Below are 57,671 nucleotides of genomic sequence, written 5' to 3' on the forward strand. Positions count from 1 at the left end.
GTCACGATCTCCGTCCTGACCCAGGCCCGTGAGGACCTGATCGAGCGGACCGTGGAGTCGCGGGGGGGGGGCCGGCGCGCGGCCCGCCCCCACAACAAACCCCCCCCCCCCCCCACCCCACTTTCACGGCTCCGGCGCGCCGGGTAAGGTTAGGTTAGCCTCACCGATCACGGGGGAGGCGTGACCGACGAATCCCTCGGGAGGTGAACCGCGTGTACGTCTGCAACTGCTTCGGTGTCACCGAGGCGCAGGTGAAGAAGCACGCGGAGGACGGTGCCTGCACCCCCCGCCAGATAGCGTCGGCGTGCAAGGCGGGCACGGACTGCGGTTCGTGCGTCCGCCGGATCCAGGCCCTGCTGGGCCGGGGCGCGTGTCCGCGCCGCGAGTTCGCGGACGAGGGCCGGCCGGTGCTCTCCGAGGTCCCGGTGCCGGTGTCCCTGGACGAGGCCGCCTAGCTCTCTCGGCCCGTCGGCCCGCGCGGCCTGTCAGCTCTCCGGCTGCTCGATCAGCTGCGCGATGTAGAGCGCCTCACCGAGCTTCTCGACCAGTTCCAGCTGGGTGTCCAGATAGTCGATGTGGTGCTCCTCGTCCTCGAGGATCGACTCGAAGATGTTCGCGGACGTGATGTCGCCCTTGCCGCGCATCACCTCGATCCCGCGCTTGAGGCGGTCGATCGCCTCGACCTCCACCTGCCGGTCGGCCTGGAACATCTCCGTGACGGTCTGCCCCACCCGGACGTGGAAGAGCCGCTGGTAGTTCGGCAGGCCGTCCAGGAAGAGGATCCGGTCGGTGAGCACCTCGGCGTGCTTCATCTCGTCGAACGACTCGAGCCGCGTGTACTTCGCGAGCTTCGTCCAGCCGAAGTTCTCCTGCATCTTCGCGTGCAGGAAGTACTGGTTGATCGCCGTCAGCTCGCCGGTCAGCTGTTCGTTGAGGAATTCGATGACCTCGGGGTCGCCCTGCATTGCAGAGACTCCTTCCAAGCGGGGGACTGGGCAGATTGCGCCGCATCTTTGCACCGGCACACTAGGTCGTCCAGTAAGTGCATGCTTAGTAGGAGTTGCCCGAATCCGACCTGGGCTGGTCATGTGCACCGTCCCGGGTCTGTCAGGATGGAGTCATGGGTCAGCCGGTGGAGCGTGAATCTGGAGAAGCGGCACAGTCGGAGCTTCCGCCGGGGCAGCGACTTCAGCGCGGCTGGCCGGTCACCCACTACGGGCCCGTACCCAAGTTCCGCCCCGAACGCTGGGAGTTCAGGGTCTTCGGCGCCACCGCCGACGGTGAGAAGCACTGCTGGACCCATGAGGAGTTCACGGCCCTGCCGTACGCCTCCGTCGTGGCCGATCTGCACTGCGTCACGAAGTTCAGCATGCTCGGGGCCGAATGGGGCGGCATCCCCGCGCGTACGATCCTGGAGATCGCCCCGCCCGCGTCCACCGTCACTCATGTCATGGTCTGGGCCGAGTACGGATTCAGCTCGAACCTCCGCCTGTCGGACTTCGCCTCCGATCGCACGATCTTCGCCACGCACAAGGACGGCGAACTCCTCACTGCGGAACACGGCTTCCCGCTCCGCCTGGTCGTCCCCCACCTGTACGCCTGGAAGGGCCCCAAGTGGGTCCGCGGCGTCGAGTACATGACGGCCGACCGCCGCGGCTTCTGGGAGGAGCGCGGCTACCACAATGTCGGCGACCCCTGGCGCGAGCAGCGCTACTCGTACCAGGAGGAGCCCGGGGACGGCCCCGAGCTCTGAACCCTGCTGTGTCTTTCCGGCCGGCTCAGGTCCGGACGTCAGTGGTGGTACCGGTGCACCACCGCATGCCCCTTCCCGCGGCCGATCATCCACTTGTTGACGGGCGTCGTGACCACGAAGGCGATCGCCAGTGAGAGGGCCAGGGTGCCCCAGAACAGCAGGTCGTCCAGGTGCGCGTCCATGGCGTCCGGCCACAGCGCGATCACGCCGTTGTCGATCAGCTCCATCACCGCGATGGACAGGGTGTCGGCGGCGAGCGCGACCCGGAACGCCGTCCTGAAGTCGACGCCGGCCCTGAGCACTCCGCGCAGCGTGAGCGAGTAGCCGAAGACGAAGGCGAGGGCGATCGCCAGGACCATCGTCGGCACATTGCCCCAGCCGAACGCGGTGCCGATCACCATGCCGAGCACCTCGCCGATGGCGCAGCCGGTCAGGCAGTGCAGGGTCGCCTGGGCGGCCATCGACCAGGTGGCCTTGCCGCCGCCCAGGTCATGGGTGTGTGCGTGTACCTCGTGATGTGCGTGCGTGTCGTGCTGCATGAGGGCCCCCAACGCCGAACAACGGTTCCTGTACGAGACAGGAACCGTATACCCCCTGGGGGTATTCCGGAACGGGGTGGGAGAAAGGAGGGGAGACTCAGTCGTCGCGGAGCTTCTTCAGCCGCTCCACGTCCGCAGCGTGCCCTTCCTTGCCCCCGGGCGTCTCGATGATCAGGGGGACGCCCTCGGTGGCGGGGTGCGTCATCAGGGCGCGGAACGGGTCCTCGCCGATGTGGCCGGAGCCGATGTTCTCGTGGCGGTCCTTGTGGGCGCCCACCACATCCTTGGAGTCATTGGCGTGGATCAGCTTGAGCCGGCCCTCGCCGACGGTGTCGACCAGCAGATCGAGGGTCTGGTGCATCCCGCTCGGTCCGGTCAGGTCGTGGCCGGCCGCGAAGATGTGGCAGGTGTCGAGACAGACGCCCAGCTTGGGGTGGGCGTCGAGTGCCTCGAAGTACGGCCCGAAGTCCCAGGTGCGGGAGCAGAGGGAGGCGCCCTGGCCCGCCGTCGACTCCAGCAGCAGGAACGGGTCGTCGTCGTGGGTGAGCTCGTCCAGCAGCGGAAGCAGGTGCGCGCGGACCTGCTTCAGGGCAACCGCCCGCTCCCGGCCACCGGTGGCGCTCCCGGTGTGCACGACCACCCCCAGGGCGCCGATCTCCCGACCTCGCCGCAGTGAGTGCCGCAGCGACTCCACCGACTTCTCGACCGTCGCCTCGGTGTGCGAGCCGAAGTTGATCAGGTACGGGGCATGGACGTACGCGGGGATCGACTCCGCGGCGCAGGCCGCGCGGAACTCCTCGTCCTGTTTCGGGTTTCCGGCGGGCGTCGCCCAGCCGCGCGGGTTGGCCACGAAGACCTGGACGGTCTCGGCCTTCAGGTCGCGGGCGTAGGTCAGGCCGACGGAGTTGAGGCCGCCGGCCACCGGGACATGGCCGCCGACGGGGTTGCGGAGCTGCTTGCTGGTCACGCTCTTCAGGGTGTCATGTGCTTCCGGGGGTTCCGTCGGCGGACCTCAGGACGGCTCAGCGGATCTCGACGGTGATCATCGATCCCTTGGGTGCCGTCTGGCCGCCGTCCACGGACTGGCTCTTGACGTGGTCCCCGAAGAGCCCGAGCAGACCGCGGTCCTCGTTGACCTTGAACCCGGCGGCCTCCAGCTTCTGCTTCGCGTCGTCCACGGTGTCGCCCACGACGTCCGGGACCTGGACCATCTCGGGGCCCTTGGAGATCGTCAGTGTCACTGTGTCACCCGCGGCGACCTCGCGCCCGCCCCCCGGCGACTGCTTGGCGACCTCGCCCTTGTCGAACTCCGAAGTGACCTGCTCCGAGGAGATCTTCACCTTCAGACCCGAGTCCTGGAGCTCCGCCTTTGCGTCGTCCACGGACGCGCCGGTGACGTCCGGCACCTCCACCGGGCTGCCCTTGCTGACGACCAGCGCGATGGCCGAACCGGCGTGCCGCTCCGTGCCCGCGACCGGATCCGTGCTGATCACAAAGTCCTTGGGGACGTCCTCGCTGAACTGCCGGGTGACCATGCCCGCGGCGAGTCCGTCGCCCTTCAGCACGTCCCTCGCCTTGAACAGCGCGAAGCCCTTCAGGTCGGGCACCTTCACCGTCTCCGGGCCGTCGGAGATGGTCAGCGTCACGGAATCGTGGTCACGGATCCGGGCGCCGATCTTCGGGTCGGTGCTGATGACGGTGCCGCGCTTCACGGTGTCGCTGTACGCGTGCTTGATCTGACCGACCTCGAGCCCGGCCGACGCCAGCCGGTCCTTGGCCTCGGTCTTGGTCTTCGTAAGGATCGGCGGGACCGTGGTGAACTGGCCGGAGTTGATGTACCAGACGCCGGCGCCGAGGCCGAGCACCAGCACGACGGCGGCGATGACCAGCAGCATTCCGCGCCGGGGCCGCGCGGCGCGCCGGGAAGGAGCGGCCGGCCCGGACGCGAACTGGCTGGTCCGCTCGAACCGGCTGGTCCGGTCGAGCCCGGCGTTGCCGTCCTCGTAGTCATCGTTCACCGGCAGCGGGCGCTGCATGGACAGCGAGCGGGGGATCACGCTCGTACGGTCCTCGCCGTTGTCGTGGCCCGTGGCGAGGGCCCCCGGCGGTACGGCGTCGAGCTGTTCCGTGGTGAGCCCGGCGCGCGCCTCCAGCACCAGGCCGAGCAGCGCCACCGCGTCGTGCGGGCGCACCTCGGGGTTGCGGGCGGTCGCGGTGGCTACCAGCTCGTCGAGCGCGTACGGCAGCCCCGGTACGGCGGCGGACGGCGCCGGTACGTCGGCGTTGAGGTGCTGGTACAGCACCTGAGCGGGGGAGTCCCCGGAGTGCGGCTTGGCTCCGGTGAGCATCTCGTAGAGGACGACCCCGCACGCGTAGACGTCGACGCGGGTGTCGGCCGTGCCGTGCTCGATCTGCTCGGGGGCGAGATACGAGACGGTGCCGAGGACGGCGCCGGTGGTGTTCGTGACCGTGTCCACGGCCCGTACGAGACCGAAGTCGGCGACCTTGACCCGGCCGTCGTCCCCTATGAGGACGTTCTCCGGCTTCATGTCGCGGTGCACGAACCCGGCGCGGTGCGCGGCGCCGAGCGCGGCGAGCACCGGCTCCAGGATGTCGAGCGCGGCCCGCGGCTGCAGGGCGCCGCGGTCGCGCAGCACGTCGCGCAGGGTGCACCCGGCGATGTACTCCATGGCCAGATAGACGTACGACCCGTCCGTCCCCTGGTCGAAGACCTGCACCACATTGGGGTGGGCGAGCCGGGCCACCGACTTGGCCTCGCGGATGAAGCGCTCGACGAACGAGCCGTCGGCGGCCAGCGCCGGGTGCATCACCTTGAGGGCGAGTACGCGGTCCAGGCGGGTGTCCAGGGCCCTGTAGACCGTGGCCATCCCGCCGACCGCGATCCGTGCGTCGACGCGATAGCGGCCGTCGAGCACGTGCCCGACGAGCGGGTCCTGAAGGGTCGTATCCACGCAGGTGAGTGTACGAGCCGCCACTGTCACGCGCCCCATTCGGCCGATACCGGGGCGCGACTGCAGCCGACCTGTGACGCATCCCGCCCGCCCGGAACCCAGACTTCGCACGCACGTCCTCCCGACCCCGGAACCCGGGGGCCACCGAGCGCCGGAGCCCGGGGGTCCTGAGTCCCCGAAACGCGGGGATCCCGAGCCCTGGAACGCGGGAATCGCCGAACTCTCGGTCCCGGGAATCCGTGAAGCATCCCGCAGCCGCCGACGGCGAGTCCCGCCCACGGGAGACCCGCACTTCCCATCCCACTGGAAACGGGCGGTGCGCGGGCGGGAGAACTCCCCGGGACGCCGGGTGTCCAGAAGACGCCGGGCGCCTAGAAGGCGGGCCGCTCGGGATCCAGCCGCGCCAGACCCTCCGCAGGAGACGACGCCTCGGCGAAGTGCCGCCGAGGGATCCGCCCCGCCCGCCGGGCGAGCCGCCCTGCGTCCACCGCGTGCCTCATGGCCTCCGCCATCAGCACCGGCTCCTGCGCCCGCGTCACCGCTGAGGCGAGCATCACACCCGCACACCCCAACTCCATCGCGAGCGCCGCGTCGGACGCGGTACCGGCCCCGGCGTCCAGAATCACCGGCACGCGCGCGTGCTCCACGATCAACTGGAAGTTGTGCGGGTTGCGGATCCCGAGCCCGGACCCGATCGGCGACCCCAGCGGCATGATCGCGGCGCAGCCCACGTCTTCGAGCTTTCGCGCGAGAACGGGGTCGTCGTTCGTGTACGGCAGCACGGTGAACCCCTCGTCGACCAGCGTCTCCGCGGCGTCGAGCAGCTCGATCGGATCGGGCAGCAGCGTCCGCTCGTCGGCGATGACCTCCAGTTTCACCATCTCGGTGCCCAGCGCTTCGCGCGCGAGACGGGCGGTCAGCACGGCCTCGCCCGCCGTGAAGCACCCCGCCGTGTTCGGCAGCACCCGGATACCGAGCCGGTCGAGCACGGAAAGGACCGACCCGTGCACGGAGGCGTTCACGCGCCGCATCGCGACCGTCGTCAGTTCCGTACCGGAGGCGACGAGCGAGCGTTCCAGGACGTCGAGGCTGGGCGCACCGCCCGTACCCATGATCAGCCGGGACGAGAAGGACGTACCACCGAGGACAAAGGGATCGTCGGCCATGGGTTCAGCCTCCTTGGACGGCGGTGAGGACTTCGACGCGGTCTCCCTCGGAGAGGGAGGTGGACGACCACCGCGTGCGCGGGACGACGGTTTCGTTCAGCGCGGCGGCCACACCGGACGGCGCGGCGGTGAGGGTCGCGACGAGCGTGTCGAGAGCGGTCCCCGCGGCGATCAGCTGCCGCTCTCCGTTGACGAAGATGTTCATGCGGGCTGCTCCGTGAGGGCGGCGGCGCGGAAACGCCGGGGGGTGAAGGGGCGGGCCTCGTCGGGGAGTTCACCCGTGGTCAGGACGTGCGCCATGACATCACCGGTGACGGGTGTGAGCAGGACGCCGTTGCGATAGTGCCCGGTGGCCAGCAGAAGGCCGTCCAGTGAGGTCGGGCCCAGCAGCGGCGCGTTGTCGGGGGACCCCGGGCGCAGTCCGGCGCGGGTCTCGGTGAGCGGCAGCTCGGTGATCCCGGGAACCAGCTCGTGGGCGTCGCGCAGCAGCTCGTACACGCCGCCCGCGGTCACCGTGGTGTCCCAGCCCAGTTCCTCGCTGGTCGCGCCGACGACGAGTTCGCCGTTCTCGCGCGGCACCAGATAGACCTGGCTGCCGCGCACCACGGCACGGACGGTGCGGCTCAGGAAGGGCGCGTACCGCTGCGGCACGGTCAGCCGCAGTACCTGCCCCTTCACCGGACGCACCGGCGGCAGGACGTCGTCGGGGACGCCCTGGAGACGCCCGCTGAGGCTGCCCCCGGCGAGTACCACCTGGCCGGCGGTCAGTTCGGTGCCGTCCGTGGTGACCACTCCGGCGGCCCGGTCCCGTACGACGGCGAGGCGCTCCGCCCACGTCCGGTGGAACACCACTCCGGCCCGCTCGCACGCCGTGACCAGGGCCCTGGCGAGCCGGCGCGGATCGATCTGGTGGTCGCCGTCGACCCGCAGCCCGCCGCGTACGCCGGGCGCCAGCATCGGCTCCAGGCGGCGGCACTCGCGACCGCTCAGCCACTCCGAGTCGAGCCCCGACTCGCGTTGCAGGGTGTGCAGTTCACGCAGATGGGCGCGGTCGTCGGAGTCCAGCGCCACGGCCAGGGTGCCGCACTGGCGGTAGCCGAGGTCCTGCCCCGTCGCCCCGGTGAGCTCGGCGGCGAAGTCCGGATAGCGGCGCGCGGAGGCGAGGTTGAGGCCCAGCAGGGTCTGCTCGCCGTAGTGCAGTTCGGTGACGGCGGCGAGCATGCCGGCCGCGACCTGGGCCGCTCCGCCGCCGGGTCCGGGATCCACGAGGGCGATCGTGAACCCGCGCTGCGCGGCCCGCCAGGCCGTCACGAGACCGATGATTCCGCCCCCGACGACGAGGACGTCTGATGTACGTGTGTCCGATGTGCGTGTGTCTGATGTACGCGTAGGCGACATGGGCGTCCAGCCCCTCCCTTCGCCGGCATGACCCGGATCAGGTTCGTACGGTCGGAGGCCGTCCCAGCCTCCCTCTCAGCCCGGTGCGTCCGGGCTCCCGCGAGTGCTTTACGTTGGCCACCCTAGCCCGCCGCGACCCGTCTCAGTAAGGGAGCCTCCCGCCATGCCCCGCTCGCTCGACGGCCTCGTCCTCGCCCCGATCGCCGACCAGGCGCCAGGTCAGGTGGGCACGCGCACCAGGTTCACCTACCACGAGAAGAACGGCGAGATCTGGGCCGAGTACGCGGGCGGCGATGTCGTACGCGGGTACCTCGTGGGTAGCCGTGAGGGTGACCGCCTCGACTTCCGCTACGTACAGCTCAAGCACGACGGCAGCACGTCGTCGGGGCACTGCGCGTCCCTCGTCGTGGAGCTGCCCGACGGGCGCGTACGCCTGGAGGAGACCTGGGAGTGGGAGTCGCGGACGGGCAGCGGGACGAGCGTGGTCGAGGAAGTGGGAGTCGCGGAGGCGGAAGCGCGGACGGGCAGTGTGGAACAGGTCACTGAGCACGTCCGCTGACTGACGAATTGTCAGTTGTCTATGGTGATCAGGTGAGCGAGCAGACGCAGGCGCAGTCGCAGGGGCGTACGGCACGGCGGGTCGTCGTGGTGGGTGCGGGCATGGCTGGTGTGCAGACCGCCGTCGCCCTGCGCGAACAGGGCTTTACCGGCAGTGTGACGCTGATCGGCGCGGAACCCCACCAGCCGTACGACCGACCACCGCTGTCCAAGGCCGTGCTGCTCGGCAAGGCCGAGGGCTCCGCCTTCGACGTCGACTTCGAGGCGCTGGACATCGAGCTGCAGCTCGGTCGCGAGGCCACCGGCGTGCGCCCCGGGGACCATGAGCTGGATACCGCCACCGGGCCCGTTCGGTACGACGTCCTGGTCATCGCGACCGGCGCGGAACCGATCCAGCTGCCGGGCGCTGAGGGTGTGCCCGGGGTCCATCTGCTGCGCACCCTGGACGACGCCGAGCGGCTGCGTCCCGTCCTCGCCCAGCAGCACGACATCGTGGTCGTCGGGGCGGGGTGGATCGGCGCGGAGTTCGCCACGGCGGCGCGCGAGGCGGGGTGCGTGGTGACCGTCGTCGAGGCCGCCGACCGCCCGCTCGCCGGGGCGCTGCCCGCCGAGGTGGCCGCGCCGATGGCGGCCTGGTACGCGGACAGCGGGGCCACGCTGCGTACGCACGCGCGCGTGGAGCGCGTCGAACCGGGTGCCGTGGTGCTCGACGACGGCACCCGGGTGCCCGCGGGCGCGGTCGTCGTCGGCATCGGGGCACGCCCCGCCACCGCCTGGCTGGCCGGCTCCGGGATCGCCCTCGGCGCCGAGCGCGAGATCGTGGCCGACGACCACCTGCGTACCTCCGCACCCGACGTCTACGCGGTCGGCGACTGCGCCTCCTTCCCTTCCGGGAGGTACGAGGGCCGCCTGCTGGTCCACCACTGGGACAACGCCCTCCAGGGCCCGCGCACGGTCGCCGCGAACATCATCGGCGAGGCCCCCGCCGCCTATGATCCGGTGCCGTACTTCTGGTCCGAGCAGTTCGGCCGCTTCGTCCAGTACGTCGGCCACCACGCCACCGCCGACACCACCCTCTGGCGCGGTGACCCGGCCGGCGCCGCCTGGACGGTCTGCTGGCTCCGCGAGAACCGCCTGGTCGCCCTTCTGGCCGTGGGCCGCCCGAGGGATCTGGCCCAGGGGCGCCGGCTCATCGAGTCGGGCACGCCGATGAATCCGGAGCTGCTGGCGGACCCGGCGAGGCCGCTGAAGACCGCCACGGTCTAAGGGGCCTCTGGCGGCCGCCACCGTGCAAGAGGCTCCTGGCGGCCGCCACCGTGTAAGGGGCCTCTGGCGGCCGCCACCGTGCAAGGGGCCCCCGGCGGACGCCACCGTGCAAGAGGCCTCTGAAGACCGCCACGGCGTAATCCGTCACCCCAGGTCGGACGGCCTGGCTTCCGACTGTCAGTCCGGGATGGCAGGCTTGTCCCGTGACCGAGATTGACGCAAAGATCGATGCTCTCGTCCCTGCCTGGCTCACCCTCCCCGACATCGCCGAACAGTTCGGCGTCGAGGTGACCCGCGTCCGGCAGCTGGTCAAAGAGGGCCAGCTGATCGCCGTACGCCGTGGTGAGAACCGCGCGCTGCACGTCCCCGCCGCCTTCATCGACGGGGACAAGGTCGTCAAGGGCCTGTCCGGCACCCTGACGCTCCTGCGGGACGACGGCTTCACCGACGAAGAGATGCTTGAGTGGCTCTTCACCCCCGACCCGACCCTGCCCGGCACCCCCGCGCAGGCTCTGAGCGAGAATCGCGGCACGGAGGTGAAGCGCCGCGCCCAGGCGCTCGCCGTCTGATCCGACAACCGTCCGGCGTACGGACCGCGGCCGGCCAGGACCACCCCGGCCGCCGTGGTCCGTGCGCACCGACACCGTCCGTGCGCACACCGACGACGTCCGTACGCACGGACCACGCGACAACGGGGGACCCACGCATGCCCGAGAACGCCGCGGCCACCGCCCGCGCCCAGCTCACCGACGCCCGCGTCTATCTGTGCACGGACGCCCGCAAGCGCCAGGGCGACCTCGCCGCATTCCTGGACGCGGTCCTGGCGGGCGGCGTCGACATCGTGCAGCTGCGCGACAAGGGCATGGAGGCGGCCGAGGAGCTGGAGCACCTCCAGGTCTTCGCGGACGCCTGCGCACGCCACGGCAAGCTCCTCGCGGTCAATGACCGGGCGGACGTCGCCCACGCCATCGGCGCCGACGTCCTGCATCTGGGCCAGGGCGACCTCCCGGTCCCCGCGGCCCGAGCCGTCCTCGGCGACGAGGTACTCATCGGCCGCTCCACGCACGCCGAGTCCGAGGCCGCGGCCGCCGCCGTCCAAGAGGGCGTGGACTACTTCTGCACGGGCCCCTGCTGGCCCACCCCGACCAAGCCCGGCCGCCACGCACCCGGCCTGGACCTGGTGCGCTACACGGCATCCCTCGGCACCGACCGCCCCTGGTTCGCCATCGGCGGCATCGACCTCGGCAACCTCGACGAGGTGCTGGACGCGGGCGCCCGCCGTGTCGTCGTCGTCCGGGCGATCACCGAGGCGGACGATCCCGGAGCGGCGGCGGAAGAGTTCGCGAAGCGGCTGCGTCAGGCGTAGCCGTCCGGCGTGGCGGTCTCGCACGGCCGCGCCGCCGACAATTGTCCGAGGGGTGGACAAGAAGTCGGCAAATCGGACAAATTCCATCGCTTCGGTTGGGGGACCGGCGCCCCCTGGCTAACCTGCGGGTATGGCCCTCGGATCTGCTTCCACCAGGACTGATCGCGCACGCACCGTGCGCGACATGCTCGCGACCGGCAAAAAGACCTACTCGTTCGAGTTCTCCGCGCCGAAGACCCCCAAGGGCGAGCGCAACCTGTGGAACGCCCTCCGGCGGGTCGAGGCCGTCGCCCCCGACTTCGTCTCCGTCACCTACGGAGCGGGCGGCTCGACGCGCGCGGGCACGGTCAGGGAGACCGAGCAGATCGTCGCCGACACGACGCTCACCCCGGTCGCCCACCTCACCGCGGTCAACCACTCCATCGCCGAACTGCGCAACATCATCGGCCAGTACGCCGACGCCGGTATCCGCAACATGCTCGCGGTCCGCGGCGACCCGCCCGGCGACCCCATGGGCGAGTGGGTGCCGCATCCGCGGGGCCTGACCTACGCGGCCGAACTCGTCCGGCTCATCAAGGAGTCCGGCGACTTCTGCGTGGGCGTCGCGGCCTTCCCCGAGATGCATCCGCGCTCCGCCGACTGGGAGCTGGACGTCGCGCACTTCGTCGACAAGTGCCGCGCCGGCGCCGACTACGCCATCACGCAGATGTTCTTCCACCCGGAGTCGTATCTGCGCCTGCGCGACCGGGTGGTGGCGGCGGGCTGTACGACACCTGTCATCCCGGAGGTCATGCCGGTGACGAGTGTGAAGATGCTGGAACGGCTGCCGAAGCTCAGTAACGCTTCGTTCCCGGACGTCCTGAAAGAGCGGATCCTCACAGCCAAAGACGATCCGTCGGCTGTACGCTCCATTGGGATCGAGTTCGCGACGGAGTTCTGCGCGAGGCTGCTGGCCGAGGGAGTCCCCGGACTGCACTTCATCACGCTCAACAACTCCACGGCCACGCTGGAAATCTACGAGAATCTGGGCCTGCACCACCCGCAGCAGGCCTAGACCGGTCGCACCCGCGTACGACACACTGCGTAGCGGCCACTGGGAGAGGGGCGTACATGGGCTGGACGGTCCTCTATATCGCTTTCGGCATCGTCGCGCTGTGGCTGCTCGGCGAGGTGCTGTTGCAGTACAAGGCGCGGCTGCGCTACCGGCTGCTCGCCTTCGTCGGCTTCCTCGGCGTGGTCCTCGGTGTGCTGATGCCGTCGGTGGTGGTCATCGGCCTGGGCGCGGCCGCCTTCGCGGTCGGTCAGACGTACGTCACCCTGTCGTTCCGCCGCGGCTTCGCCGAGGGCTGGGCCCTCAACGGCCGCTCCGCGTCCGGCAAGCCGGGCAAGCCCAGCAAGCGCCGCCGCGGCGAGCCGGACCACCAGGACCCGACGCTGGAGGTCTCCGACCTCGAAGCGACCGACGGCGCGGCCTATGCACAGGACGACGAGTACGCAGGCGAGGACGACGTCTTCACGCCCGCGCAGTCGGACCGGTTCATGCCTCCCGGATCCGAGGCGGCGGCCGCCGAGACCACCGCCGTGTACGAGCCGCAGCCGCTGCCCGACGACACCGGCTCGTACGGCATCTACAGCGACCCCGCGTACGCGGGGGCCGGCGACCAGACCTACGCCGGCGCCGCCCAGGACCAGCAGGCGTACGCGACCGCCGGACAGACCCAGGACCAGCAGGCCTACGCGACGGCAGGGCAGGACCAGCAGGCCTACGCGTACGACGGCTACTCCGGGTACGACCAGCAGCAGTACGGCTACGGCGACGGTCAGCAGCAGTACGCCGCCTACTCCGACCCCTACATCGGCACGCAGACATACACCGGTGGCTCGTACGACACCACGTACGGCGGTGGCGACCAGCAGCAGTACATGCAGCAGCAGGGCTACGGCCAGGACCAGTACGCCACCGGCAGCGGTTACGGCGGCGAGACCCCGGCCGGCGGTGTCTGGGTGCCGCAGCAGCGCACCACCGATGCGTACGGCGGCGAGCTCCCGCCCGAGCAGCAGTATCCGTATCAGGGGAACGGCGACGGGGCCGCCGGGTACGACGAGCAGCAGTACCGGTACTGACCCGACGGCACCCGCCGGGTGCCCTCTCTCCAGGGCACCGGCTCAGCGCACGGGCACGCTCACTGCGAGCCCCGGAACTCCGGCCCCTCCACGATCAGTCCGGCCACCAGGGCGCCCGACATGCCCGCGTGCGGGAGACCGCCGCCGGGGTGCGCCCAGCCGCCCGCCGCGAAGAGCCCCGGTATCCGCGTGGCGTTCGACGGGTGCAGCAGCCGGCCGTCCGCCGCGGCGAGCGCGGGGGCGGGGATAGCGCCGCCGACCGCGCCCGTGGCCTCCGCCACGTCGGTCGGAGTGCGGACCTCGTGCCACAGGAGGCGGTCGCGGAGGCCGGGCAGGGCGCGCTCGGCGGCACCGAGGAGGGACTCGACATCCGAGTCGGACACCGGCAGGCCCGAGGGGACCGTGACGGTCAGGGTGACCGCCTCGTGCTCGGCGTCCGGCACCAGCGCGGGGTCGGCCGGACGGGACACCGTCACGGTGGGCGAGGCCGGGAGCCCCGGGCGCTCACCGAAGAGCCCGTCCAACTCCGCCTCGCGGTCGGCCGCATGCACCACCGTCCGATGCGCCACCCCCTCGGGCCGCCCGCCGCGCAACGCCAGCAGCACGGTCAGCCGGCTCGGCGCCCCGCGCCGCGGGGAGACCTCGCCGTCCGCGCGGACCGCCGCCCCGGGGACCAGTCCGTCCAGCACACCGGGCGCCACGCCCGCGACCACGAAGTCCGCGTCCGCGACCGTCCCGCCGGTCAGCTCCACGCCGGCCACCCGGCCGTCCTTCTCCACGAGCCCCGTGACCTCGGCACCGAAGACGAACTCGACCCTGCGGGCGACACACCGCTCGTACACCGCGCGCGCCAACTCCCTTATGCCGCCGCGCACATACCAGGTGCCGAAGGCATGCTCCATGTAGGGCAGCACGGCGGCGCTCGCCGGGGTGACGCGCGGGTCGAGCCCGTACGCGAGGGCGTGGCTCTCCAGGAGTGCCGCCAGGCGCGCGTCGCGCAGCTCCCAGGCGGCGACCTCGGCGAGGGTGCCGGCCCGGCGGGTGCGCAGGAGCTTCTTGTGCGGCACGCAGGGATAGGGCTCGCGCTCGGCGAGCACCGACCAGTTGGGCCACAGCGGCTCCTCCAGGAGCGGCCGGCGCGTGCGGTCCCATGCCTCGCGGGCCCGCACCAGGAAGTCGCCCCACCGCCCGCCCGCGCCCGCCCCGAGCGCCTCGTCCAGGGCGCTGACGACGCCCGCGCGCGAGGCGTTCGGCAGGGAGACCTGCGTGCCGTCGGCGAAGACATGGTGCGAGGAGGGGTCCACCTGGACCAGCTCGACGCACTCCTCCAGCGGCTGCTTGCCGGTCTTGACGAACAGGTCGCGGTAGACCGCGGGCAGCGGGAGCAGCCCCGGGCCCGTGTCGAAGGCGAAGCCGTCGCGCTCGAAGCGGCGCACCGCACCGCCGTACGTCGCCGCGCGCTCGTACACCACCACCCGGTGGCCCGCGACGGCCAGCCGGGCGGCGGCCGCCATCGCGCCCATCCCGGCGCCGATCACCGCAATTCGTGCCATGCCAGGGACTTTATCGGCCGCCACTGACAGTCCCGCCCCGGAGGTCAGTCGGGCGGCTGCTCCACCCGCTCCGCCATCCTTCTCTCCTCCCGGCGCTGTGCCCGGCGGCGCAGGAACCGCCTGATCCGCGAGACGAGGAAGACCAGCACCACGAGGCCGGCGAACAGCAGGACGGCCGCGATGATCGCGGCGGCCTCGGGATGGAACATCGCGAAGGTGAGGATCCCGGCGACGCCGAGATCCTCGGCGGTGCTCATCACGAAGTTGCTGAACGGCTCCGGCGAGGTGTTGATCGCCATCCGGGTCCCGGCCTTGACGGTATGGCTCGCCAGCGCCGTCGAACCGCCGATCGCGCCCGCCGCCAGATCCGACAGCGAACCGCTCTGCCCGGCGAGCAGCGCCCCCACCCACGCGCCCGCCACCGGCCGGATCACGGTGTGCACCGAGTCCCACACCGAATCCACGTACGGGATCTTGTCGGCGACCGCCTCGCACAGGAAGAGAACGCCCGCTGTGACGAGGATCTCAGGGCGCTGAAGTGACTCCGGGACGTCGTCGCTCAGGCCGGTCGCGCCGAAGACGCCGAGGAGCAACACCACCGCGTACGCGTTGATGCCGCTGGCCCAGCCGCTGGTGAAGACCAGGGGGAGTACGGACACGGACGCGATCGTAACCAGTCGGCAACGGCGCGTCCTGGGCATGAGTGCGTACGACTGAGTATCCGTACCTAGGGAGTGAGATGAGTACGCGCGCGGATGGGCTCCTACCTGCGCGAACGACAGAGTGGAGACACGGAGAGGGGCGCGGCTCCGGTACCGCCGACACGGGGCGGCGGAACGGTCCTCGCGCCCTTGGCCGCTCCTTCCGCCGACTCGCTCGGCGGGAGTGAGGCACGGGGGAACCCGGGGGAACGACCGAACGGGGGCCCAACGGGGGAGTACGGGGGAGCACGGCGAAGCGCCGGTTCGAGGTGGCCCGCGGGGGACGCGGCCACAGCGGACCGGCGCTTTCGTGTGTGCCGGGGCCCTGGGAGAGACGGCGGAGGGGATCAGCGGCTGCCGCTCACGCGCCCCTGGAGCAGCCGGGAGAGCGCCGCGTGGACGTCGTCCAGGGAACGCTCCGGCTGGAACGCCTGCCAGTCCAGAGCGGCCACCAGAACCATGCCGACGAGCGCGGACGCCGTCAGCGGGATGTCGATCTCGTCGCTGAGCTCACCGTTCGCCACACCGTCGCGCAGCACGTCCTCGACGACGGCGACCGCCTGCTGCCGGACCACCATCAGCGTGGACTGCCAGGTCCGGTTGGTGCGCCACAGTTCCGCCACGTACAGCTGGGTGAAGGCCGGATAGCGGTCGATGAAGACGAGCCCGGCCCGGATCATCGCGTCCAGCGCGTCGACCTTGCTGCCGCCGTCCCGCGCGGTCTTCTCCGCGGCCTCCCGGAGGGAGGCGGTGAGGAGTCCCACGCCGTGCCGCAGCAGCTCTTCGAAGAGGACCGATTTGCTCGCGAAGTTGTAGTACACCGTGCCCTTCGCGACCCCGGCGCGCTCGGCGATCTCGTCCACCGTGGTGGCGGAGAAGCCCTGTTCGGCGATCAGAGTGACGGCCGCCTCGTAGAGCTTCTGCCGGGTCGCCTCGCGACGGCTGCCGCCGCCCACCGTGGTGCTGCTGCTGTCCATGGCCCTGATTGTCACAGGAGCGGTCACGCGCGCGGTCACAGGCTCACGAATGGTCACAGGCTCAGCTCCGGGTGCAGCCGGTCGAGGGTCCAGACCTGCTTGCGGCGCGCCGACAGGGCGGTGAGCGCGAGGGCGCCCGCGGTGAAGGCCGTCAGGACGGCACAGGCCTGCCAGACGGGCCCCAGACCGCCTCCCGTGATGAGCCTTCTCAGGGCCTCGACGACGTAACTCATCGGCAAGAAGGGGTGGATCGCGTTGAAGAACCGCGGGCTGGTCTGGACGGGGTAGGTGCCGCCCGCAGAGGTCAGCTGGAGCATCAGGAGGGCGAGGACGAGGATCCGGCCGGCCGCTCCGAAGCGCGCGTTCAGCCACTGCACGATCGCCGCGAAGCACGCCGTCACCAGGAAGAGGAAGCCCACCGTCCCGGCCGCCCGGGCCATCTCCAGGCCGATCGCCCAGTGCAGCACGGCCATCAGGGCCGCCGTCTGGAGCACGCCCACGGCGGCCACCGGCAGCCAGCCCGCCAGCGCGATGCGCCATGCCGAGGCGCCCGCCGCGAGCGCGCGCCGGTTGAGCGGCTGGATCAGCATGTACGCCACCATCGCGCCCACCCACAGGGACAGCGGGATGAAGTACGGGGCGAATCCGGTGCCGTAGTTCGGCGCCTTGTGCAGGTCCTTGGAGGCGAGTTGTACGGGGTCGGCCATGACCTGGGTGCGCTGGTCACGGTCCTGCTTGTCGTAGTCGGGGATCCGGCCTGCGCCGTCGTGCAGTCCGCCGGCGAGCTTGCCTGAGCCGCCGACGAGCTTGTACATCCCCGAATCGAGGTCGCCGGCGCCCGTCTTCAGCGCGCCGATGCCCGTGTCGAGGTCCGCCGCTCCGGTCTTGGCCGTGCCGAGCCCGGTGTGCAGCCGCTTGGCCCCCTTGGCGACCTTTCCCGCACCCGTGTTCAGCTCGTTGACCTTGGAGACGGCGTCGTCGAGGTCCTCGGAGAGGTGCGGCGAGCGGTCGGCGAGCGCCTGGGCCTTCTTCTGGAGCGTGGCCAGGTTCTTGTCCAGCTTGTCGAGATCGCCGCCCTGGTCCTCGATCAGCGAGTTCACGTCGTCGGCGACCTTGGCCACGTCCGCGGCCGCCTCCTTGGCCTTCTTCAGGTCGGGGCAGGCGGGGTCGGGGACCGGCAGGGTCTCGCAGCGCGCCTTGTAGACGGCGTTCAGCGCGGTGGAGGCGGTGTGGGCGCCCTTGGCCGCGGCCGGGGCCGTCTTCACCAGGGTGTCGAGGTTGTGGCGGATCCCGGCGGCGGAGTCGGCGACGAGCTGGGCCGTGTCGCCGATCGACTTCTCGTTGTCCTTCAGGAACGGGCCCACCTCGTCCGCGACCCCGTTGACCTTGTCGGCCAGCGACTGCGTGCCGTCCGCGACCTTCCGTGAACCGTCCTCCAGGTCGCCCGCACCCTTGTTGAGCTTCTTCAGGCCCCCGGTGAGCTTCCCGCTGCCCTTCTTGGCCTCCTTCAGGCCGTCCGCGAGGTCCTTGGAGCCCTTCTTCGCCTTCCCGATCCCGCCCTTGAGCGTGTCGGCGCCCTCGGCGGCCTTCTCGGTGGCTCCGTGGATGTCCGAGAACGAGATGAAGATCTTGTCGAGGAACGACCGCGAGGCCTTCGTGGACGCGGCCGTGCGCACCTCGCTGAACACCGTCCTGGAGATCTGCCCGACGATGTAGTTGTTCGCGTCGTTCGTCCGCACCTGGAGCGCGCCCGTCTCCGGCGTGCCGCCGGAGCTGGAGGCGATCCTCCGGCTGAAGTCGCTCGGCATGGTCAGCGACAGGTAGTACGTGCCGTCCTCGACGCCCCGGCGGGCCTCGGTGGCGCTCACCTCGTGCCACTCGAAGGTGTCGCTGTCGCGCAGCCCCCGGGTGATGTCGTCGCCCGCGGTGACCTTCTTGCCCGCGGCCGTCGCCCCCTTGTCGTCGTTCACCAGCGCCACGGGGATGCGGTCGAGACGGCCGTACGGGTCCCAGAACGACCACAGGTAGAGGGCGCCGTAGAGCAGGGGCAGTAGCAGGAGCGCGGCCAGCGCGGCACGCGGGAGCCTGCCGCGGCCGAAGCGCCTGAGCTCAAGAGCGGCCAGTTTCGGCGAGCGCATCGGCCGTCTCCTTGTCGTCGTGGGCGTCCTGCCCGTCAGTGGCTTGCGGGATGCTCCCGGGCGCGGTGGACACGACGACGGCGCCCTCGGGGGCCTCGCTGCACACGGCCAGGACCGTGCTGCCGGCCTCGGCGAGCGACCTCAACAGGGCCCAGACTTCGGCCCGTTCGGCGTCCGAGAGCTTGAGGTCGGTGTCGTCGACGCCGAGCAGACGCGGGCGGCCGAGGAGCGCCAGCGCTATGGACAGCCGCAGGGCTTCGAGCCGCTCCAGATCGCGTACGGCGGTCCGCGAGCCCTTGGGCAGGGCCTCCTGGTCGAGCCCGGCGGCGGCCAGCGCCCTGTCGATCCGCAGCTTCGCCTCGGCCGTACGCTCCGCGCGCGGCCGCAGCAGCCCCCGCAGCGAACCCCCGAACCGCCGCTGCAACAGCGCCCGTTCGCTCAGGTGCTCCCCGACGGTCAGCGCCGGGTCGAGATCGGTGACGCCGGGCACGTGCGCGAGCGCGCTCTCCTGACGCACCGCGGCCATCTGCTTCGGCAGCCGCGACGCGCCCACGACGGCCGACCCCTCGGTGGGCCTCATCCGGCCCGTGAGCGCGAGCAGCAGGCACGTACGGCCCGATCCGGAAGGCCCCTCGATCGCGATCAGCGAGCCGGGCTCCGCGTCGAGACGGACCCCGCGGAACGCCCAGCCGCGGGGCCCCTCGAGCCCGAAGTCCTCGGCCGTGACGCCCAGTCCCATGACGCCCAGTCCCTGCGGACTGTCCACAGCTTCCCCATCCCCTGGAACTACTGGTGCCGGAACCACTCGTGCCGGACCCATTTTTGAACTGACTGGTCAGTGCAAAAACTATCTCGAACCTTCGATCGATGCAAAAGCCCAGGTCAGAACGGATTGTCAGTGGCATACCTCACGATGGGCACATACGGCCACAGTGCCGTCACACAGACGACAGGAGGTTCGTCATGGCCAGCTCTTCCGCAGCCGCCGCCCACCGGCGCCGCGCCTCCGGCCCTGCCCCCTCACTGACCGGCCCGGCGAGCGACGTGCACCCCGTGATCCGCCGGGCCACGGCCCCACCCGCCGCCCTCGATCTGCTCGCCCAGGCCCGCGCCGGACTCGACGAGGCGACGGCTCTGGAAACGCCCAACGAGCGGTATGCGACGGCCCACTTGGCCGCCCTGCGCACCGCCGCCGCCGTCCTCGCCGCGCGGGGCCGACCGGAGACCACCCCCCGACGCAGGGCGCGCATCCGCAGCGCCTGGGAAGTGCTCCCCGAAATCGCTCCCGAACTCACCGAGTGGAGCGCGCTGTTCGCCTCCGGGGCGACCCGCCGCGCCCGCGCCGAGGCGGGCATACAGGGCGCGGCCGGCAGCCGCGACGCCGACGACCTGCTGCGCGACGCGGCGATGTTCCTGCGCCTCGTCGAGCGCATGCTCGTCCTCCAGCCCGTGCTTCCCCAGCCCCGACAGGAAGGAGACCGCGATATTCCGGACGCGGGCTGACCGGCACCGCGGCCGAACACGGCCCTCTCGGTCGGCACGGGCTGACCACGCGATCCGCCGTGCAAGGCGGAGGATCGGTCACGGCGGCGGAGGCAATAGGGTGGAGTCGCCTGCGGCCTCCCCACCGGGAGGCCCCGAAGATCGCTCCGCCGTGCAAGAGGCGGTGCCGCGCCGAGGAGTCAACTGCCGTGTCGGAACCGATGCGCCCCCGCGCTTCTCTCCGTACCGCTGTGGTCTGGGAGGTCCTCAAGGACGCCCTGGACCGCCGGGTCAAGTCCACGGGGCGGGAGTCCCTCGACGTACTCGACACCGGGGGCGGCAGCGGCAACTTCGCGGTTCCCGTGGCCCGCCTCGGCCACCGCGTCACCGTCGTCGACCCCAGCCCGAACGCGCTGTTCGCGCTGGAGCGCCGGGCCGCCGAGGCCGGCGTCGCCGACCGCGTGCAGGGCGTCCAGGGCGACGCCCACGGCCTCTTCGACGTGGTCGAGCGCGGCGGCTACGACGCGGTGCTGTGCCACGGCGTCCTGGAGTACGTGGACGACCCGGCCGAGGGCGTGCGCAACGTGGTCGACGCGCTGCGCCCCGAGGGAGTCCTCAGCCTGCTCGCGGCCGGACTGGGCGGAGCCGTGCTGGCGCGTGCCCTCGCCGGGCACTTCAAGGAGGCCAGGCAGGCGCTCGATGACCCGGACGGACGCTGGGGCGAGGGTGATCCCGTGCCGCACCGCTTCACCGCCGACCAGCTCACCGCCCTGGTCGAGGGAGCGGGCCTGCGCGTCGGTGCCGTGCACGGCGTGCGGGTCTTCGCCGACCTGGTTCCCGGGGTCCTCGTGGACACCGAACCGGGGGCCCTGGAGGCGCTGCTGAAGCTGGAGGCGGCGGCGGCCGAGCTCGCCGCGTTCCACTCCGTGGCGACGCAGCTTCATGTGCTCGGTGAGGCACGGGGGGCGGCCGGGGGCTGAGCCCCTCCCGTGGTGCGCCGCTGATCAGGGGCTTGGCGGCAGATGGAGTACGCCACAGACACCCCGATCGGGTGCTCGGCGCCGTATGATCGAGGGAGACCGTCCGGCATGACGGACCGTTCGCCGGGGCATGAACGCCTCAGTGGATCGGGGTGCCATGGCGGGTTCCGGTTGGCGAATTGGCGTAGAGGGGCGGGTTTCACGGGGGCGATTCCCTGCCTATCCTGAAGGGGACCCCCGGTCGCCCCGGCGACTGCACGATGAGGAGGACTCCGTGCCGCTCTCGGAGCACGAGCAGCGAATGCTCGAGCAGATGGAGCGAGCGCTGTACGCCGAAGATCCCAAGTTCGCGACAGTGCTTGAGGGAAGCGGGCTGCGTACGTACACCCGGCGACGGGTCTACCAGGCGGTCGCGGGCTTCCTGGTGGGTATCGCGCTCCTCATGGCCGGAATGGTCGCAGTACAGATCTGGCTCAGCGTGGTGGGCTTCCTCGTCATGCTGGGCTGTGCCGTGCTTGCCGTCACCGGTTGGCGCAAGGCCCCCAAGCCGGGTGAGCAGCCGGCGGCCACGCCCGGCGCTCCCGCCGCTCGCCGGCAGGGCCGGCCGCGGCGCTCCATGATGGACCGCATCGAGCAACGCTGGCAGCGCCGCCGAGACGAACAGGGCCACTAGTCCTCCGGGCGCCGCGCCCAACAGCTCTCGCATGAGGGGGTGTCCACCGACACGGTGGGCACCCCCTCACGCACGCCCTGCCCTGACCGGACCCAGCCGTCGTAGCTGTGGGCATGCGTGCCGCCAGGGGCGGCACGGGTGGGCACAGCGGCACCCCGTATGCGCCGAGGGCTGCGTTACCCACGCCCGAGCTCAGCCCCGGCGCCGGGAACCTTGGTGGCACCGGCACCCGGCCCTGGTGGCTGTGCCCCGTCCCACCCAGCGGGACGGGGCACAGCGGTGGCAGCCCGCAGCGCGCGCCCTCGTCCCGGTTCGGGACAGGGGCCGTAGCGCTGGTCGGCGTCAGCTGTTCTGGTTCGACGGGCGGCGGAGCAAGGCCTCTCTGCGGGACGCGAGACGAGATGTGACGCCGCTCCAGTGGGCCGAGGCCGCCCAGGCCACGCGGATGGCCGACCGGGGGAGGAGAAGGGCGCGCAGGCGGCCCGGGCGCGTCGCGGAGGTGCGCAGGGCGTCCGCGACGCGGCGCGCGTCCTCCGCAAGCCCCGCCACCGGTCGCGGATGCGGAGCGTAGAGAACCTGCTCCACGGCCGCCGCCAGGCGGTGCACCGCCTCCGAAGCCGTCGCATCCAGCTCCCCGAGACGGACGATCCGCGCGGCGGCCTTGCGCGGCGTCTGCGACTCGTCCGGCGCGATCCCGTAGTCCCAGGCCGTATCGGTCACGTCCAGCCAGGCGCCCAGTGTGTACGCCGCCGCGTCCGCGTCGGTCCGGCCGTGCCCGCCGAGCCGGACGGCCCGGATCCGCATACGCCAGAGCATCGGCAGCAGCGGCACGCCCAGCACCAGGAGCCCGGCCAGGGTCAGTCCGAGGATCTTGAACCACGGCCAGCTGTCGTCGTGGGAGGCCACCGTGGCCGGCGAGGACTCGCTCGGGCACGCCTCCAGCTTCCGCTGCTGAGCCGTGCAGCTCTCGCTCGCCGACGGGGCCGTGGAGGGTCCCGTGGACGAGGACACGGTCGGCTTGGGCAGGGGGACCACATCACCGCCCGGCGTTTCCGTCTGGGTGTAGTCGGGCACCGTGCCGCGGTTCGGAGTCGGCTCGAAGCGGATCCAGCCCACCCCCTCGAAGTACAGCTCGGGCCAGGCGTGCGCGTCCCGCAGCCCCACCGACATCGAACCGTCGGCCTGTGGGGTGCCGGGCGTGAAGCCCACCGCGACCCGGGCCGGTATCCCGAGCGTCCGGGCCATCGCGGCCATGGCGAAGGAGAAGTGGACGCAGAAGCCCTCCTTCTCCTTCAGGAACCGCGCGATGGCGGCGGAGCCGCTGCCGACCTGCACCTGGGTGTCGTACCGGAAGTCGCCGCTGACGGCGAAGTAGTCCTGGAGCTTGACCGCCTGCTCGTAGTGGTTGGCCGAGCCCTCGGTGACCTTGCGGGCCGTCGCCGCCACCACCGGGGGCAACGACTCGGGCACCTTGGTGAACTCGCGCTTCATCGCCCCGGACGGCTCCGGTGCGCTCGCCAGCTGCTGCGCGGTCGGCTGCACGATCAGGCTCGTGACCTCGTACTGGAGGCCGCGCGTGTTCTGGCCGTGGTCCCCGACGAGGGTGCGCCCCACGGGCTCGTAGCGCCAGCTGCCCTTGATGTTCACCTTGCTGGCCGGGTACGGCATCGGGAGCCAGTCCTGTGCGTACCAGTCGGCCGCCGAGATACGGGTCTGGATCGAGGCGCGCTGTACGTCGTTCCCCAGGCCGATCGGCGTCGGGAAGGTGTCCGGCACGTCCTGGATGTGCCGCTGGGCGGGCTTCCAGGCCGTGCCGTCGAAGTCGTCCAGGGAGACGATCCGCAGATACATGTCCTGGGTGTCGTCCGTGTTGGTGCGGTACGACATGACCTGGCGGTCCTGATCCACGTTCAGACTGTCGCGGAGCGAGACCAGTGGGTTCACCGCGGAGATCGTGCCGCCGCCCCCGGTGCCCGTGCCGACGCCCGTCCCCGCGGCGCCCAGCAGGCCGCTGCCGAGCGAAGGCAGGCCGAGCGGGACCACCAGGGCGATGCCCAACGCGACCGCGCCGATGCGCCGCCCGGTGCGGACGGGCGCGACGGCGCCGACGGCCGAGTCGAGACCGCCCGCCGTGCGGGGTGCCCCGCCGAAGACACGGCCCCACTGCGAGAGCCGGTCGCGGCCCTCGGCCAGCAGCAGCATGAGATAGCCGCCCGCCGCGAGCAGGAACCACAGCCATGCGGCGCTGCCTCCGGAGAGCCCCGCGGCGACGGAGTACAGCGCGAGCAGCGGCAGGCCGGCGGGCGCCGCGCTGCGGTACGTCACCGCGAGCGCATCCACGGCGAGCCCGATCACCAGGACGCCGCCGATCAGCATCAGGCGGATGCCGTCGGACAGCGGAGCCGGAATCGAGTACCGCCCCACGTCGTCGGTGCCCGCCTGGAGCAGGTCCCCGAAGCGCTGGAAGACATCGGGCCCCGGAACGAACCCGATGATCGCCTGCTCGCGGGCGAAGAGCAGCGTCAGCAGCAAAAGCGTCACCAGCGCCTGAGCCGCCACGGTCAGCGGCCGGGCCAGCGGAACCCGCCGGGTCAGCGCGCCCACACCCGACTGCACCGCCAGCAGGAACACCGCCTGGAAGATCCAGGTCGCCGGGTCGACCAGCGGCAGCATGGTGCCGGCGGCCAGCACGGTGGCCGCCGCCGCGCACAGTGTCAGTCGCGCCCGCCCGCTCATGAGCCACCGCCCCCCGCCGTACTCCCCGTCGACGCGACCTGTGTGCGCTGTCGGTCCGCCTCCCGCCACAGGTCGGCGATCCCCGCCCCGCGCGGCACCGTCACGGCGGTCCAGCCCGCCTCACGCAGCATGCGCAGTCGATCCTCGCTCCGGTTCAACGGGCCGGGGGCATCGGTCGGTTCCCGCACCCATGTCTCGCTGTCCAGCAGGAAGGCGACGGCCCCGCCGCTGCGCTGGCGCATCTTGCCGAGCACCGTCGCCTGCTCCTCGTCCAGATCGCCGAGGAACGCGATCAGCAGCCCCTCGTTCCCCCCGCGCAGTACGTCGTACGCCCGGGACAGGCCCGCGCCGTCCGAGTGGTCGATGACGGCGAGGGTGTCCATCATCAGCCCGGCCGCGTCCGCCGATTCCTGGTTGGCGCCCGCGAACCCGTCGGCGCCCTCGCCCGGTACGGAATTGCCGGTGTCGGTCAACAGCCTTACCGAGAAGCCCCGTTCGAGCATGTGCACCAGCGTCGACGCCGTGCCCGAGACGGCCCACTCGAAGGCCGAATCCGGACCGGCCCCCTGGAAGGCGATGCCCCGGGTGTCGAGCAGCACCGTGCAGCGGGAGCGCTGCGGCTGCTCCTCACGGCGGACCATCAACTCGCCGTAGCGCGCGGTCAGGCGCCAGTGCACCCGGCGCAGGTCGTCGCCGTAGCGATAGCCGCGCGGGATGATGTCGTCCTCGCCGGCCAGGGCCAGCGAGCGCTGCCGCCCGTCGCCGTACCCCTTCGCCTCGCCGGTCAGCCGCACCGGCGGTAGCGGCTCCACGCGCGGGATGACCGTCAGGGTGTCGTACGTCGAGAAGGAGCGGGTCAGCTCGCACATCCCGAAGGGGTCGGTGAGGCGCAGTTGCAGCGGACCCAGCGGATAGCGGCCGCGCAGGTCCGAGCGCACACGATAGGACACCTCGCGGCGGCCGCCCGCCTCCACCCGGTCCAGGACGAAGCGGGGCCGCGGCCCGAGCACGTACGGCACCCGGTCCTGGAGCATCAGCAGTCCGGTGGGCAGCCGCGAGACATTGTCCATGCGCAGATGGACGCGGGCCTCGGAACCGGCGGGCACGCGCGCGGGAGACAGCCTGCGGCTGCCCGCGACCCGGTAACGGGTGCGGTACAGCACCGTCGCGCAGACCAGCGGCAGGACCGCGAGGAGCAGTCCGACCCGGAGCAGATCGCTCTGCCCGAGGACGTACGCGCAGATCGCGGCGGCGACTCCGGCGGCCAGGAAGGAGCGCCCGCGCGTGGTGAGCCCGGCGAGCGCGGTGCGCAGCCCGCCCTGGTCCTCTTCGGCGGTGTGCCCCGTCCCCCCTTGCGTCATCACAGCCTCCGGGGCGGCTGCTGGCCGTACGCGGGAGCGCCGCGGCCCATCGTGAAGCCGGGCTGCTGCTGGGGAGCCGCGGGAACCGGGATGCGCTGCAGGATCTCCTGGACCACCTGCTCGGCCGTGCGGCGGTTCAACTGTGCCTGCGCCGTGGGCAGCAGACGGTGGGCCAGGACCGCTACGGCGAGCGCCTGGATGTCGTCCGGCAGCGCGTACTCCCGGCCGCTGAGGGCGGCGGACGCCTTCGCCGCGCGCAGCAGGTGCAGGGTGGCACGCGGCGAGGCGCCGAGTCTGAGGTCGGGGTGCGTGCGCGTGGCCGCGACCAGATCCACCGCGTAGCGTCGCACGGCGTCGGCGACGTGGACCGTGCGGACCGCGTCGATCAGCTTCACGATCTCGTGCGCGTGCGCCACCGGCTGGAGGTCGTCCAGCGGGTTCACCCCGCCGTGGATGTCGAGCATCTGCAACTCGGCGTCGGCGCTGGGGTAACCGATCGAGACGCGCGCCATGAAGCGGTCGCGCTGGGCCTCCGGCAGCGGGTAGGTGCCCTCCATCTCGACCGGGTTCTGCGTGGCCACCACCATGAAGGGGCTGGGCAGTTCGTAGGTCTGCCCGTCGATGGTGACCTGGCGCTCCTCCATCGACTCCAGGAGCGCGGACTGCGTCTTGGGCGAGGCGCGGTTGATCTCGTCGCCGATCACGATCTGCGCGAAGATCGCGCCGGGCTTGAACTCGAAGTCGCGGCGCTGCTGGTCCCAGATGGACACACCCGTGATGTCCGAGGGCAGCAGGTCGGGCGTGAACTGGATACGCCGCACCGAGCAGTCGATGGACCGCGCCAGTGCCTTGGCGAGCATGGTCTTGCCGACGCCCGGGACATCCTCGATCAGAAGATGCCCCTCGGCGAGCAGCACGGTCAGCGAAAGCCGTACGACCTCAGGCTTGCCTTCGATCACTCCTTCCACCGAACTGCGGACACGCTCCACAGTGGCGGTCAGATCCGTAAGGCTCGCTCGATCGTCATAGGTCGTCACCCGGCCCTCCTCGGCCCGTTCTCGGGCCGACGCCCTGTGCGGACCGGCCCACCCCGAAACACGGACACCACGCGCGAACAGTTCCGCGTGACGCCACACCCGCATTCTTGTTGCCGTTACCGGTTCGTGTCACTCGCCTGTGGATAACTGGCCGCGATATGTCAGGTCTTACGGCTCTTTGGGCGCCGGAAGGCAGGGGTTTTTCGTGAAGAGAGAGTCCCACGAGGCGCTGAGGCCCGACGACCGGGGGGCCGAAGGGCCTTCGCGCCGGCCCCGGTCAGCCGGGGTCGATCTCGCGCAGCAGACCGGTCGTGACGTCGAAGACGAACCCGCGTACGTCGTCGGTGTGCAGCAGGAACGGGGAGGTGCGCACGCGCTGCATCGACTGCCGTACGTCCTGTTCCACGTCCCGGAAGGCCTCGACCGCCCAGGCGGGGCGCTGGCCGACCTCCATCTCCAGGTCGTGCCGGAAGTCCTCGGTGAGGGACTCCAGGCCGCAGCCGGTGTGGTGGATGAGGACCACGCTGCGGGTGCCGAGCGCCCGCTGGCTGATGGTGAGGGAGCGGATCACGTCGTCGGTGACGACGCCGCCCGCGTTGCGGATGGTGTGGCAGTCGCCCAGCTCCAGGCCGAGCGCCGCGTGCAGGTCGAGCCGGGCGTCCATGCACGCCACCACGGCCACGTGCAGCACGGGACGTGCGTCCATCCCCGGGTCGGTGAACGCGGCGGCGTACCGCTGGTTCGCGTCGACGAGACGGTCGGTCACAGTGCCGTCGGCCGTGCTGCCGCCGGTGGCTATGGCGTCTTCGGGTTCGGTGGGAACGGATGCAGAAGTCGTCATACCTATGACGGTACTGGTCACCTGCGAAGGAGTCCTGCTGTGAGAGGGGACAAAGAACGTCATCGTGGCTTGTTGTGAGGTAACCCACACAGGCGGTGTCGGCGCACCCGTAAGAGTGATTCATGCAGATTTACGACTTCATCCGGAGCGGGGTCCGCGACGCGCATGCCGGTTGATTGACCGCGAGACACCGTGGACTAAAGTGACGCGAAGCGGGAGGCGAGGCTCTCCCTGCTGGACTGTTATCCCCTGGAGTCCCGGCGATTTTCCGGCGTCTCCCCGCGTGCGCGGTGCGTACGTACGGCTCGGCCTCCTCCCGCTCCCGGTCGGCTGACGCCACTCACCCGGCGCCAGCGGGCCTCCCCTTCTCGAGCGGGTGGGGACCCGGCGGTGCGTACGCCGCGCCGGACCTGAGAGGGCCCCTTGAGCCAGAGTCGACACGTCCCGGTGATGCTCCAGCGGTGCCTGGACATGCTGGCCCCGGCCCTCATCGAGCCGGGCGCCGTCGTCGTCGACTGCACCCTGGGGCTCGGCGGCCACAGCGAGGCGCTGCTCACCCGGTTCCCCGAAGCCCGCCTCGTCGCCCTGGACCGCGACAAGGAGGCGCTGCGCCTCTCCGGGGAGCGGCTCGCCCCCTTCGGTGACCGCGCCACCCTCGTGCACGCGGTGTACGACGAACTCCCCGACGTACTCGACCGCCTGGGCATCCCGCGGGTCCAGGGCATCCTGTTCGACCTCGGCGTCTCCTCCATGCAACTCGACGAGGCCGACCGCGGGTTCGCCTACGCGCAGGACGCCCCGCTCGACATGCGCATGGACCAGACGACCGGCATCAGTGCGGCCGAGGTGCTCAACACCTACCCGCCGGGCGAACTGGTGCGGATCCTGCGGGCCTACGGCGAGGAGAAGCAGGCCAAGCGGATCGTCTCCGCGATCGTCCGCGAGCGCGAGAAGGAGCCCTTCAGCAACAGCGCGCGGCTCGTCGAGCTGATCCGCGACTCGCTGCCGCAGGCAGCCAAGCGCACCGGCGGCAACCCCGCCAAGCGCACCTTCCAGGCGCTGCGCATCGAGGTCAACGGCGAGCTCAGCGTCCTGGAGGGGGCGATTCCCGCGGCGGTGAAGGCGCTCGCCGTGGGCGGCCGGATCGCCGTGCTGTCGTACCACTCGCTGGAGGACCGACTGGTCAAGCAGGTGTTCGCGGCCGGCGCCGCCACCACCGCGCCGCCCGGCCTGCCGGTCGTCCCCGAGCGGTACCAGCCGCGGCTCAAGCTGCTCACCCGCGGTGCCGAACTTCCCACCGAGGAAGAGGTCGCCGCGAACCGGCGAGCGGCTCCCGCCCGGCTGCGGGGAGCGCAGCGCATCCGCGAGGAAGCCGAGTGATGCGCGAGCAGAGGGAGGGCGCGTGAGCCGAAAACGGGCCGGCGAACCGAACGCGCCGACGCCGCGGGTTGGATATCCAAACTCGCCGCAGGGCCGTGAGTCGGGAAAGCAAACCCGTAGGGAGGGTCTGTGAGCGGTAAACCCGAGCTCAGGGGGCGGGCCGCCCGGCTCGCGCGGCTGCTGCCGGCCGGTGCCGGAAACGCCGCCCGTACCCCCTTCGTCCTGTTGGTCGTCCTCCTGCTCGGCGGCGGTCTCATCGGCCTCCTCGTGCTGAACTCCGCGCTCAGCGAAGGCTCGTTCCGCCTCGACGACCTCCAGAAGGACACCAAGAGCCTCACCGACGAGGAACAGGCTCTCCAGCGGGACGTGGACGCCTACTCCGCCCCCGACGCCCTCCAGCGCCGCGCCCGCGAGCTGGGCATGGTCCCCGGCGGCGACCCGGCCTTCCTCAACCCCGACGGCAGCGTCAAGGGCGTCCCGGGACCCGCCGCCCAGCAGTCCTCCGTATGGAACCCGATGGTCCTCGCACCCGAGGTCCTCGCCTCCGCCCCGCCGCCGAGCGGCAGCGCGGCCCCGACCAGCGGCGCGGCCCTGACCGGCAGCGCCCCCGCGACGGCACCCTCCGTGCAGCCGTACCCGGCCGCCTCCGTGCCGCCCCAGCCCCCCACCGCGTACACGCAGCCCTCCACAACCCCCGGCAGGTGACGGAAGTGTCCGACAGGGAACCGCCGCGCCGTCGAGTGCCCGCACCCGCCCGGCCCGTACGTCCCGGAGGCCAGCGGCGTCCGGGCCCCGGCGCCCGCCCCGCGCGCCGCCCGGGCGCCCCCCGGCCGAACGGCCCGCGCGTGATCCGGCTCGGCAGCCCACGACCCCGTCTGCGCATGGTCAGCCTCACGCTGACCCTGGTGATGATCGCCTTCGTCGTCCGGCTGCTCCAGGTACAGGCCGTGGACGCGAGCACCTACGCCGCGAAGGCCGAGCAGAACCGGTACGTCGGACGCACGCTGGCCGCCGAGCGCGGCGGGATCACCGACCGCAACGGCGTCGAGCTGGCGACGAGCGTGGACGCGTACAACATCACGGCCGATCCGACGATGTTCACGCGGCAGTCGACGAACGTGCCGGACGCGCCCGAACAGGCCGCGGCGCTGCTCTCACCGATCCTCGGCGAGGACGCCGACACCCTCGCCAAGAAGCTGAAGACGAAGAACACCCGCTACACCGTGCTCGCGCAGCGCCAGACACCCCAGGTGTGGAAGCAGATCAAGGATCTGAAGAGCACGCTCGGGACGAAGGCCGAGACCGACAAGAGCACGGTCAACGTCCTGGCGGGGGTGCTCGCCGAGCCGGTCGGCAAGCGCGTGTATCCGAACGGCGATCTCGCCGCCGGGATACTGGGCTGGGTCAACGCCGACGGCAAGGGCGGCGGCGGTGTCGAGCAGCAGCTGAACAAGGAGCTCGCCGGCAAGGACGGCAAGATCCGCTACGCCCAGTCCGGCGGCCGCCAGGTGCCGACGGTGGGGTCCACCGAGACGCCCGCCGTGGCCGGCTCCGACGTCGAGCTGACCATCGACCGGGACATCCAGTGGGCCGCGCAGAACGCCATCACCGAGCAGGTGAAGAAGTCCAAGGCGGACCGCGGGTACGTGATAGTGCAGGACACCCGGACCGGCGAGATCCTCGCCATGGCCAACTCTCCCGGCTTCGATCCGAACGACCTCGCCCAGGCCGACTCGGCGGCGATGGGCAACGCGGCCCTCCAGGACGCGTACGAGCCCGGCTCCACCGCCAAGCTGATGTCGATGGCCGCCGTCCTCCAGGAGAACGTGGCCACGCCCGAGACGCACGTGGTGGTGCCCAACCGGCTGCACCGCGGCGACCGGCTCTTCCAGGACGACATCGACCACGCGACCTGGTACCTCACGCTCAACGGCGTGCTCGCCAAGTCCAGCAACATCGGCACCATCCTGGCGACCGGCCAGCTCGGCAAGACGCAGAAGGAGGCCAACCAGGTCCTCTACTCGTACTTGCGCAAGTTCGGCATCGGCAGCCCCACCGGGCTCGGCTTCCCCGGCGAGACGCCGGGCATCCTCGCGCCCGCCGGCAAGTGGTCGACGTCGCAGCAGTACACGATTCCTTTCGGCCAGGGCGTGTCCATCAACGCGATGCAGGCGGCCTCCGTCTACTCCACGATCGCCAACGGCGGGGTACGCATCCAGCCGACGCTGGTGCGCGGCACGAAGGGACCCGACGGCCGCTTCACTCCGGCCGCCCAGCCCAAGAAGTCAAGGGTCGTGAGCGAGAAGACCGCGAAGACGCTCGCCCAGATGCTGGAGTCCGTCGTGGACGACGAGCAGGGCACCGGCGCCAAGGCGCGCATCCCCGGCTACCGGGTGGCGGGCAAGACGGGTACGGCCAACCGCGTGGATCCGGCCACCGGCAAGTACAAGGGCTACACCTCGTCGTTCGCCGGATTCGCACCCGCGGACAACCCGCGGATCACCGTGTACTGCGCGATCCAGAACGCCACCGAGGGGAGCTATTTCGGCGGCCAGATCTGCGGCCCCATCTACAAGCAGGTCATGGAGTTCGCCCTGAAGACCCTCCAGGTCCCGCCCACCGGCGCCCAGCCCGCCCGACTGCCCGTCAGCTTCTCGCCGTGATCGCCTTCTCGCCGTGATCGCCGCGATCGCCGTGATCCACTCCGACCGCACGCCCTGATCAGCCCCCACGCACAACGGACCAGGAACAGCTCGTGACAACGATCACCCCGGCTCCCGGGAACCAGCCCCCGCCCAACCCCTCACTTCGCTCCGGCGGGGGTGCGCCCGGTACGCTCACCGCCGTGCCACACGCTGATCAGTCCCAAACCACCCAGAAGGGCGTTCCTGTGACATATCCGGGGCCGCCGCGACCGGTTCACGTCTCCGCCACACCCCTCGCGGAACTGGCCGATCAGCTGGGTGCCACCGCCCCGGCGTCGACCGCGGAGGTCACGGGCATCACCCATGACTCCCGCGCCGTGCGCCCCGGCGATCTGTACGCCGCGCTGCCCGGTGCCCGCCTGCACGGCGCCGACTTCGTGACCCAGGCGGCCGGCCTCGGTGCCGTCGCCGTGCTCACCGACCCGACCGGCGCCGAACGCTCCACGGCCACGGGCCTGCCGGTCCTGGTCGTCGACGACCCGCGCGGGGGGATGGGCGAGCTGGCGGCCACGATCTACGGCCACCCCGGCCGCGAGCTGCTCCAGATCGGCATCACCGGCACCTCCGGCAAGACCACCACCGCGTACCTCGTGGAGGGCGGCCTGAAGACGGTGCGCAGCACCGGTCTGATCGGCACGGTCGAGATGCGCATCGGCGACGAGCGCATCAAGTCGGAGCGCACGACCCCCGAAGCCACCGACCTCCAGGCGCTGTTCGCGGTGATGCGCGAGCGCGGGGTGGAGGCCGTCGCGATGGAGGTTTCCAGCCACGCGCTGGTCCTCGGCCGCGTCGACGGCTGCGTCTTCGACATCGCCGTCTTCAACAACCTCAGCCCGGAACACATGGAGTTCCACTCCGACATGGAGGACTACTTCCGGGCCAAGGCGCAGCTGTTCACACCGAAACGCAGCAGACTCGGCGTCATCAACCTCGACGACGAGTACGGCCGCAGGCTCACCAAGGAAGCCTCCGTCCCGGTGGTCACCTTCTCCGCCGAGGGCCACCCCGACGCCGACTGGCGCGCCGTGGACGTCGAGGTCGGCCCCATGGACTCGACGTTCACCGCGGTCGGCCCCCAGGGCGAGCGGATCACCGCCAGGTCACCGCTCGCGGGCCCCTTCAACGTGGCGAACACGCTCGCCGCGATCGTCGCCCTCGCCGTCGCGGGGATCGACCCGCAGACCGCTGCCGACGGCATCGCCGCGGTGCCGGGCGTGCCTGGCCGACTGGAGCGGGTGGACGCGGGCCAGCCCTACCTCGCCGTCGTCGACTACGCCCACAAGACGGACGCCGTCGAGTCGGTCCTGCGCGCCCTGCGCAAGGTGACGGCCGGCCGTCTGCACGTCGTGCTGGGCTGCGGCGGTGACCGGGACAAGACCAAGCGGATGCCGATGGGCGCCGCGGTGGCCCGGCTCGCCGACACCGCCGTACTGACCTCCGACAACCCCCGCTCCGAGGACCCTCTCGCGATCCTCGCCACGATGCTCGCGGGCGCCGCGGAGGTGCCGGCGCACGAGCGCGGTGAGGTCCAGGTCTTCGAGGACCGGGCCGCCGCCATCGCCGCCGCCGTCGCCCGCGCGGAGCCGGGCGACACCGTGCTGGTCGCGGGCAAGGGCCACGAGCAGGGCCAGGACATCGCCGGGGTGGTGCGTCCCTTCGACGACCGCCAGGTGCTTCGCGAAGCTATCCAGAAGACCCAGGGATGAACTTGTGATCGCCCTCTCTCTCGCCGAGATCGCAGCAGTCGTCGGCGGGCAGACGTACGACATACCGGATCCGGCGGTACAGGTCACCGGACCGGTCGTCAGGGACTCCCGTGAGGTGGAGTCCGGCAGCCTCTTCGTCGCCTTCGTCGGCGAGCGCGTGGACGGCCACGACTTCGCCGAGGCGGTGATCGAGGCGGGCGCGGTCGCCGTACTGGCGTCCCGCCCCGTCGGCGTGCCCGCGATCGTCGTCACGGACGTCCAGGCGGCTCTCGGCGCTCTCGCGCGCCACGTCGTCGAACGGCTCGGCGCGACCCTCGTGGCCCTCACCGGCTCCGCGGGCAAGACCAGCACCAAGGACCTGATCGCCCAGGTGCTGCGGAGCAAGGCGCCGACCGTCTTCACGCCCGGCTCGCTCAACAACGAGATCGGGCTGCCGCTCACCGCGCTCAGCGCCACCGAGGGGACCAGGTTCCTCGTGCTGGAGATGGGGGCGCGCGGAATCGGCCACATCCGCTACCTCGCGGACCTCACCCCACCGAAGATCGGCCTCGTCCTCAACGTCGGGACCGCCCACATCGGCGAGTTCGGCGGCCGCGAGCAGATCGCGCAGGCGAAGGGCGAGCTCGTCGAGAGCCTCCCGGAGGACGGCGCGGCGATCCTCAACGCCGACGATCCCCTCGTACGCGCCATGGCGTCCCGTACGAAGGCGCGCGTGATCCTCTTCGGAGAGTCCGACGAAGCGGACGTACGCGCCGAGAACGTCCGTCTCATGGAGAGCGGACAGCCCGCCTTCAGCCTTCGCACACCCTCCGGGTGCAGTGACGTGACCATGCGCCTGTACGGTGAGCACCACGTGTCGAACGCGCTCGCCGCGGCCGCCGTCGCCCATGAGCTGGGCATGTCCGCAGACGAGATCGCCCGTGCGCTCTCCGAGGCGGGCTCCCTCTCCCGCTGGCGGATGGAGGTCACCGAGCGCCCGGACGGCGTGACGGTCGTCAACGACGCCTACAACGCGAACCCCGAGTCCATGCGAGCCGCCCTGCGCGCGCTCGCGGCGATGGGCAGGGGGAGGCGGACCTGGGCGGTGCTCGGTCAGATGGCCGAGCTCGGGGACGAGGCGCTCGCCGAGCACGACGCGGTCGGACGGCTCGCCGTCCGGCTCAACGTCAGCAAGCTCGTCGCGGTCGGGGGCAGGGAAGCGTCCTGGCTGCAACTGGGCGCATATAACGAGGGTTCGTGGGGTGAGGAGTCGGTGCACGTGTCCGACGCACAGGCGGCTGTCGACCTGTTGCGCAGTGAACTGCGCCCGGGGGACGTCGTACTCGTGAAGGCGTCCAGGTCGGTCGGGCTCGAACGGGTGGCGCAGGCGCTGCTCGACAGCGGTGCCGAGGGTGAGGTTGTCGCCCGATGATGAAGCAGATCCTGTTCGCGGGAGTCATTGGCCTGTTCCTGACCTTGGTCGGCACTCCGCTGCTGATCAAGCTGCTGGCCCGCAAGGGCTACGGCCAGTACATCCGCGACGACGGCCCGCGCGAGCACCACAGCAAGCGCGGTACGCCGACCATGGGTGGTATCGCCTTCATCCTCGCGACGATCATCGCGTACTTCCTGTCGAAGGTGATCACGGGCTACGCGCCGACGTTCTCGGGCCTGCTGGTGCTCGGCCTGATGGCGGGCATGGGCCTGGTCGGCTTCCTGGACGACTACATCAAGATCGTCAAGCGGCGTTCGCTCGGTCTGCGGGCCAAGGCGAAGATGGCCGGACAGCTGATCGTCGGTATCTCCTTCGCGGTGCTCTCGCTGCAGTTCGCGGACAACCGCAACAACACCCCGGCCTCCACCAAGCTCTCCTTCGTCCAGGACTTCGGCTGGTCCATCGGGCCGGTGCTGTTCGTGGTCTGGGCCCTGTTCATGATCCTCGCGATGTCGAACGGCGTGAACCTGACGGACGGTCTGGACGGTCTCGCCACCGGCGCTTCCGTGATGGTCTTCGGCGCGTACACGTTCATCGGCGTCTGGCAGTTCCAGGAGTCCTGCGCCAACGCGCAGACCCTCACCAACCCGGCCGCCTGCTACGAAGTACGCGATCCACTCGATCTCGCGGTCGTGGCCGCCGCCCTGATGGGCGCCTGCTTCGGCTTCCTGTGGTGGAACACCTCGCCCGCCAAGATCTTCATGGGTGACACCGGTTCCCTCGCGCTCGGCGGCGCGCTGGCGGGCCTCGCGATCTGCTCCCGTACCGAGTTCCTGCTCGCGCTCCTCGGCGGCCTCTTCGTCCTGATCACCATGTCGGTGGTCATCCAGGTCGGCTCCTTCCGGCTGACCGGCAAGCGCGTCTTCCGCATGGCGCCACTCCAGCACCACTTCGAACTCAAGGGGTGGTCCGAAGTCCTTGTGGTGGTCCGCTTCTGGATCATTCAGGGCATGTGCGTCATCGTGGGACTGGGCCTCTTCTACGCAGGATGGGCAGCCAAGAAGTGACCGACTGGCAGGGCAAGAACGTCACCGTCGCCGGGCTCGGCGTCTCCGGCATCCCGGCGGCCAAGGTGCTGCACGGCCTCGGCGCGGTCGTCACGGTCGTCAACGACGGCGACGACGAACGCTCCCGTGAGCAGGCCGCGGAGCTGGCGGCGCTCGGCATCACCGTGCGCCTCGGTGACGGCGCGACCCTGCCCGAGGGCACCGAGCTCATCGTCACCGCGCCCGGCTGGAAGCCGGACAAGCCGCTGTTCGCCGCGGCCGCCCAGGCGGACGTGCCCATCTGGGGCGACGTCGAACTCGCCTGGCGGCTGCGCGGCCCCGACGCGGCGCCCTGGCTCGCGGTCACCGGCACCAACGGCAAGACCACGACCGTCCAGATGCTCGCCTCGATCCTGAAGGCGGCAGGACTGCGCACGGCGGCCGTCGGCAACATCGGCGTCTCGCTCCTCGACGCGGTCCTCGGCGAAGAGCGATACGACGTCCTCGCCGTCGAACTCTCCAGCTACCAGCTGCACTGGGCGCCCTCGCTGCGCGCCCATTCGGCGGCCGTACTGAACCTGGCGCCCGACCATCTCGACTGGCACGGCTCGATGGAGGCGTACGCCGCCGACAAGGGCCGTATCTACGAAGGCAATCGGGTCGCCTGCGTCTACAACATGGCCGACAAGGCCACCGAGGACCTGGTGCGCGAGGCGGACGTCGAGGAGGGCTGCCGGGCGATCGGCTTCACGCTCGGCACGCCCGGACCGTCCCAACTCGGCGTCGTCGAAGGCATCCTGGTCGACCGCGCCTTCGCCGAGGACCGGCAGAAGAACGCGCAGGAACTGGCGGAGGTGTCGGACGTCCATCCGGCCGCCCCGCACAACATCGCCAACGCCCTTGCCGCGGCGGCCCTGGCGCGCGCCTTCGGGGTGCCCGCCTCGGCCGTACGGGACGGGCTGCGGGCCTTCCGCCCCGACGCCCACCGCATCGCGCACGTCGCCGACGTGGACGCGGTCGCGTACGTCGACGACTCCAAGGCCACCAACACGCATGCCGCGGAAGCCTCTTTGGCGGCGTACGAGTCGATCGTGTGGATCGCGGGCGGGCTCGCCAAGGGCGCGACCTTCGACGAACTGGTCGCCAAGTCGGCGAAGCGACTTCGGGGCGTCGTCCTGATCGGCGCGGATCGCGCGCTGATCGGCGAAGCGCTCGCGCGACACGCGCCGGAAGTACCCGTCGTCGACCTCGACCGGACCGACACTGGGGCGATGCTCGCGGCGGTTCAGGAGGCCGCACGGCTCTCCGAGCCAGGGGACACCGTTCTGCTGGCGCCGGCCTGTGCGTCCATGGACATGTTCGCCAACTACAACAAGCGCGGGGACGCTTTCGCGGAGGCGGTCCGCGAACTCGGCGCCTGACCCGGCCGCCTTGCCGGGCGACCTTGGGAGGGACGGACGCGTGACATCGTTGTGGCCCGGAGACGCCGATGCCCAGTAGCCGGACCGGCCGCCCTCCCGTGCAGCGGGCCACCCGGCGGCCCGTTGTCGCCCGGTCGGCGCGTGAGCATCCCCTGCGGCGGCTCTACAGCCGTGCCCAGAAGGCCTGGGACCGGCCGCTGACCGCGTACTACCTGATCCTCGGCGGCAGTCTGCTGATCACCGTGCTCGGGCTGGTGATGGTGTACTCGGCGTCGCAGATCACGGCGCTCCAGCTGTCCCTGCCGGGGTCCTACTTCTTCCGCAAGCAGTTCCTGGCGGCCGCGATCGGCGGGGTGCTGCTGCTCGCCGCCTCGCGGATGCCGGTGAAGCTGCACCGGGCCCTGGCGTACCCGATGCTGGCCGGATCGGTCTTCATGATGGTCCTGGTGCAGGTGCCCGGGATAGGAGTCGCGATCAACGGCAACCAGAACTGGATCTCCCTCGGCGGCTCCTTCCAGATCCAGCCCAGCGAGTTCGGCAAGCTCGCCCTGGTGCTGTGGGGCGCCGACCTGATCGCCCGCAAGGAGGACAAGCGGCTGCTGGCGCAGTGGAAGCACATGCTGGTGCCGCTCGTCCCGGTGGCGTTCATGCTGCTCGGGCTGATCATGCTCGGCGGTGACATGGGGACGGCGATCATCCTCACCGCGATCCTGTTCGGACTGCTGTGGCTGGCGGGCGCCCCGACCCGGCTGTTCGTGGGCGTGCTGTCCGTCGCGGCCACGCTCGGTGTGATCTTGATCAAGACCAGTCCGAACCGTATGGCCCGGTTCGCGTGCATCGGTGCCACCGAGCCCGGCACCGGCGCCACCTCGTGCTGGCAGGCCGTGCACGGCATCTACGCGCTCGCCTCCGGCGGACTCTTCGGTTCCGGACTCGGGGCGAGTGTGGAGAAATGGGGCCAACTGCCGGAAGCCCACACCGACTTCATCTTCGCCGTCACCGGTGAGGAACTGGGCCTCGCGGGGACGCTGTCGGTACTCGCCCTCTTCGCGGCTCTAGGCTATGCGGGTATCCGCGTGGCCGGACGCACGGAGGACCCCTTCGTGAGGTATGCCGCGGGAGGCGTGACCACCTGGATCACGGCCCAGGCCGTGATCAACATCGGTGCGGTGCTCGGTCTGCTGCCGATCGCCGGTGTCCCGCTCCCGCTGTTCTCCTACGGGGGTTCCGCCCTGTTGCCGACCATGTTCGCCATCGGGCTGCTGATCGCCTTCGCACGCGACGAGCCCGCTGCGCGGGCGGCGCTTGCGATGCGGCAACCCCGCTTTGGTAGAAAGCGTGCAGCGGTGAGAGGCTCCGCGGGGGCCGCGGGGCCTCGGAGATGGAACACGATGCGACGGCGCGCCGCGGCGCGCTCGTCCGGAGAGCGGTGAATTTCGGTGCATGTCGTACTCGCCGGCGGGGGGACCGCCGGCCACATCGAGCCCGCGCTCGCCCTCGCGGACGCCCTGCGCAGGCAGGACCCGACCGTGGGGATCACGGCCCTGGGCACGGAACGCGGACTCGAGACCCGACTGGTACCCGAGCGGGGTTACGAACTCGCGCTGATCCCCGCCGTTCCGCTGCCGCGCAAGCCCACGCCCGAGCTGATCACCGTCCCCGGACGGCTGCGCGGCACGATCAAGGCGGCCGAGCAGATCCTGGAGCGCACCAAGGCGGACGCGGTCGTCGGCTTCGGCGGCTACGTCGCCCTGCCCGCCTACCTCGCGGCCAAGCGCCTCGGGGTGCCGATCGTCATCCACGAGGCCAACGCCCGCCCCGGCCTCGCCAACAAGATCGGTTCGCGGTACGCCGCCCGGGTCGCCGTCTCCACGCCGGACAGCAAGTTGCGCGACGCCCGCTACATCGGCATCCCGCTGCGCCGCTCCATCGCCACCCTCGACCGGGCCGCCGTACGCCCCGAGGCGCGCGCCGCGTTCGGGCTCGACCCCAACCTGCCCACGCTGCTGGTCTCCGGCGGCTCACAGGGCGCCCGCCGCCTCAACGAGGTGGTCCAGCAGGCGGCTCCGTACCTCCAGCAGGCGGGCATCCAGATCCTGCACGCGGTCGGCCCGAAGAACGAACTGCCGCAGGTGCACCAGATGCCGGGAATGCCCCCGTACATCCCGGTACCGTACGTGGACCGGATGGACCTCGCGTACGCCGCGGCCGACATGATGCTCTGCCGCGCGGGCGCGATGACCGTCGCCGAACTCTCCGCCGTCGGGCTCCCGGCCGCCTATGTCCCGCTGCCCATCGGTAACGGCGAACAGCGGCTGAACGCCCAGCCGGTGGTCAAGGCCGGCGGCGGACTGCTCGTCGACGACGCGGAACTGACGCCCCAGTGGGTGCAGCAGAACGTACTGCCCGTGCTCGCCGACCCGCACCGGCTGTACGAGATGTCCCGCGCCGCCAGCGAGTTCGGCCGCCGGGACGCCGACGACCTGCTCGTCGGCATGGTGTACGAGGCGATCGCCTCTCGCCGTCACTAGCACCGTATGAGGGAAGGCAGGGAGCGTGGCCGGACCGAGCACCGCGCAACGCGGCGAACGGCAGAAGCTGAAGTCCGGCCCGCCCCGGCCGCCCCGTCTCGGGCGGCTGCGTCGCCCTCGTACGCTCATCATCCTTATGATCGCTGTGGTGTTGACCGGGGCCGCCGTGGTCTGGGTGCTGTACGGCTCGCGGTGGCTGCGCGTGGAGCGCGTATCGGCGTCCGGGATGCGGGTGCTGACGGCCGAGCGGGTGCGAGAAGCGGCCGCTGTGCCGGTCGGTTCTCCGCTGATTTCCGTTGACACCGACGCCATTGAGGAACGACTGCGCCGGAAATTGCCCCGAATTGACTCGGTTGACGTCGTCCGTTCCTGGCCGCACGGAATCGGTCTGAAAGTGACCGAACGCACTCCGGTCCTGATGGTCAAAAAGGGTGCGAAGTTCGACGAAGTGGACGCCAAGGGCGTGCGATTCGCCACGGTTTCCGACGCCCCTCAGGGCGTGCCCGTACTGGAATTGACGGTGTCCCGATCGGTGGGCCTGCGCCGCTTCGGCACCGACCGGCTGGTGCGCGAGGCGGTGCGGGTCGCCGGTGACATTCCGGCCGCCGTCGCGCAGGACACGCGTACCGTCAAGGTCCGTTCCTACGACTCCATCTCGCTGGAGCTGAAGGGCGGCCGGAGCGTCGAGTGGGGCAGTGACGAGAAGGGCGGCACGAAGGCCAGGACACTCACCGCTCTCATGAAAGCCGCTCCCCAGGCCCGGCACTTCGACGTGAGTGCTCCCACCGCCCCTGCGTCATCGGGGAGTTGACGCACATCAGCGCAGGCCAGCACCCTGGTTGGGCACTGCTACGGCTGATCACATAGGGTGAAAAGAAAAACGGGAGGTTCGGCGTGTTCGTTGAACGTGCGCCACTTGTCGACTTAGTGTCCTGTTCGGAAGAGTCCAAGGAACAGACACACTGGTAACCCTAAACTTCAGCGTTAGGGTTCGGGTCGGCGTTCGGACCGTCCCATTCGGCATCAGTCGTCGGATCGCGAGCGTGCGAGGCGACGACACGTAACTCGAGGCGAGAGGCCTTCGACGTGGCAGCACCGCAGAACTACCTCGCAGTCATCAAAGTCATCGGTGTCGGCGGCGGTGGTGTCAATGCCATCAACCGGATGATCGAGGTCGGTCTCAAGGGCGTCGAGTTCATCGCCATCAACACCGACGCGCAGGCGCTGTTGATGAGCGACGCCGACGTCAAGCTCGACGTCGGCCGCGAACTCACCCGCGGACTCGGCGCCGGAGCCAACCCGGCCGTCGGCCGCAAGGCGGCAGAGGACCACCGCGAGGAGATCGAGGAGGTCCTCAAGGGGGCCGACATGGTCTTCGTGACGGCCGGCGAGGGCGGTGGCACCGGCACCGGCGGCGCGCCCGTCGTGGCCAACATCGCCCGCTCGCTCGGCGCCCTCACCATCGGCGTGGTCACCCGCCCGTTCACCTTCGAGGGGCGGCGCCGGGCCAACCAGGCCGAGGACGGCATCGCGGAACTCCGCGAAGAGGTCGACACCCTCATCGTCATCCCGAACGACCGGCTGCTGTCCATCTCGGACCGCCAGGTCTCGGTCCTCGACGCCTTCAAGTCGGCGGACCAGGTCCTGCTCTCCGGTGTTCAGGGCATCACCGACCTCATCACCACGCCCGGTCTGATCAACCTCGACTTCGCCGACGTCAAGTCCGTGATGTCCGAAGCCGGTTCGGCCCTCATGGGGATCGGCTCGGCCCGCGGCGACGACCGCGCGGTGGCGGCGGCCGAGATGGCGATCTCCTCGCCGCTCCTGGAAGCCTCCATCGACGGCGCCCGCGGCGTGCTGCTCTCCATCTCCGGCGGCTCCGACCTCGGTCTGTTCGAGATCAACGAGGCCGCCCAGCTGGTGAGCGAGGCGGCGCACCCCGAGGCCAACATCATCTTCGGCGCGGTCATCGACGACGCCCTCGGCGACGAGGTGCGGGTCACCGTGATCGCCGCCGGCTTCGACGGAGGCCAGCCGCCCGCCAAGCGGGACAACGTCCTCGGCGCCTCGTCCGCCAAGCGCGACGAGCCCACGCCGGTACGGTCCTCCTCCGACAGCCGCCCGTCCTTCGGTTCGCTCGGCAGCGTCACGCCGAAGGAGGCCCCGGAGCCCACCCCGGAGCCGGTGAACGAACTCCCGGTCTCCCCGCCGGTCCCGCCGTCCCGCTCCTACTCGGACAGCGCGGCCGAGGAGCTGGACGTGCCGGACTTCCTGAAGTGATAGGACAGCGCTCCGGAACGAGCACAGTGAGCGGCGCGCACTTCGCCTTCACCGACCGGTGGGGCGGGGTGAGCGCCGTTCCGTACGAGGAGCTCAACCTCGGCGGAGCGGTCGGCGACGACCCCGACGCCGTACGGACCAATCGTGAACTGGCCGCCAAGTCGCTCGGTCTCGATCCGGCCCGGGTCGTCTGGATGAACCAGGTGCACGGGCCGGAGGTGGCAGTGGTCGACGGGCCATGGGGGGATCGCCCCGTGGCCGAGGTGGACGCGATCGTCACGGCGCGGCGGGGGCTCGCCCTCGCCGTCCTCACCGCGGACTGCACGCCCGTCCTGCTGGCGGACCCGGTCGCGGGGATCGTGGCCGCCGCCCACGCCGGACGGCCCGGCATGATCGCCGGGGTCGTCCCCGCCGCCGTACGGGCCATGGTGGAACTCGGCGCCGAGCCCGCCCGGATCGTCGCCCGCACCGGACCCGCCGTCTGCGGGCGGTGCTACGAAGTGCCGGAGCGGATGCGCGCCGATGTCGCCGCCATCGAGCCCACGGCGCACGCCGAGACCAGCTGGGGCACGCCCGCGGTCGATGTGACCGCCGGAGTGCACGCGCAGTTGGAACGGCTCGGGGTGCGCGACCGGGAGCAGTCGCCGGTGTGCACGCTCGAGTCGCAGGACCACTTCTCGTACCGAAGAGACCGCACCACCGGGCGGCTCGCGGGCTATGTCTGGCTGGACTGATGGGGCATGACGGACCGTAAGGCTCAACTCGCCGGAAATCTGGCGAAAGTGGAAGAGCGCATCACGGCGGCGTGCATCGACGCCGGGCGCAAGCGCGAAGAGGTGACCCTGATCGTGGTCACCAAGACCTACCCCGCGAGCGATGTGCGGATCCTGTCGGAACTCGGTGTGCGCCACGTCGCCGAGAACCGGGACCAGGACGCGGCACCGAAGGCCGCGGAATGTTCGGATCTGCCCCTCTCGTGGCATTTTGTCGGTCAGTTGCAGACCAACAAGGTGCGTTCCGTGGTCGGTTACGCGGATGTCGTGCAGTCCGTCGATCGTTCCCGGCTCGTCACGGCTCTGTCGAAGGAGGCGGTACGGGCGGAGCGCGAACTGGGCTGTCTCATTCAGGTCGCGCTGGACGCGGAGGAGAGCGGCCGGGGTGAGCGAGGGGGCGTAGGGGTCGGCGGAATCGAAGAGTTGGGCGACCTCGTCGCCCGGGCGCCGGGGCTCCGGCTCGACGGGCTGATGACCGTCGCCCCGCTCACCGGAGCGTACGCGGGGCGCCAACAGGCGGCGTTCGAGCGGCTGATGGATTTGTCGACTGACCTGCGCCGCGCTCATCCGGCTGCGAACATGGTCTCGGCAGGGATGAGTACGGACCTCGAACAGGCCGTGGCAGCCGGAGCGACACATGTACGCGTCGGTACTGCGGTACTCGGAGTCCGACCCAGGCTCGGGTAACGTCGCCAAGAAGTCGGACCACAGCAGAAAATATGGTCATTACCGCTGATAGGCGGGCATAACGACCTCGTGGATCGCGGGCACTTGGCAATTCGTCAGCCGATCCACCACAGAGCGGAGGACTCAGAGCATGGCCGGCGCGATGCGCAAGATGGCGGTCTACCTCGGCCTCGTGGAGGACGATGGGTACGACGGCAGGGGATTCGACCCCGACGACGACTTCGAGCCCGAGCTTGATCCGGAGCCCGAGCGGGACCGCCGGCGGCACGAGCCGCCGCACCAGTCACATCAGGCGCACCATTCCCAACGGGACGAATCGGCACGAGTGGTGCAGCCTCCGGTGCCACGCGATCCGCTGCCGCATTCCGCTTCGCTCGCCGCGGAATCCGGGCGTCCGGCGCGAATCGCCCCCGTGGCATCCATCACACAAGAACGTCAAAGCCTGGAGAAGAACGCCCCGGTGATCATGCCCAAGGTCGTGTCTGAGCGAGAGCCGTACCGGATCACCACGCTGCACCCCCGGACCTACAACGAGGCCCGTACCATCGGGGAACACTTCCGTGAGGGCACCCCGGTGATCATGAATCTGACTGAGATGGATGACACAGATGCGAAGCGACTTGTCGACTTTGCGGCCGGTTTGGTGTTTGGTCTCCACGGCAGCATCGAGCGGGTGACGCAGAAGGTGTTCCTGTTGTCGCCTGCTAACGTCGATGTCACGGCGGAGGACAAGGCCCGCATCGCAGAGGGCGGGTTCTTCAACCAGAGCTGAGACGCACGACCGGAAACCAGGCACGGAAACAGGGGAGAGGGAAGCACGGATCATGAGCGTGGTTGGGCAGGTTCTCTACATCGCGCTGATGTGTTTCCTCATCGTGCTGATCTTCCGGTTGGTCATGGACTACGTCTTCCAGTTCGCCCGCTCATGGCAGCCCGGCAAGGCGATGGTGGTCGTTCTCGAGGCCACCTACACTGTCACCGATCCACCGCTCAAGCTTCTGCGGCGGTTCATTCCGCCGCTGCGTCTCGGGGGCGTGGCGCTCGACCTGTCCTTCTTCGTATTGATGATCATCGTCTACATCCTGATCACCATTGTGAGGTCGGTGTTGGTGTGAACGATACGGTCTTGCCGAATGCCGACGACTACGTTGAGGTGAAGAGATGCCGTTGACCCCCGAGGACGTGCGGAACAAGCAGTTCACGACCGTCCGCCTCCGAGAAGGCTATGACGAGGACGAGGTCGATGCCTTCCTCGACGAGGTCGAAGCCGAACTGACCCGCCTGCTCCGCGAGAACGAGGACCTGCGCGCCAAGCTGGCCGCCGCCACGCGCGCGGCCGCGCAGAACCAGCAGCAGGGCATGCGCAAGCCGCCCGAGCAGCAGGACGGGCAGCAGGGTCCGCCGCAGGGCATGCGGGGTCCGGGCGCTCCGGTACCCGCCGGCATATCGGGCCCGCCGCAGCAGCAGATGGGTGGCCCCATGGGTGGGCCGCCCCAGCTGCCGAGCGGTGCGCCGCAGCTGCCCGCCGGCCCCAGCGGTCAGGGCGGTCCGCAGGGTCAGGGCCCCATGGGCCAGGGCCCGATGGGGCAGGGCCCGATGGGTCACGGTCCGATGGGGCAGGGCCCCGGCCAGCAGATGCAGCAGCAGATGCCCGGCCAGATGCAGCAGCAGATGGGTGGCCCGATGGGCGGCCCCATGGGTGGTCCCATGGGCGGTCACGGCCCGCAGATGCCGCAGCCCGGTCAGGGCCCCGGCGGCGACAGCGCCGCGCGTGTGCTCTCGCTGGCCCAGCAGACCGCCGACCAGGCGATCGCCGAGGCCCGTTCCGAGGCCAACAAGATCGTCGGTGAGGCTCGCAGCCGCGCCGAGGGTCTGGAGCGCGACGCCCGTGCCAAGGCCGACGCGCTGGAGCGGGACGCGCAGGAGAAGCACCGCGTCGCGATGGGCTCCCTGGAGTCCGCTCGCGCCACGCTGGAGCGCAAGGTCGAGGACCTGCGCGGCTTCGAGCGCGAGTACCGCACGCGGCTGAAGTCCTACCTGGAGTCGCAGCTGCGCCAGCTGGAGACGCAGGCGGACGACTCGCTCGCTCCGCCGCGGACCCCGGCCACGGCCTCCCTGCCGTCGCCGTCCGCGCCCTCGATGGCCCCGGCCGGTGCGAGTGCGCCGTCGTACGGCGGCAACCAGGGCATGGGTGGCGGGCCATCTCAGGCCGCGCCCTCCTACGGCGGCCAGCAGCAGATGTCGCCGGCCATGACCCAGCCGATGGCTCCGGTGCGGCCGCAGGGGCCGTCGCCGATGCAGCAGGCGCCCTCGCCGATGCGCGGGTTCCTCATCGACGAGGACGACAACTGACGGCCTGTAGTACGCCTTAGGCGTCGGCAGCGTTCAGGGCGGGGCCCCCGGATTCCGGGGGCCCCGCCCTTTTGTGTGGTCTTTTTGTTGCCCGGTGCCCGATGCCCGGTGCCCGGTGGGGGGCACGGGGCACGGGGCGGGACAGGGGCGGCGGGGGCGTAGAACCCTTGCGCCGCCCCCGGTGCTACGCCTTGCGGAGGCGGAACGTCAGGGCGAGGGACTCGTCCGTGAACGGAGCCCCGTAGGTGCCGTCGGCCTCGCCCTGGGCGAAGTCCGTGGCGAGGACCTCGTCGGCGATGAGGGAGGAGTGCTCGGAGAGGGCCGCGATGACGGCCGGGTCCGTGGACGTCCAGCGCAGCGCGATGCGGTCGGCCACATCGAGCCCGCTGTTCTTGCGGGCCTCCTGGATCAGGCGGATCGCGTCACGGGCGAGGCCCGCCTGACGCAGCTCCTCCGTGATCTCCAGGTCGAGGGCGACCGTCGCGCCGGAGTCGGACGCCACCGACCAGCCCTCGCGCGGGGTCTCCGTGATGATCACCTCGTCCGAGGCCAGCGACACCGTCTCACCGTCGACCTCGACCGACGCCGTGCCCTCGCGCAGGGCCAGCGACAGTGCCGCCGCGTCCGTCTCCGCGATGGCCTTCGCGACCGCCTGGACGCCCTTGCCGAAGCGCTTGCCCAGCGCGCGGAAGTTCGCCTTGGCCGTGGTGTCGACCAGTGAGCCGCCGACCTCGGAGAGCGACGCGAGCCCGCTCACGTTCAGCTCCTCCGTGATCTGCGCGTGCAGCTCACGGTCGAGCGTCTCGAAGCCCACCGCGCCGACCAGCGCGCGGGACAGCGGCTGGCGCGTCTTGACGCCCGACTCCGCGCGCGTGGCGCGGCCGAGCTCCACGAGACGGCGTACGAGCACCATCTGCTTCGACAGCTCCGGGTCGATGACGGACAGGTCCGCCTCCGGCCAGGAGGACAGGTGGACGGACTCCGGGGCGTCCGGTGTGACCGGGACCACCAGGTCCTGCCAGACCCGCTCGGTGATGAACGGGGTCAGCGGGGCCATCAGGCGAGTGACCGTCTCGACGACCTCGTGCAGCGTGCGCAGCGCGGCCTTGTCGCCCTGCCAGAAGCGGCGGCGCGAGCGGCGGACGTACCAGTTGGACAGGTCGTCGACGAACGCCGAGAGCAGCTTTCCGGCGCGCTGGGTGTCGTACGCCTCCAGCGCCTGCGTCACCTGGTCGGTGAGCGCGTGCAGTTCGGAGAGCAGCCAGCGGTCGAGGACCGGGCGGTCCGCCGGGGCCGGGTCGGCCTCGCTGGGCGCCCAGCCGGAGGTGCGGGCATAGAGGGCCTGGAAGGCGACCGTGTTCCAGTAGGTGAGGAGGGTCTTCCTCACCACCTCCTGGATGGTGCCGTGGCCCACGCGGCGCGCCGCCCACGGGGAGCCGCCGGCGGCCATGAACCAGCGGACCGCGTCCGCTCCGTGCTGGTCCATCAGCGGGATCGGCTGCAGGATGTTGCCCAGGTGCTTGGACATCTTGCGGCCGTCCTCGGCGAGGATGTGGCCCAGGCACACGACGTTCTCGTACGAGGACTTGTCGAAGACCAGCGTGCCGACGGCCATGAGCGTGTAGAACCACCCACGCGTCTGGTCGATGGCCTCGCTGATGAACTGCGCCGGGTAGCGGCTCTCGAAGAGCTCCTTGTTCTTGTACGGGTAGCCCCACTGCGCGAACGGCATCGAGCCCGAGTCGTACCAGGCGTCGATGACCTCCGGGACGCGGGTCGCCGTCTGCTGACACTGGGGGCAGGCGAACGTGACCTCGTCGATGTACGGGCGGTGCGGGTCCAGGTTCGACTGGTCGGTGCCGGTCAGCTCGGTGAGCTCGGCGCGGGAGCCGACGCAGGTGAGGTGGCCCTCCTCGCAGGTCCACAGCGGGAGCGGGGTGCCCCAGTAGCGGCTGCGGGACAGCGCCCAGTCGACGTTGTTGTTCAGCCAGTCGCCGAAGCGGCCGTGCTTGACCGAGTCCGGGAACCAGTTGGTCTTCTCGTTCTCCTGGAGGAGGCGGTCCTTGATGGCCGTGGTGCGGATGTACCAGGACGGCTGCGCGTAGTAGAGCAGCGCGGTGTGGCAGCGCCAGCAGTGCGGGTAGCTGTGCTCGTACGGCACGTGCTTGAAGAGCAGACCGCGGTTCTGGAGGTCCTCGGTGAGCTTTTCGTCCGCCTTCTTGAAGAAGACACCGCCCACGAGGGGGACGTCCTTCTCGAAGGTCCCGTTCGTGCGGACGGGGTTCACCACCGGCAGGCCGTACTCGCGGCAGACCTTGAGGTCGTCCTCACCGAAGGCGGGGGACTGGTGGACCAGACCGGTGCCGTCCTCGGTCGTCACGTACTCCGCGTTCACCACGTAGTGGGCTTCCGCGTCCGCCGGGAACTCCACCAGCTCGAACGGACGTTGATACGTCCAGCGCTCCATTTCGGCGCCGCTGAAGGTCTCGCCGGTGGTTTCCCAGCCCTCGCCGAGGGCCTTCTCGACGAGCGGCTCGGCGACGACGAGCTTCTCCTCGCCGTTCGTCGCGACGACGTAGGTGACCTCGGGGTGCGCGGCGACGGCGGTGTTGGACACCAGCGTCCACGGGGTCGTCGTCCACACCAGCAGCGCGGCCTGGCCGGCCAGCGGACCGGAGGTGAGCGGGAAACGGACGTACACGGAGGGGTCGACGATCGTCTCGTAGCCCTGCGCCAGCTCGTGGTCCGACAGGCCCGTCTCGTCCTGCGGGCACCACGGGGCGACGCGGTAGTCCTGGACCAGCAGACCCTTGTTGAAGATCTCCTTGAGCGACCACCACACGGACTCCACGTACTCGGGGTCCATCGTGCGGTAGGCGTCGTCGAGGTCGACCCAGTAGCCCATGCGGTTCGTCAGGTCGGTGAAGGCATCGGTGTGGCGGGTCACCGACTCGCGGCACTTGGCGTTGAACTCGGCGATGCCGTACGCCTCGATGTCCTGCTTTCCGGTGAAGCCGAGCTCCTTCTCCACGGCGAGCTCCACCGGGAGGCCGTGGCAGTCCCAGCCGGCCTTGCGGGCGACGTGGTAGCCGCGCATGGTGCGGAAGCGCGGGAAGACGTCCTTGAAGACGCGTGCCTCGATGTGGTGTGCGCCCGGCATGCCGTTGGCGGTGGGCGGGCCCTCGTAGAACACCCACTCGGGGCGGCCCTCGGACTGCTCAAGGCTCTTGGCGAAGATCTTCTGCTCGCGCCAGAAGTCGAGCACGGCGTGCTCGAGGGCGGGCAGGTCGACCTGGGCGGGCACCTGGCGGTACTGCGTCGGTTTCATCGGCGAGCTTCCTCCGGCGGACTTTCTGCCTTCCGTCCGGAGGGACGAGAGCCTGCGCTGCTACCTCGTAGCTGCTGCGGACGCCGTGTGCGGCGCGCTCCCGCGGTACCACCCTCCTTGGCTCCCCGGCGCCCGTGTGCACCGGTGAGCCCCCTCATTGGGGTCGCGATGCCGGGTCTACTGGCCCCCTGCGGGGTGTTCTGCCGGCGGCTCCGGGGTGATCTTCGCGTCGCGCTCGCCCCCGGGCTTCCACCGTCCCCGGGTCGCTCCTGGCTGCGTACGCCGCTACTCGTCCCCATCCACGCTTCTCGCTCCGCCCAGTGTACGGCGCCGCGCGGACAGTGGCCGACCGGTTTTCCGGGGTACCCCGGCGGCCTGCGCGGTGACCCGAATGGCGAGGCGCGGGCGTCCGGATCCTGGGACGCCAGGCACGGCGGATTACCGGGCGGGGAGCTGGGCACAACGCATGCAGGTCTGTCACGAGGGACCCGCGGGGCGGGCGAAGAGAGAGCGTGCCCCGTTGCCGCGGGCCAGAAGTCGATTTATCGTCCCAGCACGATTCGCGCGCAGATCACAATATGTGAAGGGGCCGCGGCCATGGTGGCGAAGAAGACCGCCGTACAGCAGTCGGCGTCCGGCAGATCCACGGGTCCGGCGGCCAAGGACGTGAGCGGCAAGAAGAGCACACAGCGGGAATCCGCGACGGGCGCGGCCCGGCCCGTGAAGACGGCTTCGAAGGCGGCGACAAAGGTGTCTTCCAAGACGGCGACGGCTGCCAAGGCCGCTGCCAAGAGAACGGCCGCCACGAAGGCTGCCGACGGGAAAGAGGCTCCTACGAAGGCGAACGGCGAGAAGGCGGCCGCTACGAAGACGGCCGCCAAGAGAGCGGCCCCCGCAAAGACCGCGACGACCAGGACGGTCAATTCGAAGGCGGCGGCCACCAGAACGTCGTCCACGAAGCCGTCGTCCACGAAGCCGGCGTCCACGCGCGCGGGGTCTGCGAAGGGAGCGGCTTCGAAGTCGGGGTCCACGGAGGCGGCGATCGCGAAATCGACGTCCACGAGGGCGGCGGTCTCGGTGACGGCGTCCACGAAGGCGGGCGGCAAGAAGGCCGCGGCCAAGAAGACGGTCGCGGCGGCGGCGAAGCAGGCGGCGGCCGAGAAGCCCGCCGGGGCCGCCGGGAAGAAGGCGGCAGGGAAGGCGGCCGCGGCCAAGGAGAGCACCAGTACGGCCAAGAAGGCGGTCGCTTCCGCGGCCGAGGGTGCGGCCCAGGCCGCGAAGACGACGGGAGCCACGACAGTGGTTGCGAAGAAGACTCCGGGCACGGCCACGGCGGCGAAGAAGCCCACCCCGGTTCCCAAGGCGCGGGTCGCGGCGGTGGAGCCCGGCGAGCTCGCGGTGCGGCCCGGTGAGGACCCCTGGACCCCGGAAGAGGTCGCTGAGGCACGGGCGGAGCTGCAGTCGGAGGCGCTGCGGCTGCGGACCGAGATCTCGTCGTCCGAGGAGGCGCTCGCGGGCCTGATGCGCGACTCCGGCGACGGCGCGGGCGACGACCAGGCGGACACCGGCACGAAGAACATCACGCGCGAGCACGAGATGGCGCTCACCGCCAACGCGCTCGAGATGCTGGAGCAGACCGAGCGCGCGCTGGAGCGCCTCGACGCGGGCACGTACGGACTCTGCGAGAACTGCGGCAACCCCATCGGCAAGGCGCGGATGCAGGCCTTTCCGCGCGCCACCCTGTGCGTCGAGTGCAAGCAGAAGCAGGAGCGCCGTTACTGATCAGTAGCGCGAACGCCGTGACCTGACGTCGTGGAAGGGCTCCTGAACACGTGGGCCCCGGGGGGTGTGCCGTACCCTCGTCCTCAGTCAGGAACCTAGGTCGAGGGACTCACTCACGTGGCAGAGGCGGAGCGCATCATCGGTACGCCGGACATCCCAGGGGCGGCGGGCGCCGAGCCGGAGCAGTCCGCCGGGAACGTGGCGCCGGGCGGCCGGTCCGGCTCCGACGCGTCGGCCCCGGCCGAGCGGTCCGGCGTGGACTCCGGCGTCGATTCCGCCGTGGACTCCGGCGCGGACGGGACGCGGGTCGCGGACGAGCGGCCGACGGGCAGCCGCAGGCGCCGGATCGCCGTCCTGTTCGCGGTCGCCGTGCTGGCGTACGCCCTCGACCTCGTCAGCAAGATGATCGTGGTCGCGAAGCTGGAGCACCATGACTCGATCGAGGTCATCGGCACCTGGCTGAAGTTCGAGGCGATCCGCAACGCGGGCGCGGCCTTCGGCTTCGGCGACGCCTTCACCGTCATCTTCACGGTGATCGCGGCGGCCGTGATCGTCGTCATCGCCCGGCTCGCGCGCAAGCTCTACAGTCTGCCCTGGGCGATCGCGCTCGGTCTGCTCCTCGGCGGCGCGCTCGGCAACCTCACCGACCGGATCTTCCGCTCGCCGGGCGTCTTCGAGGGCGCGGTCGTGGACTTCATCGCGCCCAAGCACTTCGCGGTCTTCAACCTGGCCGACTCGGCGATCGTCTGCGGCGGCATCCTGATCGTGCTGCTGTCCTTCCGCGGCCTCGACCCGGACGGCACGGTCCACAAGGACTGATCCCGAGCGTTCGGCACGGTCCACATGGACTGGCCGCGAGCGTATGGCACGGTCCACAAGGACTGGCCCCGAGCGTTTTCGGCACGGTCCACAAGGACTGACGTACCGGGCGACGTACAGGGCTTCCGGAGGGCTCCCACGGGCACGGATGTTCGGGACGTGGTCAGGTGGTGTCGGACCGGTCCGGCATACTCGACGGGTGAGCACGATTCCCGAGATCCGTACCCTGCCCGTGCCCGACGGCCTGGAGGGCGAGCGCGTCGACGCCGCCATCTCCCGGATGTTCGGCTTCTCCCGCACGAAGGCCGCCGAGCTCGCCGCGGCGGGGAAGGTCACGGTCGACGGCTCGGTGGTCGGCAAGTCCGAGCGGGTGCACGGCGGTGCCTGGCTCGAGGTCGAGATGCCGCAGGCCCCCGCGCCCGTGCAGATCGTCGCCGAGCCCGTCGAGGGCATGGAGATCGTGCACGACGACGATGACGTGGTGGTGATCGTCAAACCGGTCGGCGTCGCCGCCCACCCCAGCCCCGGCTGGTCGGGCCCGACCGTGATCGGCGGTCTCGCCGCCGCCGGGTACCGGATCTCGACCTCCGGCGCCTCCGAGCGCCAGGGCATCGTGCACCGCCTCGACGTCGGCACGTCGGGCCTGATGGTGGTCGCCAAGTCGGAGTACGCGTACACGTCGCTGAAGCGCCAGTTCAAGGAGCGCACGGTCGACAAGCGCTACCACACCCTCGTGCAGGGCCACCCGGACCCGACCAGCGGCACCATCGACGCCCCCATCGGACGCCACCCGAACCACGACTACAAGTGGGCGGTCACGGCCGAGGGCAAGCCCTCGGTCACGCACTACGACCTGGTCGAGGCGTTCCGCGCCGCCTCCCTGCTCGACGTCAAGCTGGAGACCGGGCGCACCCACCAGATCCGCGTCCACATGGCGGCCCACCGCCACCCGTGCGTCGGCGACCTGACGTACGGCGCCGACCCGACGCTGGCCAAGCGGCTCGGTCTCACCCGGCAGTGGCTGCACGCGGTGCGGCTCGGCTTCGAGCACCCCGGCGACGGGCAGTGGGTGGAGTTCGAGAGCGGCTACCCCGAGGACCTGCAGAAGGCGCTCGACAAGGTGCGTGAGGAGAGCTACGCGTGAGTGCCGCGTACGTGGTGCGGGTCGCCGAGGACACCGCCGACCGTGAGGCGTGCTTCGCGGTGCGCAAGGACGTCTTCGTGGCCGAACAGGGCGTCCCCGAGGACATCGAGTACGACGCTTACGACGCCGACGCCCTCCATGTGCTGGCCGTCCGTGCGGACGGGGTGCCCCTCGGCACCGGGCGACTCCTGCACGGCGAGGCGGCGGCCGCGAAGACGGCAGGCGACCTGACGGCCGGCTCGCTCGGCCGGCTCGCCGTGACGCGGGAGGCGCGTGGGCTCGGCGTCGGCGCCGCGCTCGTAGGCGCCATCGAGGACGCGGCACGCGCGCGTGGACTGGCCGCCGTGGACCTGCACGCGCAGACGCGGGCGCTGGGGTTCTACGAGCGGCTGGGGTACGTGGCGTACGGCGCGGAGTTCCCCGACGCGGGCATTCCGCACCGGGCGATGCGCAAAGCCCTGTAGCCCGGCTTTGTCGTAGCCGCGTGGCACGCTTGAGGTCTGGCTCGTCCTTGATCGCCTAGACCTCGCCGGAGCGCTGACCGTGGATCAGTTGGCCCTGTTGTTCATGCTGTTGCTCGGGGCCGTGGTGAGCGTCCCGGTGGGGAACCGCTTGGGGTTGCCCGCGCCCGTGCTGATGACCCTCCTGGGGATCGTGCTGGCGGTGCTGGACTTCGTCCCGAACGTGGACATCCCGCCGGACTTCATCCTGCCCGCGCTGCTGCCGCCGCTGCTGTACGCCTCGGTGCGGCGCACGTCGTGGAGACAGTTCGCCGCCAACAAGCGGCCGATCTTCCTGCTGGCCGTGGCGCTCGTCTTCGTCACCACCGCCGCCGTGGCCGTCGTCGCCAACACCATCGTGCCGGGGCTGCCGGTCGCCGCCGCCGTCGCGCTGGGCGCGCTCGTCGCGCCGCCCGACCCGGTCGCCGCGACCGCCGTCGCCGGGCAGCTCGGACTGCCGCGGCGGCTGGTGTCGATCCTGGAGGGGGAGGGCCTCTTCAACGACGTGACGGCCATCGTGCTGTACCACGTGGCGATCGCCGCCGCCGTGAGCGGGACCTTCTCACCCTGGCGCGCGGGACTCGACCTCGTGCTGTCGGCCGTCGTCGCGGTCGCCGTCGGGCTGGGGCTCGGCTGGGCCGCGAACAAGCTGATGGACCTCCTCGGCGATGCCACGCTGCAGATCGGGCTGACGCTGCTCGCGCCGTACGCCTCGTACGTGCTGGCCGAGGAGTTGCACGGCTCCGGTGTACTCGCCGTGCTGACCACCGCGCTGTTCCTGGCGGAGTACGCCACCGACGCCGACGACGTCCTGACCCGGCTCGCCGGGTCGACCGTCTGGGACGTGGTGGACACGCTCGTCACCGGAGTCGCCTTCGGGCTCATCGGGCTCGAACTGCACAACGCCATCCGGACGGCGTCCGGGCGCTGGGGCGAGATGCTGGGCTGGGCCGCCGCGATCGTCGCCGTCGTCGTACTGGTACGGCTGATGTGGCTGATGCCGGCGACCTGGCTGACGAAACGGCTGCACGCCAAGCGGGACTACGACGAGGAGATCCCGACCTCGTGGCGGGAGACCGTCGTGATGTGGTGGGCCGGGATGCGGGGCGTGGCCTCGGTGGCGCTGGCGCTGGCGATCCCGCTGAAGATGGACGACGGGTCGCCGTTCCCGGACCGGGACGAGATCGTGTTCATCGCCTTCGGGGTGATCATGGCGACGCTCGTGCTGCAGGGACTCACCCTGCCATGGCTGGTCAGGAAGCTCGGGGTGCGGGCCGACATCGACAGCGAGAAGGCCTTCGAGAAGGAGCTCGCGGTGCGGGCCGCGAAGGCCGCGAAGCGGCGGCTGCGGGAGATCGAGGAAGTGGAGGAGCTGTCGGAGGAGGCGTCCGAGCAACTGCTGCGGCGGGCCTTCGACATCGGGGTGCGGATCAGTCCCGACCTGGGGGACGAGGAGCGGCGCGAGGCGTACGAGCAGCGGGCTCGCCGGATGAAGCGGATGCGGCGGATCCAGGGGGAGATGATGAGCGCGGCACGGCACGAGGTGCTGTCCGCGCGGAGTGAACCGGGGGCGGATCCGGAGATCGTGGACCGGGTGCTGCGCCATCTCGACGTGCGCAGCCTCCGCTGACGAGTCTCTCCCGACCGACTTCCCTCCCCGACCGACTTCTCTCCCACCCGCGCGCGGCGTGCTTCTGGTGGGCGGACAAGTCCGGCCCTCCCGGTGGGGGGTTCCCGCCGTCGGCACCTGGCCGTACGGCGGCTGCTGACCGTATCCGGGGGCGCGGTCGGCGCCTGCTGACGGTTGCCCGTCCGTGGGATCGCACCCCCCTCCGGCGCCCCCGGGCGCCGGACAGGAGCCCGGGGACGACACCCGTTCACGGGTGATCAGCCGCGGCCCGGGCCCGTCCGAGGTGGCTCCGGAGCGGGGCTGCCGTAGTCAGGGCGGGCCGCCGCTCCGTCCGCCCCGTCCCATGCGGCGCGCCGTGCCTGGCCCGGTGGCAGGGCCGCGTCCGCCGTGTTCACGCGGGGGAGCGCGTAGGGGTGCGCCTCGGTCAGCCAGCGGATCAGCTGCTCGCGGACCGTGACCCGTACCGTCCAGATGTCGTCCGCGTCCTTCGCGGTGACCAGGGCGCGTACCTGCATGGTGTTGGGCGTCGAATCCGTGACCGCCAGTCCGTAGTCGCGGCCGTCCCAGGCCGGGCACTCGCGCAGGATGTCCCGCAGCTTCTCGCGTATCGCCTCCACGGGGGCGGAGTGGTCGACGTGGAAGAAGACGATGCCGGTCATCTGGGGTGTGCCGCGCGACCAGTTCTCGAAGGGCTTGGACGTGAAATACGACACAGGCATCGTGATCCGCCGTTCGTCCCACGTCCGTACCGTCAGGAACGTCAGGGTGATCTCCTCGACCGTGCCCCACTCGCCGTCCACCACGACGGTGTCGCCGAGACGCACCATGTCGCCGAAGGCGATCTGCAGCCCGGCGAAGAGATTGGCGAGCGTGGACTGGGCGGCGACACCGGCGACGATGCCGAGGATGCCGGCCGAGGCCAGCAGCGAGGCACCGGCGGCACGCATCGCGGGGAAGGTGAGCAGCATCGACGCGACCGCCACCACGGCGACGATCGCGGACACCACCCGCTGGATCAGCGTCACCTGCGTGCGCACCCGGCGGACCCGCGCCGGATCGCGACGGGAGGTCGCGTAACGGGTGTACGAGGTCTCGACGATCGCCGTCGCGATGCGCACCACCAGCCACGCGGCGGACCCGATGAGGATCAGCGTCAGGGTCCTGCCGATGCCGACCCGGTGTTCCACCAGGAGTTTCGCCTGGTCGTACGAGCCTCTGAGCAGGGCCGCGAAGAGCACGAGCTGGAAGGGGACGCGGGCGCGGCGGAGCATGCCCCACAGCGGGGTGGTCTCGTGGTGTTTGTCGTCGGCTCGTCGCATCAATTGGTCGACGGCCCACCCGATGAGGAGCGTGAGCACGACCGAGCCACCGACGACGATCAGCGGGCGCAGTACGTTCTCCATGCCAGAGACCGTAACCGCCCGGGGGCGATGATGAACATGTGATCTCTGGGCGGAAGTGGGTACGGCCGCCGCCCGGTGTTGTCAGTCCCGGCTGGCACCATGGGGCTCATGAACATCATGCTCTTTCACTCGACCTACGGGCTGCGTCCTGCGGTGCGGGCCGCGGCGGACCGGCTGCGCGCCGCGGGACACGAGGTGTGGACACCGGATCTCTTCGAGGGGCGCACCTTCGAGACGGTGGAGGAGGGCATGGCCTTCAACGACGGGATCGGCAAGGAGGAGCTCCTCAGACGTGCTGTGCTGGCCGCCGCGCCCTACTCCGAGCGCGGTCTGGTGTACGCCGGATTCTCGCTCGGCGCCTCCATCGCGCAGACCCTGGCGCTCGGCGACGAGAAGGCCCGTGGGCTGCTGCTCCTGCACGGCACGTCGGACATCGCGGAGAGCGCCTCGGTGGACGAGCTGCCGGTCCAGCTGCATGTCGCCGAGCCCGACGCGTTCGAGACGGACGACTGGCTGAGCGCCTGGTATCTGCAGATGCAGAGAGCCGGAGCCGACGTGGAGATCTACCGGTACGCGGGTGCCGGGCATCTCTACACCGACCCCGACCTCCCCGACTACGACGGTGAGGCGGCCGAGGCCACCTGGAAGGTGGCGCTCGGCTTCCTCGACAGTCTCTAGAGGCCTATGACACGGAGCAGAGGTCTCCGACGGTCTGTGTCGGCGGGGACCTACGAGGTCTACACCGGGTCGTACGTCCGCTCCACCTTCTGCGTGCCGCTGCGCGTGCGGTACGAACGGACCCAGGTCGAGGTCGCGTTCGGGTTCGTACGGTCGGAGAGCACGTAGTAGTCCATCTGCGCGCGGTCGGCGGTGATGTCCAGGACGCCGTAGCCGTGGCGGTCGGTGTCGACCCAGTGGACGTGCCGGTTGGCCGTGCGGATGATCGGCGCGGCCACGGCGGAGACGCTGCCCTCCGCGACCTTGACGATGTCGTCGAGGTTGTCGGAGGTCACCGAGGTGACCACGAACTCGGTGGCGGCGGAGGCCGACAGCGGGTACGTACCGGCGTCGACGGGCACGTCGTTGGCCCAGGCCATGTGGATGTCGCCGGTCAGGAAGACCGTGTCGCGGATGGCGTTGGAGCGCAGG

At 70.7% G+C, this 57,671-nt stretch carries 53 protein-coding genes and 1 riboswitch (1 of these 54 only partly in view); of the genes, 33 read left to right on the forward strand and 20 right to left on the reverse strand.

Going from position 1 to position 57,671, the window contains the following annotated elements; genetic code table 11:
- Window positions 1-203 precede the first annotated feature (203 nt).
- Window positions 204-455 (forward strand): (2Fe-2S)-binding protein, encoded by a 252-nt coding sequence (locus tag ACFVXA_RS12885; RefSeq protein WP_362031218.1) that lies wholly within the window; start codon window positions 204-206, stop codon window positions 453-455.
- A gap of 30 nt (window positions 456-485) precedes the next feature.
- On the opposite strand, the gene bfr is transcribed toward ACFVXA_RS12885, so the two are convergent.
- A complete protein-coding gene (gene bfr / locus ACFVXA_RS12890) occupies window positions 486-965 on the reverse strand; it encodes a bacterioferritin (protein WP_362031220.1) in 480 nt (159 codons plus the stop codon).
- A 155-nt stretch (window positions 966-1,120) separates the two neighbouring features.
- Here bfr and ACFVXA_RS12895 point away from each other — a divergent pair, with 155 nt between their 5' ends.
- A complete protein-coding gene (locus ACFVXA_RS12895; protein ID WP_383906673.1) occupies window positions 1,121-1,753 on the forward strand; it encodes a sulfite oxidase-like oxidoreductase in 633 nt (210 codons plus the stop codon).
- Between the two features lie 38 nt (window positions 1,754-1,791).
- Here ACFVXA_RS12895 and ACFVXA_RS12900 read toward each other — a convergent pair whose 3' ends face one another.
- The 6 genes from ACFVXA_RS12900 to thiO form a co-directional block, all read right to left on the reverse strand.
- Window positions 1,792-2,292, reverse strand: coding sequence for a DUF4396 domain-containing protein (locus tag ACFVXA_RS12900; RefSeq protein ID WP_390024967.1), 501 nt, complete (start codon window positions 2,290-2,292; stop codon window positions 1,792-1,794).
- 97 nt (window positions 2,293-2,389) lie between these two features.
- On the reverse strand, window positions 2,390-3,259 hold the full coding sequence (locus ACFVXA_RS12905) for a deoxyribonuclease IV (RefSeq protein WP_389935657.1): 870 nt from the start codon (window positions 3,257-3,259) through the stop codon (window positions 2,390-2,392).
- A 55-nt stretch (window positions 3,260-3,314) separates the two neighbouring features.
- Window positions 3,315-5,264, reverse strand: a complete 1,950-nt coding sequence (gene pknB, locus ACFVXA_RS12910) for a Stk1 family PASTA domain-containing Ser/Thr kinase (RefSeq protein ID WP_390024969.1) — start codon at window positions 5,262-5,264, stop codon at window positions 3,315-3,317.
- A 371-nt stretch (window positions 5,265-5,635) separates the two neighbouring features.
- Entirely contained in the window at window positions 5,636-6,430 is a 795-nt protein-coding gene (locus ACFVXA_RS12915) for a thiazole synthase (RefSeq protein WP_362031229.1), read from the reverse strand.
- Between the two features lie 4 nt (window positions 6,431-6,434).
- Window positions 6,435-6,635 (reverse strand): sulfur carrier protein ThiS, encoded by a 201-nt coding sequence (gene thiS, locus ACFVXA_RS12920; protein ID WP_362031231.1) that lies wholly within the window; start codon window positions 6,633-6,635, stop codon window positions 6,435-6,437.
- Window positions 6,632-7,828: a glycine oxidase ThiO gene (thiO, locus tag ACFVXA_RS12925; RefSeq protein WP_390024971.1), complete on the reverse strand. Its 1,197-nt coding sequence runs from the start codon at window positions 7,826-7,828 to the stop codon at window positions 6,632-6,634. Before thiO ends, thiS begins: the two co-directional genes overlap by 4 nt.
- Window positions 7,826-7,939, reverse strand: a riboswitch (TPP riboswitch). Its footprint overlaps the gene before it by 3 nt.
- Before the next feature lie 52 nt (window positions 7,940-7,991).
- Between thiO and ACFVXA_RS12930 the strand changes: the two genes are divergently transcribed.
- From ACFVXA_RS12930 to ACFVXA_RS12955, 6 genes are all read left to right on the forward strand, one after another.
- The gene (locus ACFVXA_RS12930; RefSeq protein WP_383738882.1) at window positions 7,992-8,387 is read left to right on the forward strand and encodes a hypothetical protein; all 396 of its coding nucleotides are present in this window, start codon (window positions 7,992-7,994) and stop codon (window positions 8,385-8,387) included.
- Between the two features lie 32 nt (window positions 8,388-8,419).
- Window positions 8,420-9,652, forward strand: coding sequence for an NAD(P)/FAD-dependent oxidoreductase (locus tag ACFVXA_RS12935; protein ID WP_384019296.1), 1,233 nt, complete (start codon window positions 8,420-8,422; stop codon window positions 9,650-9,652).
- 203 nt (window positions 9,653-9,855) lie between these two features.
- The gene (locus ACFVXA_RS12940; protein ID WP_362031240.1) at window positions 9,856-10,221 is read left to right on the forward strand and encodes an Rv2175c family DNA-binding protein; all 366 of its coding nucleotides are present in this window, start codon (window positions 9,856-9,858) and stop codon (window positions 10,219-10,221) included.
- 137 nt (window positions 10,222-10,358) lie between these two features.
- Entirely contained in the window at window positions 10,359-11,018 is a 660-nt protein-coding gene (gene thiE, locus ACFVXA_RS12945) for a thiamine phosphate synthase (protein ID WP_383738874.1), read from the forward strand.
- A 130-nt stretch (window positions 11,019-11,148) separates the two neighbouring features.
- Window positions 11,149-12,072 (forward strand): methylenetetrahydrofolate reductase [NAD(P)H], encoded by a 924-nt coding sequence (gene metF / locus ACFVXA_RS12950; protein ID WP_383738872.1) that lies wholly within the window; start codon window positions 11,149-11,151, stop codon window positions 12,070-12,072.
- Window positions 12,073-12,128: 56 nt separating this feature from the next.
- Entirely contained in the window at window positions 12,129-13,142 is a 1,014-nt protein-coding gene (locus ACFVXA_RS12955) for a hypothetical protein (protein ID WP_384019299.1), read from the forward strand.
- A gap of 59 nt (window positions 13,143-13,201) precedes the next feature.
- On the opposite strand, the gene ACFVXA_RS12960 is transcribed toward ACFVXA_RS12955, so the two are convergent.
- From ACFVXA_RS12960 to ACFVXA_RS12980, 5 genes are all read right to left on the reverse strand, one after another.
- A complete protein-coding gene (locus tag ACFVXA_RS12960; protein ID WP_389747358.1) occupies window positions 13,202-14,695 on the reverse strand; it encodes a phytoene desaturase family protein in 1,494 nt (497 codons plus the stop codon).
- Between the two features lie 44 nt (window positions 14,696-14,739).
- Complete coding sequence (locus ACFVXA_RS12965) at window positions 14,740-15,354, reverse strand: DUF4126 domain-containing protein (RefSeq protein WP_362031250.1); 615 nt, start codon at window positions 15,352-15,354, stop codon at window positions 14,740-14,742.
- 389 nt (window positions 15,355-15,743) lie between these two features.
- Window positions 15,744-16,373, reverse strand: coding sequence for a TetR/AcrR family transcriptional regulator (locus ACFVXA_RS12970; protein WP_362031252.1), 630 nt, complete (start codon window positions 16,371-16,373; stop codon window positions 15,744-15,746).
- Between the two features lie 53 nt (window positions 16,374-16,426).
- Window positions 16,427-18,511: a YhgE/Pip family protein gene (locus ACFVXA_RS12975; protein ID WP_390024974.1), complete on the reverse strand. Its 2,085-nt coding sequence runs from the start codon at window positions 18,509-18,511 to the stop codon at window positions 16,427-16,429.
- Entirely contained in the window at window positions 18,483-19,250 is a 768-nt protein-coding gene (locus tag ACFVXA_RS12980; protein WP_390025089.1) for an ATP-binding cassette domain-containing protein, read from the reverse strand. The genes ACFVXA_RS12975 and ACFVXA_RS12980 overlap by 29 nt, the downstream gene beginning before the upstream one ends.
- Before the next feature lie 224 nt (window positions 19,251-19,474).
- Between ACFVXA_RS12980 and ACFVXA_RS12985 the strand changes: the two genes are divergently transcribed.
- From ACFVXA_RS12985 to ACFVXA_RS12995, 3 genes are all read left to right on the forward strand, one after another.
- The gene (locus ACFVXA_RS12985) at window positions 19,475-20,014 is read left to right on the forward strand and encodes an SAV_6107 family HEPN domain-containing protein (protein ID WP_362031256.1); all 540 of its coding nucleotides are present in this window, start codon (window positions 19,475-19,477) and stop codon (window positions 20,012-20,014) included.
- A gap of 188 nt (window positions 20,015-20,202) precedes the next feature.
- Complete coding sequence (locus ACFVXA_RS12990) at window positions 20,203-20,973, forward strand: methyltransferase (protein ID WP_362031258.1); 771 nt, start codon at window positions 20,203-20,205, stop codon at window positions 20,971-20,973.
- A 274-nt stretch (window positions 20,974-21,247) separates the two neighbouring features.
- Window positions 21,248-21,646: a DUF3040 domain-containing protein gene (locus ACFVXA_RS12995; protein ID WP_362031260.1), complete on the forward strand. Its 399-nt coding sequence runs from the start codon at window positions 21,248-21,250 to the stop codon at window positions 21,644-21,646.
- A 342-nt stretch (window positions 21,647-21,988) separates the two neighbouring features.
- On the opposite strand, the gene ACFVXA_RS13000 is transcribed toward ACFVXA_RS12995, so the two are convergent.
- The 4 genes from ACFVXA_RS13000 to ACFVXA_RS13015 all read right to left on the reverse strand — a co-directional run bounded on the left by ACFVXA_RS13000 (window position 21,989) and on the right by ACFVXA_RS13015 (window position 27,621).
- Complete coding sequence (locus ACFVXA_RS13000) at window positions 21,989-24,382, reverse strand: DUF3488 and DUF4129 domain-containing transglutaminase family protein (protein WP_390024976.1); 2,394 nt, start codon at window positions 24,380-24,382, stop codon at window positions 21,989-21,991.
- Entirely contained in the window at window positions 24,379-25,743 is a 1,365-nt protein-coding gene (locus ACFVXA_RS13005; protein ID WP_362031264.1) for a DUF58 domain-containing protein, read from the reverse strand. The genes ACFVXA_RS13000 and ACFVXA_RS13005 overlap by 4 nt, the downstream gene beginning before the upstream one ends.
- Window positions 25,743-26,780 (reverse strand): MoxR family ATPase, encoded by a 1,038-nt coding sequence (locus tag ACFVXA_RS13010; RefSeq protein WP_362031266.1) that lies wholly within the window; start codon window positions 26,778-26,780, stop codon window positions 25,743-25,745. The genes ACFVXA_RS13005 and ACFVXA_RS13010 overlap by 1 nt, the downstream gene beginning before the upstream one ends.
- Before the next feature lie 277 nt (window positions 26,781-27,057).
- Window positions 27,058-27,621, reverse strand: coding sequence for a beta-class carbonic anhydrase (locus ACFVXA_RS13015; RefSeq protein ID WP_384019315.1), 564 nt, complete (start codon window positions 27,619-27,621; stop codon window positions 27,058-27,060).
- A 423-nt stretch (window positions 27,622-28,044) separates the two neighbouring features.
- Here ACFVXA_RS13015 and rsmH point away from each other — a divergent pair, with 423 nt between their 5' ends.
- The 16 genes from rsmH (at window position 28,045) to ACFVXA_RS13095 (ending at window position 45,916) form a co-directional block, all read left to right on the forward strand.
- Window positions 28,045-29,001, forward strand: a complete 957-nt coding sequence (gene rsmH / locus ACFVXA_RS13020) for a 16S rRNA (cytosine(1402)-N(4))-methyltransferase RsmH (RefSeq protein ID WP_383906650.1) — start codon at window positions 28,045-28,047, stop codon at window positions 28,999-29,001.
- 129 nt (window positions 29,002-29,130) lie between these two features.
- Window positions 29,131-29,706 (forward strand): hypothetical protein, encoded by a 576-nt coding sequence (locus ACFVXA_RS13025; protein WP_389466580.1) that lies wholly within the window; start codon window positions 29,131-29,133, stop codon window positions 29,704-29,706.
- 5 nt (window positions 29,707-29,711) lie between these two features.
- Window positions 29,712-31,664, forward strand: coding sequence for a peptidoglycan D,D-transpeptidase FtsI family protein (locus ACFVXA_RS13030; protein WP_389512156.1), 1,953 nt, complete (start codon window positions 29,712-29,714; stop codon window positions 31,662-31,664).
- Between the two features lie 227 nt (window positions 31,665-31,891).
- The gene (locus ACFVXA_RS13035) at window positions 31,892-33,412 is read left to right on the forward strand and encodes a UDP-N-acetylmuramoyl-L-alanyl-D-glutamate--2,6-diaminopimelate ligase (RefSeq protein WP_383906735.1); all 1,521 of its coding nucleotides are present in this window, start codon (window positions 31,892-31,894) and stop codon (window positions 33,410-33,412) included.
- A 4-nt stretch (window positions 33,413-33,416) separates the two neighbouring features.
- Entirely contained in the window at window positions 33,417-34,823 is a 1,407-nt protein-coding gene (gene murF / locus ACFVXA_RS13040; protein WP_384019324.1) for a UDP-N-acetylmuramoyl-tripeptide--D-alanyl-D-alanine ligase, read from the forward strand.
- A complete protein-coding gene (gene mraY, locus ACFVXA_RS13045) occupies window positions 34,820-35,893 on the forward strand; it encodes a phospho-N-acetylmuramoyl-pentapeptide-transferase (protein ID WP_362031278.1) in 1,074 nt (357 codons plus the stop codon). The genes murF and mraY overlap by 4 nt, the downstream gene beginning before the upstream one ends.
- Window positions 35,875-37,293, forward strand: coding sequence for a UDP-N-acetylmuramoyl-L-alanine--D-glutamate ligase (gene murD, locus ACFVXA_RS13050; RefSeq protein WP_390024979.1), 1,419 nt, complete (start codon window positions 35,875-35,877; stop codon window positions 37,291-37,293). Before mraY ends, murD begins: the two co-directional genes overlap by 19 nt.
- Window positions 37,294-37,361: 68 nt before the next feature.
- Window positions 37,362-38,726: a putative lipid II flippase FtsW gene (gene ftsW / locus ACFVXA_RS13055; protein WP_362031282.1), complete on the forward strand. Its 1,365-nt coding sequence runs from the start codon at window positions 37,362-37,364 to the stop codon at window positions 38,724-38,726.
- 6 nt (window positions 38,727-38,732) lie between these two features.
- Window positions 38,733-39,824, forward strand: a complete 1,092-nt coding sequence (murG, locus tag ACFVXA_RS13060; protein WP_362031284.1) for an undecaprenyldiphospho-muramoylpentapeptide beta-N-acetylglucosaminyltransferase — start codon at window positions 38,733-38,735, stop codon at window positions 39,822-39,824.
- A 25-nt stretch (window positions 39,825-39,849) separates the two neighbouring features.
- A complete protein-coding gene (locus ACFVXA_RS13065) occupies window positions 39,850-40,635 on the forward strand; it encodes a cell division protein FtsQ/DivIB (protein ID WP_390024981.1) in 786 nt (261 codons plus the stop codon).
- Between the two features lie 275 nt (window positions 40,636-40,910).
- Entirely contained in the window at window positions 40,911-42,104 is a 1,194-nt protein-coding gene (gene ftsZ / locus ACFVXA_RS13070) for a cell division protein FtsZ (RefSeq protein WP_362031288.1), read from the forward strand.
- Window positions 42,101-42,838, forward strand: coding sequence for a peptidoglycan editing factor PgeF (pgeF, locus tag ACFVXA_RS13075; protein WP_383738835.1), 738 nt, complete (start codon window positions 42,101-42,103; stop codon window positions 42,836-42,838). Before ftsZ ends, pgeF begins: the two co-directional genes overlap by 4 nt.
- A 6-nt stretch (window positions 42,839-42,844) precedes the next feature.
- Window positions 42,845-43,564 (forward strand): YggS family pyridoxal phosphate-dependent enzyme, encoded by a 720-nt coding sequence (locus tag ACFVXA_RS13080; protein WP_362031292.1) that lies wholly within the window; start codon window positions 42,845-42,847, stop codon window positions 43,562-43,564.
- Window positions 43,565-43,694: 130 nt separating this feature from the next.
- Window positions 43,695-44,336: a cell division protein SepF gene (locus tag ACFVXA_RS13085; RefSeq protein WP_362031294.1), complete on the forward strand. Its 642-nt coding sequence runs from the start codon at window positions 43,695-43,697 to the stop codon at window positions 44,334-44,336.
- Between the two features lie 52 nt (window positions 44,337-44,388).
- Window positions 44,389-44,679, forward strand: a complete 291-nt coding sequence (locus ACFVXA_RS13090; protein WP_362031296.1) for a YggT family protein — start codon at window positions 44,389-44,391, stop codon at window positions 44,677-44,679.
- 46 nt (window positions 44,680-44,725) lie between these two features.
- Entirely contained in the window at window positions 44,726-45,916 is a 1,191-nt protein-coding gene (locus ACFVXA_RS13095; protein ID WP_362031298.1) for a DivIVA domain-containing protein, read from the forward strand.
- 184 nt (window positions 45,917-46,100) lie between these two features.
- On the opposite strand, the gene ileS is transcribed toward ACFVXA_RS13095, so the two are convergent.
- Together ileS and ACFVXA_RS13105 are read right to left on the reverse strand one after the other, a co-directional pair.
- A complete protein-coding gene (gene ileS, locus ACFVXA_RS13100; RefSeq protein WP_390024983.1) occupies window positions 46,101-49,244 on the reverse strand; it encodes an isoleucine--tRNA ligase in 3,144 nt (1,047 codons plus the stop codon).
- Between the two features lie 542 nt (window positions 49,245-49,786).
- Entirely contained in the window at window positions 49,787-50,335 is a 549-nt protein-coding gene (locus ACFVXA_RS13105; RefSeq protein ID WP_390024985.1) for a hypothetical protein, read from the reverse strand.
- Here ACFVXA_RS13105 and ACFVXA_RS13110 point away from each other — a divergent pair.
- The 5 genes from ACFVXA_RS13110 (at window position 50,322) to ACFVXA_RS13130 (ending at window position 55,119) form a co-directional block, all read left to right on the forward strand.
- The gene (locus ACFVXA_RS13110) at window positions 50,322-51,026 is read left to right on the forward strand and encodes a TraR/DksA C4-type zinc finger protein (protein ID WP_362031304.1); all 705 of its coding nucleotides are present in this window, start codon (window positions 50,322-50,324) and stop codon (window positions 51,024-51,026) included. The genes ACFVXA_RS13105 and ACFVXA_RS13110 overlap by 14 nt on opposite strands.
- A gap of 117 nt (window positions 51,027-51,143) precedes the next feature.
- Window positions 51,144-51,845: a signal peptidase II gene (lspA, locus tag ACFVXA_RS13115; protein ID WP_390024987.1), complete on the forward strand. Its 702-nt coding sequence runs from the start codon at window positions 51,144-51,146 to the stop codon at window positions 51,843-51,845.
- A 199-nt stretch (window positions 51,846-52,044) separates the two neighbouring features.
- A complete protein-coding gene (locus ACFVXA_RS13120) occupies window positions 52,045-52,989 on the forward strand; it encodes an RluA family pseudouridine synthase (protein WP_362031308.1) in 945 nt (314 codons plus the stop codon).
- Window positions 52,986-53,453 carry a GNAT family N-acetyltransferase gene (locus ACFVXA_RS13125; RefSeq protein WP_362031310.1) on the forward strand — a complete coding sequence of 156 codons (468 nt, stop codon included), beginning with the start codon at window positions 52,986-52,988 and terminating at the stop codon, window positions 53,451-53,453. The genes ACFVXA_RS13120 and ACFVXA_RS13125 overlap by 4 nt, the downstream gene beginning before the upstream one ends.
- A 79-nt stretch (window positions 53,454-53,532) precedes the next feature.
- Entirely contained in the window at window positions 53,533-55,119 is a 1,587-nt protein-coding gene (locus tag ACFVXA_RS13130; protein WP_362031312.1) for a Na+/H+ antiporter, read from the forward strand.
- A gap of 257 nt (window positions 55,120-55,376) precedes the next feature.
- On the opposite strand, the gene ACFVXA_RS13135 is transcribed toward ACFVXA_RS13130, so the two are convergent.
- Window positions 55,377-56,522: a mechanosensitive ion channel domain-containing protein gene (locus ACFVXA_RS13135; protein ID WP_362031314.1), complete on the reverse strand. Its 1,146-nt coding sequence runs from the start codon at window positions 56,520-56,522 to the stop codon at window positions 55,377-55,379.
- Window positions 56,523-56,630: 108 nt separating this feature from the next.
- On the opposite strand from ACFVXA_RS13135, the gene ACFVXA_RS13140 reads away from it, so the two are divergent.
- A complete protein-coding gene (locus ACFVXA_RS13140; protein ID WP_384019342.1) occupies window positions 56,631-57,200 on the forward strand; it encodes a dienelactone hydrolase family protein in 570 nt (189 codons plus the stop codon).
- A 59-nt stretch (window positions 57,201-57,259) separates the two neighbouring features.
- Here the strand turns inward: ACFVXA_RS13140 and ACFVXA_RS13145 are convergent, their stop codons facing one another.
- Window positions 57,260-57,671 carry the end of an alkaline phosphatase D family protein gene (locus ACFVXA_RS13145; RefSeq protein WP_383738811.1) on the reverse strand. 1,259 nt of this gene lie beyond the right edge of the window, so only the last 412 of its 1,671 coding nucleotides appear in the window; its start codon lies off the right edge, out of view; it ends in the stop codon at window positions 57,260-57,262.

It is taken from the genome of Streptomyces sp. NPDC058246 (genome assembly GCF_042881985.1).
In the GTDB taxonomy this organism is placed as follows: Bacteria; Actinomycetota; Actinomycetes; order Streptomycetales; family Streptomycetaceae; genus Streptomyces.

Bases quoted from the DNA above. Each gene is read 5' to 3' on its own strand.
- ACFVXA_RS12895 (WP_383906673.1), top strand. From the start codon at position 1,121: ATGGGTCAGCCGGTGGAGCGTGAATCTGGAGAAGCGGCACAGTCGGAG.
- thiS (WP_362031231.1), bottom strand. From the start codon at position 6,635: ATGAACATCTTCGTCAACGGAGAGCGGCAGCTGATCGCCGCGGGGACC.
- ACFVXA_RS12930 (WP_383738882.1), top strand. From the start codon at position 7,992: ATGCCCCGCTCGCTCGACGGCCTCGTCCTCGCCCCGATCGCCGACCAG.
- ACFVXA_RS12955 (WP_384019299.1), top strand. From the start codon at position 12,129: ATGGGCTGGACGGTCCTCTATATCGCTTTCGGCATCGTCGCGCTGTGG.
- metF (WP_383738872.1), top strand. From the start codon at position 11,149: ATGGCCCTCGGATCTGCTTCCACCAGGACTGATCGCGCACGCACCGTG.
- murD (WP_390024979.1), top strand. From the start codon at position 35,875: ATGGGCAGCCAAGAAGTGACCGACTGGCAGGGCAAGAACGTCACCGTC.
- ACFVXA_RS12960 (WP_389747358.1), bottom strand. From the start codon at position 14,695: ATGGCACGAATTGCGGTGATCGGCGCCGGGATGGGCGCGATGGCGGCC.
- ACFVXA_RS13080 (WP_362031292.1), top strand. From the start codon at position 42,845: ATGACGGACCGTAAGGCTCAACTCGCCGGAAATCTGGCGAAAGTGGAA.
- ACFVXA_RS13140 (WP_384019342.1), top strand. From the start codon at position 56,631: ATGAACATCATGCTCTTTCACTCGACCTACGGGCTGCGTCCTGCGGTG.
- ACFVXA_RS12985 (WP_362031256.1), top strand. From the start codon at position 19,475: ATGGCCAGCTCTTCCGCAGCCGCCGCCCACCGGCGCCGCGCCTCCGGC.
- ACFVXA_RS13095 (WP_362031298.1), top strand. From the start codon at position 44,726: ATGCCGTTGACCCCCGAGGACGTGCGGAACAAGCAGTTCACGACCGTC.
- mraY (WP_362031278.1), top strand. From the start codon at position 34,820: ATGATGAAGCAGATCCTGTTCGCGGGAGTCATTGGCCTGTTCCTGACC.
- thiE (WP_383738874.1), top strand. From the start codon at position 10,359: ATGCCCGAGAACGCCGCGGCCACCGCCCGCGCCCAGCTCACCGACGCC.
- thiO (WP_390024971.1), bottom strand. From the start codon at position 7,828: ATGTCGCCTACGCGTACATCAGACACACGCACATCGGACACACGTACA.
- ACFVXA_RS12915 (WP_362031229.1), bottom strand. From the start codon at position 6,430: ATGGCCGACGATCCCTTTGTCCTCGGTGGTACGTCCTTCTCGTCCCGG.
- ACFVXA_RS12970 (WP_362031252.1), bottom strand. From the start codon at position 16,373: ATGGACAGCAGCAGCACCACGGTGGGCGGCGGCAGCCGTCGCGAGGCG.
- ACFVXA_RS13000 (WP_390024976.1), bottom strand. From the start codon at position 24,382: ATGAGCGGGCGGGCGCGACTGACACTGTGCGCGGCGGCGGCCACCGTG.
- ACFVXA_RS12900 (WP_390024967.1), bottom strand. From the start codon at position 2,292: ATGCAGCACGACACGCACGCACATCACGAGGTACACGCACACACCCAT.
- ACFVXA_RS13015 (WP_384019315.1), bottom strand. From the start codon at position 27,621: ATGACGACTTCTGCATCCGTTCCCACCGAACCCGAAGACGCCATAGCC.
- ACFVXA_RS13085 (WP_362031294.1), top strand. From the start codon at position 43,695: ATGGCCGGCGCGATGCGCAAGATGGCGGTCTACCTCGGCCTCGTGGAG.
- ACFVXA_RS13005 (WP_362031264.1), bottom strand. From the start codon at position 25,743: ATGACGCAAGGGGGGACGGGGCACACCGCCGAAGAGGACCAGGGCGGG.
- ftsW (WP_362031282.1), top strand. From the start codon at position 37,362: ATGCCCAGTAGCCGGACCGGCCGCCCTCCCGTGCAGCGGGCCACCCGG.
- ACFVXA_RS13135 (WP_362031314.1), bottom strand. From the start codon at position 56,522: ATGGAGAACGTACTGCGCCCGCTGATCGTCGTCGGTGGCTCGGTCGTG.
- ACFVXA_RS12975 (WP_390024974.1), bottom strand. From the start codon at position 18,511: ATGCGCTCGCCGAAACTGGCCGCTCTTGAGCTCAGGCGCTTCGGCCGC.
- ACFVXA_RS13090 (WP_362031296.1), top strand. From the start codon at position 44,389: ATGAGCGTGGTTGGGCAGGTTCTCTACATCGCGCTGATGTGTTTCCTC.
- ileS (WP_390024983.1), bottom strand. From the start codon at position 49,244: ATGAAACCGACGCAGTACCGCCAGGTGCCCGCCCAGGTCGACCTGCCC.
- bfr (WP_362031220.1), bottom strand. From the start codon at position 965: ATGCAGGGCGACCCCGAGGTCATCGAATTCCTCAACGAACAGCTGACC.
- ACFVXA_RS12980 (WP_390025089.1), bottom strand. From the start codon at position 19,250: ATGGGACTGGGCGTCACGGCCGAGGACTTCGGGCTCGAGGGGCCCCGC.